Origin of the sequence: Streptomyces sp. IBSBF 2435 (assembly GCF_036815005.1) — a bacterium.
In the GTDB taxonomy this organism is placed as follows: Bacteria; Actinomycetota; Actinomycetes; order Streptomycetales; family Streptomycetaceae; genus Actinacidiphila.
On sequence record NZ_JAJSYW010000055.1, the window covers coordinates 1 to 53,024 of the forward strand.

Genomic DNA, 53,024 nt, shown 5'->3' on the forward strand with positions numbered 1-53,024 from the left:
CTGGCGGCCGCTCTCCCGCTGCTGGAGAGGATCACCCGACGTGTCTGAACCCGCGAACCGGCGCCCCGCCGGACCTGCCAACTCGCCAACGCACCGACCAGCCGACCAGCCGAGCAGCCGACCAGCCGACGACGCGACGACCCGCCGACCACGACCGGAGCACGGACCGCACGGACGGAGTCCCGATGACCGATCAGAGCGAACGGACCCTGGCCGCGCCCCGTCCGCCCGGCGAGCACCGGGTCTGGCCCAGATCGTTCGCCGACCGGCTCACCGAACCGCTGCCCGGCCTGCGCACCCTGGTCCGCACTGTCCGCGAGTGCGTCATCCGCCCGCCCGCCCACACCCTGCGCCAGGTGCCGCTGCTGCCGGTCGACCCGGGCCCGCTTCCCGAGCCGCGGCCCGGCACCATCGGCCTCACCTGGGCCGGCCACGCGAGCTGGGTGATCAGCGTGGGCGGGCTGACCGTCCTCACCGACCCGGTCTGGTCGCGCCGCATCCCCGGCACCCCCGCCCGGATCACGCCGGTGGGTGTGCCGTGGGAGGCGCTGCCCCCGGTCGACGCGGTCGTCATCAGCCACAACCACTACGACCACCTTGACGCGCCCACCCTGCGCCGGCTGCCCCGCGACACCGCGCTGCTCGTACCGGCCGGCCTCGCCGCCTGGTGCCGCCGCCGCGGCTTCACCCGGGTGACGGAACTGGACTGGTGGGAGGCCGCCCAGATCAACGGCGTCCGCTTCGACTTCGTCCCCGCGCACCACTGGAGCCGGCGCAGCCTCACCGACAGCTGCCGGTCGCTGTGGGGCGGCTGGGTCCTGACCGACCCGGCGGGCCCGCGGGTCTACTTCGCCGGCGACACCGGCTACGGCGACTGCTTCACCGACATCGGCCGCGCCCACCCCGGCATCGACCTGGCCCTGCTGCCGATCGGCGCGTACGCGCCCCGGCGGTTGCTGCGGGCGGTCCACACCGACCCGGAGGAGGCGGTCCAGGCCTTCCGCGACCTCGGCGCCGCCGCGATGGCCCCGATGCACTGGGCGACGTTCCTGCTCTCCAGCGAGCCCCCGCTCGAACCCCTCACCCGCCTCCGCACCGCCTGGTCCGCCGCCGGCCTCCCCCGCGACTCCCTGTGGGACCTCCCCGTAGGCGCCTCCCGCCGCCTGACCCGCGCGGCGGCGGGGTAGCCCGCCTTTCGCGCGAAGGGGTCTCACGCCAGCGGGGGGCGTCACGTCCGTGAGGGGGTCTCGCTCCCGTGAGGGCGCCTCACCTCCGTATGCGGGCCTCACCCTCGTAAGGCAGCCTCACGCCCGTGAGAGGGCCTCACCCCCCCATACGTGCGCCCCGCGCAAGAAGGCCTCACGCCGGTGACAACCCCTCACCCCCCGGCAGGGGCCTTGCGGAAGTGCCGGAACACCGCCGGCCCCGCCGCGATCGCGAAGGTCAGGCCGACCGCCAGGGCCACGCCCTGCCAGGGCTCAGGGAAGAGCGAGCCGCCCAGGATGCCGATCAGCTGATACGTCGCCGCCCACGCCAGGCACGCCGGCACATCGCCGCGCACGAACCGCCGCAGCGGCATCTCGGACATCAGGCACGCCACCATCACCGGGATACGGCCCGCCGGCACCAGCCGGGAGAGGACGAGCACCGCCGCCCCGTGCTCGTCGAGCCGCCGCTGGGCGGCGGCGAGCGTGTGCTCGTCGGCCCGCTGCTGCAGCCGGTGCAGCCAGCGCGAGCCGCCGCGCGACCGTACGCCGCGCAGCCCCAGCAGATACAGCCCGATGTCGCCCAGCAGCGCCGCGAAGGACGCCACGCAGAAGACGCCGAGCAGTGCGAAGGGATCGGTCTGGTGGAAGGCGACCACCGCCGCGCTGGAGACGATCGCCCCGGTCGGCACCACCGGCACCAGTGAACCCAGCGCCACCAGCAGGAACAGCGACGGATAGCCCACCGCCTGCTGCGCGCCCTCCGAGGGCGGCGGATTCGCCGCGGCCGCCGCCAGGAAGGCGATCACCCTGCGGTCTCCCGCCCGGCCGTGTCCGCGACCGTGACGCTCTGCCCGTGCGCCAGCCGGTGCACAGCGACCCCCGGTGCCGCGTCCGCCGCGAGCCGGACGAACTCGTCGCCCGGGGTGTGGAATTCGTGCGGCCGGACCGCGTCCATCCCGACCGGCCAGAAGGTCCCGTAGTGCACCGGCACCGCCACCCGCGGGGCCAGCCGCACCAGCGCCTGCGCCGCCCGCGCGGCGTCCAGGTGCCCCTGGCCCAGGAACGGACCCCACCCGCCGACCGGCATCAGCGCGACGTCGCAGGGGCCGACCGCCTCCGCCATCGCGTCGAACAGCCCGGTGTCCCCGGCGAAGTACGTCCGTGCGGCCCCTTCGACCACGTAGCCGAGCGCGGGCGCCCGCTGCGGCCCCACCGGCAGCCGCCGCCCGTCGTGCGCGGCCGGCACCACCCGTACGGTCAGCGCCCCGAATACCAGCGACTCGCCGGCCGCCACCTCCGTCAGCCGCAGCCGGTCGCGCACCCGGCGCAGCCCCGGGACGGCCGCGAGGGCGCCGCGCGGCAGCAGCACCGGGGTGCCGGGCGCGAGCCTGGCGAGCGACCCGATGTGCAGATGATCGGCGTGCAGATGCGACACCAGCACCACGTCGGCCGCGGCGGCCTCGGGCGGCGGCACCGCACCGCTCCGCCGGCGCAGATGGGCCAGCCTGCGTGCGAACAGCGGGTCGGTGAGCACGCGCATGCCGGAGTCCCGCACGGTCACCGTGGCATGCCCCCACCACGTGATCTCCACCGCCACCGCGCCCGTCCCTCCGCCGTGTCCGCCACCGGTACCGTCCGCCACCTGTGCAGCCGCCCGCGCCGCCGCCTCCGCGCCTCGTCCGGAGCCGCGCCCCCCGCCACGCCGCGTCCCTTCCCGCGCGACCCGAGCGTATGCCCTCCGCCGCAGGTCCGGCGGTACGGGTCCCGCGGTACGGATATGGCAGGGTGGAGGCGTGCCTCAGCCGGGAGAGAGTCGGAGACGGGCCGCGGGGCGCAGCGCTGTGCGGGCCGTCGGACGCGTGCTCGCGGTATGGGCGGTGGCCTCCGCCACCCTCGCCGTTCTGGCCTGGCTCCTCCCCGACTTCCGCCTTGAGGCGCCGGACGGCGACAGCCCCACCCAGATCGCGGTCACCGCGGGGATCGGCGCGGGCGCCTTCGGCGTACTGAGCGCGCTGGTGTGGCCGCTGCTGGTCAGGGCGTTGCTGCTGGTGCCCGCGCTGGTGCTCGGCGCGCTGGTGTTCTTCCTCAACGGCTCGCTGCTGCTGGTCGCGCTGAGCGTCACCCCGGACGGCAGGGGAGCGGTCACGCCCGCGACCGCCGTGGTGATCGCCGCCGTGATGTCGGCGGCGTCGTCGGCGACCAGCACCGCGCTCGCCGTGCGCGACGACGCCGCCTACGGGCGGCGGCTGGCCCGGCTGGCGGGCCGGCGCCGCCGCCACGCGGGCGACCCGCCGCTGCCGACCGCCCCGGGCACCGTCTTCCTCCAACTCGACGGCGTCGGCCACGATGTGCTGCGCTCCGCCCTGACCTGCGGCGCGCCCGCGATGCCCACGCTGGCCGGCTGGCTCGGCAGCACCCACCGGCTCACCGCGTGGCACACCGACTGGAGCAGCCAGACAGGCGCGAGCCAGCTGGCGATCCTGCACGGCAGCAACCACGATGTGCCCGCCTTCCGCTGGTTCGAGAAGGAGACCGGCCAGGTCATGGTGTGCAACCGGCCCTCCACCGCGGCCGAGTTGGAGCGCCGGGCGGTCGAACGCACCGGCTCGCCCGGCCTGCTCGCCATGGACGGCGCCAGCCGCGGCAATCTCTTCACCGGCGGCGCGGAGCAGTCCGCGCTGGTGATGTCGGTGGCGGCCCAGCGGGGGAAGTTCAGCCGGTCCAGGTCCGGTTACTTCGCCTACTTCTCCGATCCCGCCAACGCGGTGCGCACCGCCTGGTCGTTCGTCGCGGAAGTCGGCCGGGAGGTCGTGGAGTCCAGTGCGTCACGGCTGCGCAGGGACCGCCCCCGTATCAAGCGCGGCGGCATCTACCCGGTGCTGCGGGCCTTCGCCACGGTCGTGGAGCGGGACGTGGCCGTCGCCGCGGTTGTCGGCGACATGCTCGCCGGGCGCACCGCCGTCTACGCCGACCTGGTCGCCTACGACGAGGTCGCCCACCACTCGGGCCCCGGCAGCAGGGACGCCCGCAAGATCCTCACCCGCCTCGACCGCTCGGTCCGGCTGATCGCCGACGCGGCACGCTACGCGCCCAGGCCGTACCGGATCGTGCTGCTCTCCGACCACGGCCAGAGCGGCGGCGAGACCTTCGAGGACGCGTACGGTACGGGGCTGCGCGAGCTGGTACGCGCCGGGTGCGGGCTGCCGCCCGCCGGGCGGGAGTCGGGGCGGCGGGCCGGGCGGCGTACGGGTGCCGAGGCGCGGGCCGCGGCCCGCAGCGCCCTGCGCCGCCCGGAGCGCGGCCGGCGGCCCGCGGAGGAGGCCGCCTGCGAGGGGCCGCCGTCCGACCCGATCGTGCTCGCCTCGGGCAACCTCGGCCTGGTCGCCTTCCCCGACATCGCCGGCCGGGCGACGCTGGAGGAGATCGAGCGGCGCTGCCCCCGGTTGCTGCCCACGCTCACCGCGCACCCGGGGATCGGCTTCGTGCTCGTACGCAGCGCGCAGCGCGGGCCACTGGTCCTCGGCCCGGGCGGCGCAGAGCACGAGCTGGACTCCGGGCGGGTGACGGGGACGGACCCGCTGGCGTGCTTCGGCGCGGGCGCGGCGGGCGCGGTGCTGCGGGTGCACGGCTTTCCGCATACGGCCGACCTGATGATCAACTCGGCCGTGGACCCCCTGACCGGGGCCGTGCACGCCTTCGAGGAGCAGGCCGGGTCGCACGGGGGCCTCGGCGGTCCCCAGTCCCTGCCCTTCGTGCTGGCCCCGGCCGAACTGCCGCTCCCGGCGGAGCCGATCGTCGGGGCCGAGTCGCTGCACACGGTGTTCCGTACGTGGCTGGCACCGTCTCCCGCGCCGGCCACCGACCCGCCGGCCGCGGCCCCGGTCCTCCGCCCCCGCGGCGGCCTGTCGCGCACGTCCCCCCAGTCCTGAGCCCGCGCCGTCGGCGGATCCTGCGCGGGCGGCCCTCAGCGGCGGGCGGTCGCCGTCAGGCGGGCGGGCAGGCGGAACTGGCGCAGTTCCTGCGCGCGATGCGGGCACGGCTGACCCCGCAGGACGTCGGACTGCCGCCCGGAGCCCGGCGCAGGACCCCCGGTCAGCGCCGCCAGGAAGTGGCCCAGCTCGCCTCGGTCAGCATCGACTGGTACATCCGGCTGGAGCAGGGCCGGGTCGGCACACCCGGCGCGGCGGTGCTGGACGCGCTGGCCGGGGCGCCGCGGCTGTCGCCCGCCGAGGTGCGGCACCTGCATCTGATCGGCCGCGGCGGGGTGCCGCTGCCGCTGTACGACCGGCCGCTGGTCGGCGGCTCGCTGCGCGCCCTGCTCGACGGGATGCCGCTGCTGCCCGCGTACGTCCCGGACTTCCGGCTGGACGTGCTGGCCCACAACGCGGCAGCCGCGGCGCTGTTCGGCGCGGACTACGGCACGCCGGGCGCGGACAATCTGGCCCGCGCCCTCTTCCTGCCGACACCGGTACGGGCGATGCAGCTCGACTGGGCGCGGGTCGACCGGGAGACGGTCGGCAATCTGCGGGCGAACCGGCCCGGCACCGCGACGACCTCCCCTTGCCTGAACTGATCGCCGAACTGCGCTCGGCCAGCGCGGACTTCGCGACCTGGTGGGACGACCAGACGGTCAAGGAGCGGGACCACGGCACAAAGCGCGTGCCGCATCCGGCGGTTGGCGAACTGACTGTCAACTACGACGCGTTGGCCGTGCCCGGCGGCTTCGACCAGCGCCTGATCGCGGTCACACCGGCCGACCCGGCGGCCGAACGCGCCCTGCGTACGCTCGTGCCCGGACACGTCGCCGCCCGCGCGACCACGGGCGTCCGCCCGATCGCGGCCTGACACGTACCCCCGACACACATACGTACCGCCCGACGCCTCCCGGGCTCCTCCGGCAGCCGGTTACGCGGTGGCCCCGCCGTCCAGGACGAGGTCCGTGCCCACCGTCGACGCCGCCTCGGGCGAGGCCAGGTGGAGGACGGCGGCCGCGACCTCCGCGGTGGTGGAGGCGCGGCCGAGCGGCAGGTCGGCGCGCATACGGGCCGCCTTCGCCGCCGGGGTCTCGCCGGGGCGCGAGGACATCGGCGTGTCCACGGGGCCCGGGCTGACCGCGTTGATCCGTATGCCGTCCGCGATGTGGTCCAGCGCCGCGCTGCGGGTCAGCGCGCTCACCGCGGCCTTGCTCGCCGCGTACGCCCCGAGGCCGGGCGCCCGCCGGTGCGCGCCGATGTTGGAGGCGATGTTGACGATGGCGCCGCCGCCGTGCCGCCGCATGTGGGCGATCTCGTGCTTCATCGACAGCCACAGCCCGGTGAGGTTGGTGTCGACGGTGCGCCGCCATGCGTCCTCGGCCATGTCGCCTACGGGGCCGGGCGCCACGAGTATGCCGACGCCGTTGACGGCGACGTCGAGCGAACCGAGGCGGGCGACGGTCCGCGCGACCATGGCTTCCGCGTCGGGGCCGCGGGTGACGTCGGCGGTGACCGCCACCGCGGTGCCGCCGCCGGCCTCGACCAGGGCGACGGTCGCGTCGAGCGCGGCCCGCGTGCGGCCGGCCACCGCGACCAGCGCCCCCTCGCGGGCGAAGGCGAGCGCGACGGCCCGCCCGATCCCGCTGCCGCCGCCGGCGACGAGTACAACCCGACCGGTGAACCTCTCGGACATGGGTGTCTCCTGGTGAGAATGAACGTTCTGGAAGGAGGTCGTACGGGTGCCGCGTGAACGACCGCGGCCCCGCTCAGCCGATGAGGGCGAGCACCTGCCGCGCCGCGTCCCGTGCCCGCTCCTGGTCGCCGCCGGCCTTGCCGACCACCCGCATGCCCTGGAGCAGCACCAGCAGCATCCGGGCCAGCGTCCGCGGCTCGCGGCCGGCGGTGAGTTCGCCCTGCGCCCGGGCGCGCAGCAGCGCCGAGGTCAGCGCGGTCTCCAGGACGTCCCAGCTGGCCTCGACGCGCCGGGCCGCGGCCCGGTCGTGCGGGGCGAGTTCGACCGCGGTGTTGGTTATGAAGCAGCCCCGCCGCAGGTCGTCGGCCGCCGACTCCTCGGCGAAGCGGGTCACCAGCGCCCTGACCGCGGGCAGTGCGGGTCCCGGCCGGGACAGTTCCTCCAGCAGGACCGGGTCGCACCGCTCGCCGTAGCGGCGCAGGGCGCGCAGATACAGCTCGTGCTTGCTGCCGAAGGCGGCGTAGATCCCGGCCCTGGCCACGCCGAGCCGTTCGACCAGCGCGGACATCGAGGTGGCCTCGTAACCCCGCTCCCAGAACAGCTCAAGTGCCGCCTGGAGTGCGGTGTCGGGGTCGAATTCCTTGGTCCTGGCCATGGCTGCGACCCTACGGTCAATGAGAACGATCGGTCAAGAAAGGCTGAATCGTCAACGGCAGGTTGACGACTGAGGGAGCGTCAACTTACGGTTGACGCATGACATCGCACCCGGTACGACTCGACGACCTCATCGACTACGTCAAGCAGCAGCACCCCGGCAGCGACCCCCTCGCCGACCTCGAACACGCGGTGACCGTCGCCGCGCACCTGGACGAGATCGCCGACCACCTGATCGGGCACTTCGTCGACCAGGCCCGGCGGGCCGGCGCGTCCTGGACCGACATCGGCCAGCACATGGGCGTCAGCAAGCAGGCGGCGCAGAAGCGGTTCGTGCCCAAGCTCCCGGAAGACCTCGGGCTCAACGTCGAGGCCAACTTCGGCCGCTTCACCCCGCGCGCCCGCAAGGCCGTCGCCGACGCGCAGGAAGAGGCCCGTACGGCACGGCACGGCGCCATCGAGCCGGAGCACCTGGTCCTCGGCCTGCTCAGCCAGCAGGACACGTTCGCGGCTCGCGCCCTCATCGACCTGGGCACCAGCCCGCAGGCGGTACGCGCCGCCGTCGCCACGGCCGGCGAGGAGGAGGAGCCGCTCACCGGTAATCTGCCGATCAGCCCGGACGCCAAGAAGATCCTGCAACTGGTGCTGCGGGAGGCGCTGCGCCTCGGCCACAACTACATCGGCACCGAGCACATCCTGCTGGGCGTGCTCAGCGACGACCAGGACCGCGCGGCGCAGGCCCTCACGGCCCTCGGCGTCACCCACGCGGCAGTCGAGGAATGGCTCACCGCCGCCCTGGCCAACCTGACCACCTGAACGGCCTTTGGCTGTACCGCTGTGTCTGCGGGTCGGTGTTCCTGCTCGCCGGTTTCGCGGGTGGCCTCGTTCCTCGGCCGCCCACTCCACCGGCTCGGGTGTCACACCGCTGTGTTTGCGGGTCGGTGTTCCTGCTTGCCGGTTTCGCGGGTGGCCTCGTTCCTCGGCCGCCCACTCCACCGGCTCGGGCGTCACACCGACTTACGCAGCGCCAGCAAGCGGTACACCGGGTCCGCGCGGGGGACGTCCGGGTTGGGAAGCGCGGACAGCCGGTCGGCCAGTGCCGAGGTCTGGGTCTCGTCCAGGGCCAGCGCGGACGCGAAATAGCCGCGGGTCACGTCACCGGACGTACGGTACGGGGACCTGCCCTGCCCGTGGCCGGTGAAGCGGGCCTCGCCCACCCGGCTCAGGCCGTGCTCGCAGGCCGTGGCCAGCACCCGCGGCGCCGCGTCGTACGCCCTGCGCACCCGGTAGGGGGCGAGCAACTGGTCGACGTCGCTGTTCACATCGTGCCCCGCGTCCTTGTCGACGGTGGTCACGAAGACCCCGCCGGGCCGCAGCACCCGGGCGCACTCGGCGACCACCGTGAGCGCGTCCGGCAGCAGATGCAGCAGCCACACCGCGCTCACCGCGTCGAGCGACTCATCGGCGAACGGCAGCCGGTGGCAGTTTCCGCGCACCACCGCGCCGCCGACCCGCCCGGCCGCCGTACGCGCCATCTCGGGCGCCGCGTCCACGCCGAAGACCCGCAGGCCCGGCCGGGCCAGCCGTTCGGTCACCAGGCCGGTACCGCACCCGACGTCGAGCAGGGTGCGGGCCCGATCGGGTACGAGCGCGAGCACGGCCCGGGCCGCCGACAGCGCCCGCGGTATGCCGCCCCGCGTCGCGTCGTAGCGCGCCGCCTCCACGTCATAGTCCAGCATGCAGCCGATGCTAGATGCCGCTGATGAACAGCAGCCTCTCCGGGGCTTGCGCCGCTGTTACGTATGGGATCAGCCGACCGCGTCCGGGTCGGGGCCGAGCCGGGTGCCGTCGTCCAGGGCGGCCAGCTCCGCGAGGTCCTCCTCGGGCAGCTCGAAGCCGAAGACATCGATGTTCTCCCGGATCCTGGACGGCGTCACCGACTTGGGGATGACGACATTGCCCAGTTGCAGGTGCCACCTCAGCACCACCTGCGCCGCGGTCCGCCCGTGCCGAGCCGCGATCTTCCCGATCACCGGGTTGTCCAGCAGGCCTTTGCCCTGGCCCAGCGGCGACCAGGCCTCGGTGGCGATGCCCAATTCCGCGTGCAGGGACCGCAGTTCGGCCTGGGCGAGCTGCGGATGCAGCTCGATCTGGTTCACCGCGGGCACCACTCCGGCCCCGGCCGTCAGCCGGCGCAGGTGCGCGGGCTGGAAGTTGGACACCCCGATCGCCCGCGCCCGGCCGTCGGCCGCGATCCGCTCCAGGGCGCGCCAGGTGTCCGTATACGCATCGCGCCGCGGCTGCGGCCAGTGGATCAGGTACAGGTCCACGTACTCCAGGCGCAGCTTGGCCAGCGAGCGGTCGAAGGCCCGCAGCGCCGAGTCGTGACCCTGGTCGGAATTCCACAGTTTGGTGGTGACGAACAGCTCCTCGCGCGGCAGCCCCGAGGCGGCCAGCGCCCGGCCCGTGCCCTTCTCGTTGGCGTACACCGCGGCGGTGTCGATGCTGCGGTAGCCGGCGTCGAGGGCGGTGGCGACGGCCGCGGTCGCCTCGCCGTCCGGCACCTGCCAGACGCCGAAGCCGAGCTGCGGCATCAGCACGCCGTTGTTGAGGGTGATGGCGGGGACCTGGCTCACGGGCGGTCGATCCTTACGTCGGGGTGGGGAGGGGTACATCGGGGCACGGCGGGGGCGCCGGACCCCGGCGTACAACCGGGCGGCCGATCGGCGCATTCCCGCGCCCCGCGGTGATCCGAGCCGATAGCCTCACGCGCGGGGACCCGGCTCGGCCCGGGCAGGGCGAGGGGAGCGGGAGCGATGGCGGGCCAGAGCGGGCCGACGGCGACAGCGGGGGCACCGGCGGCGGACAGCCGCGGCGCACCGCGCCGGGGGCGCAGGGACCTTGAGGCGCAGCCCTTCCCGGACGTGCCGGCCGCCGCGGCCGCCGACCCGGCCGCGCAGCGCGAGACGCTGGCCCGGCTGCGCGCCTGGGCCGAGCAGGACGCCGAGGCCGCCATCGACTGGTATCTGCGCGACAAGCGGACCAAGCGCGCCGCCTCCCGGCTGCTCCAGGGCCTGGCCATCGCCTTCGCGGTGGCCGGCACGGCCGTGCCGCTCGGCACGGCCGCCTACGGCGGCTCGGGGCAGGGCTGGGGCTATGTGCTGCTCGCGGTCGCCGCGGGCTGCAAGGGCTTCGACCACTTCTTCGGGGTGTCCGCCAGCTGGATGCGGGACATCGGTGTCGCCCACGCCCTGCGTACCGAGCTGAACGCCGTACGGCTGGAGTGGGCCACCGATGTGCTGCGGGCCGGACCCGGCCTGGACACACCGGGCCGGTTGCTCGAACCAGCCGAGGTCGAACGGCAGTTGGCGCTCATCAACCGGCTGGCGGGTGCGGTCCGCAGCCACGTCGACGGTGAAACCGCCGAGTGGCAGGCCGCGTTCAGCTCCAGCACCAGCGAACTGCACGGCCAGGGCGCGCTGCCCGGCTCGGACCGCTGAACAGCCCGGGCGGGGACGGACATCAGGACGGGGGTGGGACGTCGATGCGCAGGACACTGACCGTGGTGACCCCCGACGGGACCGCGCACGACATCGAGCTGACCGCGCCGGAGTCCACGACGATGCGGCAGCTCGCCGAGCAGTTCTTCCTCACATGGGGCGCATCAGGGCCGCGCACCGGGTCGACCGGGACCGGACTCGCCGAACACCCCTCGCGCGACGATCTGCTCCGCCCCGCCCCGATGCTCTACATCGGCGACAGCCCGCTGCCGGGCGGGATGGCGCTCGGGGAGTCGCCGCTGCGCGACGGCGTACGCGTCGGCTCCGGCACCTCCCTGCCCGACGAGCCCGTCACCCGGGGTGCCACGCTGTGGGTCGTCGCGGGGGAGGGTGCCGGTGAGGTGGCGCGCTTTCCCGACCGGGCGGTGGACGGGCCGCGGTCCGGCGAAGGCGTTCTGGCGCGCTCGCAGGTGGAGGACTTGCTCCCGGTCAGCAGCGCTGCGGGCATATGGCTCCGTCCGGACGCTCCCCCCGAAGCCGCAGGCGGTTTCTGGCACATCGGCGGCCTGTCGCCGACGGACACCAGATGCCTGCAGTGGCGGTTGCGGGAGCCCGCCGAACCCGACCAGCTGCCGCCCGGTGACGGCGGCACGCTGCTCTTCACCCGGCCGCCACGCCGCCGGCCGCGGCCCGCTCTGACCGTCCCCGACCTCCCGGCCACGGACCGCTGGTGGCACACTCCGGCGACCCGCGACCAGCGTGCGCGCAAGGTGCGCGAATCGTTGCGGGCGCGGCGGGTGACCCAGATCGCCGCCGGCATGCCGCTGGCCTGGTCGGGGCCGCCCCTGGCCAGCGCGCTGCGCACGGCGGACCTGGTGGCGTACGACATCGCCGCGCTCCTGGACTTCTCCTTCCCCGATGCCGCGGCGGTCCGGGATTTCGCGGTGCTGCGCAGCCATCGGCTGTGGGAGCGCCGCCGGACGGACCCGGACTTCCTCGCCCTGCGCTGCGGCCTGCGCACCGCCGTCCCGGCCGACGGCGGTGTGATGGACCTGTGGAACTACGCCTTTCCCGCCGTGGTCAGCCTGCCGCAGCGCGGGGTGGTCGGTGTGGTGGGCGCCGGGGACCGGCCCCGGCGGCTCGCCGGCTGGCTCGCGCTGCAGACCGCCGTCCACCACAGCCCGGAGGACGTCGTCGTACGGGTGCTCACCGACACCGCGGGCGCCGCCGACTGGCGGTGGCTGCGGTGGCTGCCGCGCTCCTCCTCCGCGCTGGACGACGCCGACGCGCCCCGGGTGCACGCCGACCCCACGTCCGTGGCCCAGCAGATCGGCGCGCTGCTCCTGCTGCTGTCCGACCGGCAGAGCGCGGCGGATGCCGCGCGGGCGGCGGCGGAGCAGGCCGCTCTCCTGGACGACCTGCCGCGCCAGGGCGCGCCGCAGCCGCTGTTCGGGACGCCGGCGGCGGCCGGTCCCAAGGCCGCGGAGCCCGGCGGGTATCACGGCCCCGCGGTCGTGCTGATCCTGGACGGCATCCGGCAGCTGCGCGCGGTGCCCGGCGTCGCCCGCCTGCTCCAGGAGGGGCCCGCGGCCGGGATCTACGCCGTCTGCCTGGGCACGGAGGAACGCCAACTCCCGTACGGCTACGGCTGTCTGGTCGACATCTCGGTCGACGGCGGCGGCCCGCGGATCGACTGCGGCAGGCCGTATCCGTTCGTGCCCGACCTGCCGCGCACACCGTGGTTCGAGACGCCGGCCAGGGCGCTGGCACCGCTGCGGAACGCCGCCGCCGTCCAGCGCGCGCTGGATCTCGCGGACCGGCCGCTGCCGGAACTGCTCGGCCTGGAGTCGCCGGAGGACCCGGGGCCGATCGTCGCCCGCTGGTCGGCGGTGCCCCGGTCGACCACCGCGGTCGTGGGGCAGGCGGACGGGTCGCCGTTCGAGCTGGACCTGCGCAGGCACGGCCCGCATGGGCTGGTCGCGGGGGCCGGCGACTCGGGGCGCACCGCGTTCCTGCGCGGCTGGATCACCTCGCTCGCGATCGCCAACCGGCCGGACGAGATGATCTTCGTCCTGGTCGACTACAAGGGCGGCACCGCCTTCGGCGCGGTCGCCGCGCTGCCCCATGTCACCAGCCTGATCGCCGACCTCGACGGCCGCCAGGCCGAGCGGATGCTCGACCGCCTGCAGGCCGAGCTGCGCTCCCGGGAGGCCCAGCTCGGCGCCCACGGGGCACGGGACATCGACGACTACCACGATCTGCGGGACCGCCGGCGCGAACTGCCGCCACTGCCCCGACTTGTGGTCGTAATCGCCGAGTTCACCGGACTGGCCCGTGAACTGCCGATCGTGGTCGCAGGGTTGCTGAACCTCGCCCAGAGCGGACGCTCGCTGGGCGTGCACCTGGTGCTCGCCACCCAGCGCCCCGGCGGATCGCTCACCTCCGACATCCAGTCGATCACCAACCTGCGGATCGCGCTGCGGGTCGCCGGCGCCGGCGAGAGCGCCTCGGTCATCGACGCGCCCGACGCGGCGGCGATCTCCCGGTCGAGCCCCGGCCGGGCCTTCTTACGCACCGGCGCGGAGGAACTGCGTGAGTTCCAGGCCGCGTTGCCGGTCGTGGTGGGTTCCGGCCACCGGCCGGACCCTGTGATCGCGATCAGGGACCTCGATCCGGCCGGCCTGCTGCCGCCCGCCGTCACGACCGGCCCGTCCCCCTCCGGCGGGGCCGCCACGGCCACCGACCTCGACCTGCTGGTGTCGGCGGTACGCACCGCCGCGCAACGCCTCGGCGTGAGGCCGCTTCCCGGGCCGCTGCCGGAGCCGCTGCCGAGAGTGGTCACCCTCTCGGAGCTGCCCGCGCCGGAAGGGGACCCGCGGGACCCGGCGCCGGTGGCGTACGGGGTGCAGGAATTCGCCGACGAGGTCGGCAGGCAGCCGGCGCTCTTCGACCTCGCCGCGGACGGTCCGCTGGCCGCGGCGGGCGCGCCGCGCAGCGGCAGATCACAGTTCCTGCGCACGCTCGCCGCGGCCCTCGCCGTACGGCACAGCACCGCAGACGTCCACCTCTTCTGCATCGACTGCGGCAACGGCGCGCTCCAGGTGCTCAGCCGGCTGCCGCACTGCGGCGCCGTGGTCAACCGGGGCAGGCCCGACCACATGGCGCGGCTGACCAGCCGGCTCACCGCCGCCCTCTACCGCCGCCAACAGGTCTTCGCCGAGAGCGGGTTCAGCGACATCGCCGCCCAGCGCCAGGCCGTGCCCGAAGGGCGGCGGCTGCCGTATCTGGTGCTGCTGCTCGACCGCTGGGAGACCTTCGCGGAGTTCGCCGACTGGGACTACGGGCGGATGCGCGACGACCTGACGCTGCTGATGAGCGAGGGCGCGCGGGCGGGCATCCAGGTCGTGCTGACCGTGGAAGCCGACGCGTACTTCACCCAGCTGCGCTCACCGGTGACGGACCTGCTCGTCCTCGACCAGCGGGACAGACGGGCCTACGAGGCGCTGGGCGTCGAAACCCCCCGCGGCCACCTCGAACCCGGCCGCGCCCTGCGGGCGTTCAGCCCCGTCGAGCTGCAGATCGCGCTGCTCGACGGCGAACCCACAGGACGCGGCCAGAGCGACGCGCTGGACCGGCTGGCCGCGCGATTACGGGAGCGCGACGAGCATGTGCCGCAGCCCCGGCGGCCGTTCACCATCGACGACGCCCCGCGGGCCGCCGAGAAATTCCATGTGGGGTCCGGCAGGGGCCGCCCGGTCGGCCGGGAGGACGTCCTCGCATGGCTGCGCGACCGGCACGCCACCGGCGCCTCGGTCGCGCTGCTCGGGCCGCGCAGGGCGGGCAAGACCTGGGTGCTCGAAGAGCTGTCGCGGCGCCTGGCCGCGGAAGGCAGCCGCCGGGAGATCCACCGGCTGCTCGTACCGCCGTTGAAGGACGCGGTGGACAGCCCCGACGCGCTGGCCGCGCTGCTCGACCGCGGGATGCGGCAGGCCGGCAGCCCGGCCGAGGCACTGCTCGACAAGGCCGCAGGGACCGCGGGCGGTTCCCGGCTGGTCTTCCTGCTGGACGAGGTGGGGCGGCTGGCCGGCTACAGCCCGGCCGCGGTGTCCTGGCTGCGCGACCTCGGCCAGGCCGGTGCCTGGCTGCTCTACACCGGCAGCGAGAAGGACTGGCGGACCGTGGTGCGCCGGGCGCTGACCGTGCCGGGCTCCAGCTTCGGCAATGACGTCAACGCCCGGTTGCTCGGCCCGCTCGACCGGGAAGCTGCACTGGACTTCCTGTCCGGCACCGCGGCCAACCTCGGCGTGGCCCTCGCCCGCGACACCGCGGCCGCCGACATCGTGCGAACCGTCGGCAGCTGGCCCTTCTACCTCCAGGTGGCCGGCGACGCCGTGGTGAGTGCCGTCCAGGGCAACGACCTGCGCGCGCTCTCGGATTCCGGGGCACTGCGCGAACTGCTCGACCGGCGGCTGCTCACCGAGTGGTCGTCGTACTTCCAGTCCCGCTGGGCCGAGATCGGCCCGGCGGGGCGGGCCGCGCTGCTCACCGCACCCGGCACCGTGCCCCGCGACGCCACCCCCGCACAGCGCGAGGACCTGCGCGAGGTGGGCCTGCTGCGGCCGGGCGAGGAGTGGCTCGACGACCCACCGCTGCTGGACTGGATCGCCAGGAACGAAATCCAACTGCGTGACGGGGAGTTACCTGCATGAGCGTCTTCCGGCCGAGCCAGTCCTACCGCGCCGACCTCGACATCAGGCTCGGCGGCGGGCGGACGCCCAGCTGGATCCGGCCGCCCGCCGAGGGCGCCGCGCCCAACAGCGCGGCCTGGCTGGTGGTCATGCCGCGCCGGGCCGGCAAGACCTGGCTGGCGCAGGGCATCGCCGATCTGCGGCCGGACGGCGGCACCGTACGGGTCGACCTGCGGTCCTCCGCGTCGGTGCGCAAGACCAGGCTCGGCTGCCTGACCGGCGTCAAGTCCGCGCCGCCGGTGCAGGAAGGGCAGCTGGTCATCGTCGACGAACCCGCACTCGCCCGGCCCGGCGGCCCCGGCCTCGCGCCCGAGGTGCTCGCCGAGGGCCTGCACCGGATCGGCGACACCGGCGCCACCGCCCTGGTCCTCGCCACCCCGGCGGAGAGCGCCCTGCTGGTCCCGCACCTGGGCCCCGACGCGAACAAGGACGTCCTGCGCCCGCCGGTGCTCGACGCCGGGGAGTCCGCGCGGATGGCGGCCAGGGCGCCGCAGTGGGCGCCCGCACTGGTGGACTGGCTGCGCGACGCGGAAGCCGGCTGGATGCACACCCCCTTCCTGCTCGAACTCGTCCTGCACAGCGCCGAGGAGCGCCCCGCGCTGCGCACCGACCCCGAGGCGCTGCTGCGCGCCGCCGCCGAAGTGGCCGAGGACCGGCACGAATACATCCAGCAGTGGTTCCACAACGGGCTCGGCGAGCAGCACCGGGCCGCCCTGCGCGCCGCCCGCTGGCGTGCCGCCGGCCTGCCCGTCCCGGCCGATCCCGCTGTCCGCGCGACCGTCGGCCCGGCGTCCGCGTACCGGTCCGCCGCCGGGGTGACGGCGTACGGGGCCGCGTCCGGCGGCGGGGCCGCCGCGTCCGCCGACAGGTCCGGCCGGGGGCGCACCGGCGCCTCCCTCGCCGACGACCCGGTGCTCGCCCGGCACCTGCCCGAGGTGCTGCGCGTCCACCACATATCCGACCTGCACCACGGCGGGCGGCTGTCCGCCACGGTCGACACCAAGGACCGTACGCAGGCGGGCCACAAGCTCGCCGCCCTCGCCGGCGCAGGCACCGCGCTCGACAGCTACCTGGACCACGTACGCCAACTCGCCGCGCAGGGCCGCGCCCCGCACCTGGTCGTCGTCACCGGCGACATCGTCGACCGGCCCTCCGACGCGCACGGCGCCCTGGCCCGCGCCTGGCTGGACGAACTGGCAGGACTGCTCGCCGCGCACCGCGACCTGCGCCCCGACGACCCGCGCATCCTGCTGGTCGGCGGCAACCACGATGTGTCCTGGGACCTGGCACTGGACCCGTCGCCGCAGGCCAGGCACCACTGGTTCGCGGCGACCTTCGCCGGCCTGCCGCACCCCGACCTCCAGCTCGCCGACCTGCGGGCGCGCCGCCTCTACGTCGGCTACCCCGGGTTCGGACTGCGCTTCGCGCTGCTCGGCAGCGCGGAATCCGGCGGCGAGGCGGCCCGCGACGAGGACCGCGAGCGGCTGCGCGGCATCCAGGAGCGGTACGCGGCGGCGGCCGGCGGTACAGGCGGCGGTGGTACAGGCGGCGGCGGTACGGCCGGTGCGCCCGCCGACGTCGATGTCGCGGCCGTCGTGCGGGACTTCGAACGGCACGACCCCGCCGTCATCGCCCGCGGCGTCCTCGACCGGCTGTCCGCCGAGCGCGGCTACGTCACCGTCGCCGCGCTGCACCACCCGCTCACGCCGGTTCCGACCGTGGAGGTCGCGCCCTATTCCGGGGTCGTCAACGCCGGGCAGGCCAGGCGCGCGCTCGCCGCGGCCAGGACCTCGCTCGTCCTGCACGGCCACACGCACGAGGCCTTCGCCGCCGCGGAGCGGCTGCTCGGGGCGGGGCCGCCGTGGACCGTACGGATCGCGGGCGCACCCGCGCTGGCCAGCCGGGACACCGATGAGCGCAACGGCTACAACGAGCTGTTCGTGGCCCGGGAGGGCGGCGGCACCCACACCCTCGCGGTCCGCACGGTCCGCCTCGACGGCGGCCAGTGGACACCGGGCGACGTCTACGCCTTCCGCCCGGGTGCGCCCACCGAACGAACCCTCACCGACCTGTGCGCGGACGCCTGACGGCGAGCCCCTGCCCCGCCGGCGAGAGGAACTCACGCGGGTGACAGCCTCTCGCGACTGCGGCATCCCTCGCGGGGGCGACAGCCTCCCGGGCACGCGGCACCCTCTCACCCCGGGCGACGGCCCCCCGCGCCTTCTGCACCACGCGCGGGGGTGTGACGGCTTCTCGCCCGCGCGACACCCCCTCACGGAGGTGAGCCTCGCGCCCGTGACACACCCTCACCGAGCTGAGCCTCGCGCCCGCGCGACACCCCCTCACGGACGTGACTCCCTCCTACGCCCGGTACAGCGCCTCGATCTCCGACTCGTAGGTCGACTCGATCGCCCGGCGCTTGAGCTTCAGTGACGGTGTCAGCATGCCGCGCTCCTCGCTGAACTGCGCGGCCAGTATGCGGAAGGTGCGGATCGACTCGGCCTGCGAGACCAGGGTGTTCGCGGCGACGACGGCCCGGCGGATCTCGGCCTCCAGGTCCGGGTCGTGCAGCAGCTCCGCCGACTCGAGCCGCGGCTTGCCGCGCATGCTCAGCCAGTGCGTGACCGCCTCCGGGTCCAGCGTGACCAGCGCCGCCACGAACGGCCGGTTGTTGCCGACCACCACGCACTGCGCGACCAGCGGATGCGCCCGCACCCGGTCCTCCAGCGCGATCGGCGACACGCTCTTGCCGCCGCTGGTCACCAAAATCTCCTTCTTCCGCCCGGTGATGGTCAGATAGCCGTCCTCGTCGAGCGAGCCGATGTCGCCGGTGGCCAGCCAGCCGTCCCGCAGCACCTCGTCGGTGGCCTTGACGTTGTTGAGGTAGCCGGAGAAGACCTGCCCGCCGCGCAGCCAGATCTCGCCGTCCTCGCCGATCAGCACGGTGGTGCCGGGCACCGGAAGGCCGACGGTGCCGAAACGGGTCTGCTCTGGCGGGTTCGCCGTCGCCGCGGCGGTGGTCTCCGTGAGGCCGTAGCCCTCGTAGATCGTCACGCCCGCGCCGGAGAAGAACAGCCCGAGGCGGCGCTCCATCGCCGAGCCGCCGGAGATCGCGTGCCGCACCCGGCCGCCGAGCGCGTCGCGCACCTTGCTGTAGACCAGTTTCTCGTAGAGCTGGTGCTGCATCCGCAGCGCGGGGGGGGGGGGGGGGGGGGGGGGGGGGGGGGGGGGGGGGGGGGGGGGGGGGGGGGGGGGGGGGGGGGGGGGGGGNTACAGATTTTTATATTAGAGGTTGTTAGACATCCGCCGCGGGGGGGGGGGGCCCCCCCCGCCACCGAAGGCCTTGGCCTCCACGGCTTCCGCGTGCCGGACCGCGATGTCCACCGCCTTGTCGAACGGCCCCAGCCTCCCGCCGCTCTCCGCCCGGCGGCGGGCGGCCTGGAAGACCTTCTCGAAGACATAGGGCACCGCCAGCACGAAGGTCGGCCGGAAGCCGGCCAGCGACGGGATCAGATCGCTCGCGGCCATGCTGGGCTGGTGCCCGAGCCTGATGCGGTACCGGACGCAGGCGACCTCGACCATCCGGCCGAAGACGTGCGCGAGCGGCAGGAAGAGCAGCGTGGACGGCTCCTCGCCCGGCTTGCTGGCGAAGACCGGCTCCCAGCGGGCCACGACGTTGTCGGTCTCGGCCATGAAGTTGGCGTGGGTGATGACGCAGCCCTTGGGGCGGCCGGTGGTGCCCGAGGTGTAGATGACGGTGGCGACCGCGTCCGGCGTCACGGCCAGCCGGTGCCGCTCCACCACGTCGTCGCCTATGTGCCGCCCGGCCTGCGACAGCTCCTCGACGCAGCCCGCGTCCAGCTGCCACAGCCGGTTCAGCCGCGGCAGTTCGTCGACGGCGGCGCCGATCGTCATCGCGTGGTCCTCGTGCTCCACGACCGCCGCGACCGCGCCCGAGTCGTGCAGCATCCAGCGGACCTGCTCGGATGACGAGGTCGGGTAGACCGGCACCGACTGGGCGCCGATCGCCCACAGGGCGAAGTCGAACAGCGTCCACTCGTAGCGGGTGCGGGACATGATCGCGACCCGGTCGCCGAAGCGGACGCCCTGGGCGAGCATGCCCTTGGCGACCGCGAGCACCTGGTCGCGGAAGGCGGCGGCGCTGACGTCGTGCCATGCGCCCCGGCCGTCGGCGCGGGCCAGTACGACCTGGTCCGGGGTCCGCTGAGCGTTGCCGAACACGGCATCCGCCAAACCGCCTGCCTGGGGTGAGGTGGCCAGTGGGGGGACGGTGAACTGACGCAACGGGTGCTCTCCTCGGACCGCTCAGTGCGGGGCCGTAAGTTACCCGATCCACCGGGCCGGCGGGAGGGGCGGAAAATTATCGGCGATTCGGACGTCTGTACTGGTCGGGCCGGGTTTTCCGGCTGTGACAAGGAAGTCGGCTCATTCCCGGGCCAGGCGGCTGTACCGCGGCGGCGGCGGATCTCCACCAAATCTGCCCGCGCCGGTCACGGTCGCTCCACCCCCGGGGGTCTCCCGCGTCCCGTACGCCCCAGTCGGCCCGGCGGCTCACGGCAGCGGCCGGTGCAGCAGGTCGCCGCCGGCCAGAATGGCGTCGGCCAGCGCGTCGGCCGCCTCCTGCGCGCGTGAGTCCCGCCGGCCGTGCAGCAGGACGAAGTCCACCCCGCCGAGATCCGGCAGCCCGCAGGCGCGCGCCTGCACCCGGACGAGACCGGCCGGAATCAGCCCTTGCGCATGCGCCATCACACCCAGGCCCGCCCTGGCCGCCGCGACCAGACCGCTCAGCGACCCGCTGGTGCCGGCCACCTGCCACGCCCTGCCGTGCCGCTCCAGCACATCGAGCACCCTGGCCCGGGTCAGCCCCGGTGGCGGGAAGGCGATCAGGGGCACGGGCCGCCGCGGGTCGAGCCGCAGCCGCTCGCCGCCGATCCACACCAGCTTGTCCCGCCACACCAGCCGCCCCGGGCCTTCCGGGCTGTGCCGTTTGGCCAGGCACAGGTCGAGCCCGCCCGCGTCGAGCCGCTGGTGCAGGGTGCCGGACAGCTCGACGGTCAGCTCCAGGTCCACCTCGGGGTGGTCGTGCCGGAAGCCCGCCAGGATCTCCGGCAGCCGGGTCGGCACGAAGTCCTCCGACACCCCGAACCGCAGCCGGCCGCGCAGCCGGGTGCCGGCGAAGAAGGCCGCCGCCCGCTCGTTGGACTCCAGGATCGGCCGGGCGAAGCCGAGCATGGCCTCGCCGTCCTCGGTCAGCTCCACCCCGTGGGTGTCCCGCAGGAACAGCCGGCAGCCCGCGGCCTCCTCCAGCCGCCGCACGTGCTGGCTGACCGTGGACTGCCGCAGCCCGAGCCGGTGCGCGGCCTGCGTGAAACTCAGCGTCTGCGCGACGGCAAGGAACGTACGCAACTGGGCCGGCTCGAACATGGCGGCACGTTATCGCGGTGCGTGATGGCAGTCAGGGCGGTAACCGGCCAACCTGATCGCGCGCCCTTGCGCCCGTAGGGCGGACCGCGACCCGGCTCGTACGGCCGTCGTCGTCACAGCCGCAGGGCGGCCACCACCAGCACGGCGAGCGCCCACGAGGCGAAGAGCGCGTAGGCGAACAGCGGGCGGCCACGGTCGCCGGCCCGCAGCTGCCGCAGCAGCACCCAGCAGAAGAACGCCGTCTCCGCGGCCCCGCCGGCGACACCCCAGGCGGGCCGCCAGATCCCGGCGATCACCGCCGCGGTCGCCGCCGTGTGCAGCACTCCCGCGGCCGGTACCAGCCAGGAGTTCCTGCCCTGCCGCAGGCCCAGCCGGGTCAGGCCGTCCAGCCGTTCGACCCCCGGCCCGAACCGGGTCAGCGCGGCCAGCGCCGACGGCACCACTTCGAGCAGCAGCAGAACGGCCAGGACGGCACTCAGGGCGAACACGCCGGGCTCCTCGGTTCTGACGTACGGGCGTCGGGCCGGAAGCGGCCGGCCGGCGACCGGCTCAGTGTGCCCCGTCGGACGCCAGTACGATACGGTCCTCGCCCGCGTAGACGTTCATCGAGTCGCCGCGCAGGAAGCCGACCAGCGTCAGGCCGCTCTCCCTGGCGAGGTCCACGGCCAGCGAGGACGGCGCCGAGACCGCAGCCAGCACCGGGATCCCGGCCATCACGGCCTTCTGCGCCAGCTCGAACGACGCCCGCCCCGACACCATCAGGATCCGGTCGGCCAGCGGCAGCAGCCCGTCCCGCAGCGCCCGCCCGACCAGCTTGTCCACCGCGTTGTGCCGCCCGACGTCCTCGCGGACGTCCAGCAGCTCACCGTCGGCGGAGAACAGCGCGGCGGCGTGCAGCCCGCCGGTCCTGTCGAAGACCGCCTGCCCGGCCCGCAGCCGCGCCGGCAGCAAGGTCAGCAGCTCGGGCGTCAGCCGCGGCTGCCCGCTGCCGGCGATCGGCAGCCGGGCCGTGGTGCGGACCGCGTCAAGGCTGGCCTTGCCGCACAACCCGCACGAGGAGGACGTGTAGACATTGCGCTCCAGGCTGATGTCGGGGACCGGCACCCCGCGCGCGAGCGTCACGTCCACCACGTTGTACGTGTTCCCGTCGTCCGCCGTCGCGCCCGCGCAGTAGACGACGTTCGCGACCTCGTGCGCGGCGGCGAGTACCCCCTCGCTGACCAGGAAACCGGTGGCCAGCGCGAAATCGTCGCCCGGCGTGCGCATGGTGATCGCCAGCGGGCGGCCGTTCAGCCGGATCTCCATCGGTTCCTCGGCTACCAGCGTGTCCGCCCGGTGGGAGGCCGCCCCGCCGCGGATCCGCAGCACCCGGCGCCTTTCGGTGGCCCGTCCCATCCGTCCTCATTCCCTCCGTCGCCGTCCCCGCCCCCGGCCGTACCCCCTGCGACGGTGTCATAGGGTGATCGGGAATGTGCAGCCGTGCACCACGGACCTATCCAGGATGGCAGACCGAGATGAGCGACCAGCCGACCGCCGAGCGCAATCTGGTGGGTGACGAGCAGGCACTGCAGCGGCTCAGGGACCTGCGCGGCAGCATCGACAACCTGGACGCCGCCCTGGTGCACCTGCTCGCCGAGCGTTTCAAGTGCACCCAGCAGGTCGGCGAACTCAAGGCTGCCCACCACCTGCCGCCCGCCGACCCGGCCCGCGAGGCCGCCCAGATCTCCCGGCTGCGCCGCCTCGCCGAGGACGCCAGGCTCGACCCGGCGTTCGCCGAGAAGTTCCTGAACTTCATCATCGACGAGGTCGTCCGCCACCACCGCGCGATCGCCGCGCGCCCCCGTTCGGGCGGCGGGAATCGCAGGTGAGAAGCACCGCCGATCCTTGGTATCGTGGACCCTGTCACCACGACTTCGCGGTCGCGGCGGCACACCCGGTCCGGGTGGCGGAATGGCAGACGCGCTAGCTTGAGGTGCTAGTGCCCTTTATCGGGCGTGGGGGTTCAAGTCCCCCCTCGGACACCGGCTAAGACCCCACTTCATGTGGGGTTTTCTGCTTTTCCAGGCTGTGCCGTGACCAACCACGGCAAGAGAACCAGCAATGCCCCCGCCGAAAGCGGGAGCATTGCTTTGTTTCATGGCGCGTCTCATCCGCTGAGGGCGTTGGATGGCTGGTCCGGCCAGGGGACTTGGCGGTCTGCCGTGACGGTCGGCCCGAAGCGGTGGAAGCCGGGACGTCCCTGCTCCTGCCACCACCGGAAGGCGGCTTCCACCTCGTCCCACAGCCGCCGGTCTCCCGACTGGTACACGGTGGCGGTCGCGTGACCGTCGCGGAAGACGACCACCGCCCACGACTTGTCGGTAAGGCTGTGGAACCGCACCGGTCGCTTTCCCGCCTGCTTGCGGTCGGGGACATGGGCGCAGTTGGGCACCTGCAAGCCGACTGCGCACGCTTCCACATCCAGGCTGCCGGTCAGGAACTCCGGCTCGGTGATCGTTGTCGTGGACTTGTCCGCATCCCCGGTGGCCCGCGCCGGGACGTAGCTGCTGTGCTCAGCGCGGACCAGGCGGTGCGAGCGCACGCGCATGAAGTTGACCGGCTGGGTGAAGTGCCCGGAGGCGCTGTTGCCGTCTTCGGCCACGACCAGACGTGCCGTTGCCTCGGTGTAGGCGTAGTACGTGCCCCAGGGGGCGACGATCACCCCGCCCGGGGTGGTCTGCTGCACCCACGCGAACAGTCCGGACCGCAGGCGAGGCAGGGTTACCCGTCCCGTCTGACCGATGAACAGGGTCCCTCATCGAGCCGTTGCTGCCGGCGCCGCGGACGGGAGTCAAGGTGGGCGGCGGGAGCAGCCGAGGCTGGCTACTGCCCGCACTTCACCTTCGAAATCAGCGACTTGGAAATATCGGCACGCATGGCGAGTCCTTGTTGCAGTAGACCTCGCTGCTTGCGGAATCTCGCAATTCGCGCCCGACGTGCTCATCCGCGTCATCGGGCATGCTCTGCTCCGTTCTGCTTCGACACCAAAACGGTACCCCCTGTGACCGGCCAGTAGCCACGCTCGACCCTGCGTCGCGCTGACATGCGCGCGTGGGCAGAACCCATAGTCAGACGTGTTGGGGTCGGTGAGCACCCGCCAGGGACCATAGCCCTGCCCGATGTCCGCACGGGACGCGCGAGGGCAAGCAGACTTGCGACCTCCGCCTGGCGGGACGGGGCCGGCCGCCGTCCAGCGCAGCGCCTTCGCACAGAACAGCGTCGGCGCGCGTACGTCGAACGCATCGGAGACCACCGCGGTCAGCTGTGCCATCCGCGCCACGCCGTCCGCCGGACCGGGGTATTCCGGGCTGCGCAAGCTTTCTCCAAGGCTTCGCCAAGGGTTCCGACACCCCGCCGGGACATCCGTCCGTCTGGAGGTTTCCACCGGCCCCGCGAGGGGCCTCACAGGTTCTCGGGGGGATGTCGTGTCCATCATGGAAATCACGAACCATCGAACGACGCGGGGAGGGGACGCCGACCAGTGGAGCACGCTGGCCGGGCACAAGACCGTACTGGTGCCGGTGCACACCGAGGTCTACGGGCACCGGCTGAAGGATCTTCTGCCGCTGCTTCACTCCGACCTTCGGGTCGAGGTCACCTTCACCGTCGCGCCGCACGCCTTCAACAACGGGGTCGCCCGCTTCCTGACGGGACTCGGGGCGAACGTCATGCCGTGGGCCGAGGCAGTACGCACCGACTTCGACCTCGCGATCGCCGCGGGATCGCAGGGCATGGAAAAGCTGCGCGCCCCGCTGGTACGGATCCCCCACGGCGGGGGGCACATGTCACTGGCCCGAGTGCCGTCCGGCGAACAGCGCGGTGACCTGACCGCGGGCGTACGGGAGCCGGGGGGCATCACCGGGCGCGGCTACCTCACCTGGGACGGTGCCGTCGTACCGCGGGCGGTCGCGCTGCCGCATCGCGACGATCTGCGGGCACTGCGGCGCTGGTGCCCCGAGGCGCTTCCGGTCGCCAAGGTCGTCGGCGATCCGACGTACGACCGGATCGCGGCCAGCCTGCCCTTCCGGGACGAGTATCGTGCGGCGATCGGCTTGGCGCCCGGGCAGCAACTGGTGCTCGTGCCCTCGACGTGGGGGCGCCGCTCATCGTTCAACCGCCTGGACGCCCTGCTGCCGCGGCTGTTGGCGGAACTGCCGAGGGACCGCTTCCTCACCGCGCTTCTGGTGCACCCCAACACGTTCTCCCGGCACGGGCGTTACCAGGTCCGGGCTTGGCTTGCCGACTGTCGCAGGGCCGGAGTGACGGTCGTCTCGCCGGACGCCGACTGGCGGGCCATGCTGGTCGCCGCGCACTTCGTGCTGGGCGACTTTGGCTCGGTAACGCTGTACGCGACGATGACCGGTGCGCCCATTGTGCTCGCCCGCTATCCGTACCAGGACGCGAACCCGGCCTCGCCCGGGGTCGCGATGGCACAGACCGCACCCGCGCTCAGCCCGACCCGGCCGCTGGCCGACCAACTGGCCTATGCTGCGGCGGAATACTCGCAGCGGGACTTCCGGCGGATCGCCGGCCGGATATCGTCCGAGCCAGGCCGCTTCGCCCGGAACATGCGCGCGCTGATCTACGAACAGCTCGGCCTCGGCCAGCCGGCCTACCCGCCCACGACCGAGCCGGTCACCCTGTCCGCAAGTGAGGTGGCCCTGTGAGCGGGCAGCTTCTGCCTGACCACGTACGGGTCGACCTGGACGCTGTCTCCTGCGAGGCGTGGCGCGCGTGCGCCGATGTGCTGTACGGCACCGGGAGTCCGCGGTCGGCCGTCCCGCTTCTGCGGCGCTATCCCGGCTGTCTGCTGGTGTCGCTACGGGACGGCCGCGGCTGGTGCGTGACGCTCGCCCGCATCGTAAGGGCGGACAGCGAAGGCGCGTTGGTCTGCGTCCTCCAGGTCCGCACGGGTGTGTTGAGCCGCCGCGACCACGCCCTGCTGGCGTCGAGATTCTACGGTCGGCTGGTCGCGGGCGGCTGCGGTTCTGCCGGGCGGTGGGCGGCGGTGCTCAGGGCGGCGCCGGATCGTGCAGTCGGCCGGTCAGGCGGCGGGCGTCCCGCGGGCTGACCGGGGTGTAGCGGGCCAGGGACTGTTCGTACCAGTCCCTGGCCCGCTGCTGCTGGCCCCGGCTCGCGGCAACCGTCCCCAGGAACTCCAGGACGCGCGCCTGCCAGTGAACCGAACCGCAGGCGGCGAACTCCGCGAGTGCCTGGTGCAGTTCCCGGTCGGCCAAGGCGGTGTGGGCGGCCCCGCCAGCGGCATGGGCCACGCCGAGGAAGGCCAGCGCCCGCGCGGCGTCGTACGGGTCGGGGACGGCCAGCAGGTCGGCGCGGGCCCGGCTGAGCAGGTCAACCGCCTCATGCGGTGCGCCCGCAGTGAGGGCGAGGTCGCCGAGGCACAGCCGGCTCAAAGCCGCGCCCCGGGCGTGGCCGATGGTCTCGCGCAGGTCGAGAGCCTGGCGGAAGAAGGTGGTGGCGCGGTCCGGTCGGCCGGCGAGCTGGTGTGCCTGACCGAGGCCGTGCAGTGCCTGGGCCTCGGCCCGCCGGTCGCCGGTGTCCCGGGCCTGCCGCAGTGCGCGGGTGAACCAGTCGGCGGCCTCTTCGTACTGTCCGGCGTTGCACAGACCCGCGCCGCCGCTGGTCAGCATCTGCATCACCGCGGTGTCGCGCCCGGCGCGGGCCGCGGCGGCCAGGCCGAGCCGGTGCGCCTCGATCCACAGGTCGGCGGGGCGCAAACGGACCCACAACGGCTGCATGCTGTCGACAAGCTGCCATACCTGGTCGTCCCAGCCGCGCCCCACAGCGGTCCGTACCGCCGCCATCAGCGGCAGGCGCTCGGTGTCCAGCCAGGCCATCGCGGAGATCGGGCCGTCGAAAGGCGGCGGGCCCTCTGGGCAACGCAGGTAGCCGCGGGGCATCCGGCGATGGGTCGGCGACAGCAGTGCCTTGGCCTCGGACGCGGTCCACAGATACCAGTCGAGCGCCCCGCGTACGGCGGCGTCCTGGGCGTCGGGGGTGTCCTCGGCCGCGGCACGCTGGGCAGCGTGCAACTGGATCAGGTCGTGGAAACGGAAACGGTCGGGGCCGATCTCTTCGAGCAGGCTGACATCGACCAGTTCGTCGAGCAGGTCCTCCGCCCGCTCCGGGGAGAGCGCGCAGGCCGCCGCGGCGGCGCCCGCACCGAAGTCGGTGACCGGCAGCAGTCCCAACTGCCGGTAGCCGCGCGCGATCTCGGGCGGCAGCGCGCCGTACGACGCGTCGAGCGCGGCCTGCACCGCACGTTCACCCCCGAAACCGAGATGCGCGAGCCGGCCGTCCTCCTGCCTCATCGCTCCGACGAGAGCAGCCAACGGCTGGCGCGGCCGCGCCGCCATCCGGGCGGCCGCCACGCACACCGCGAGCGGTAGCCCGGCGCAGAGCCGGGCGAGATCGGCCGCGGCCGCCCGCTCCCTGGCGACCCGCTCACCGCCGAGGCGGCGGTCGAGCAGTTCCAGAGCGGCGGCGGGATCGAGTATGCCGAGGTGGTGGAAGCCGGCACCGTCCAGTCCGAGCCCGGGCAGCCGGCGCCTGCTGGTCACCGCCACCAGAGCGCCGGGTGCCGCCGGCAGCAGCGGACGGATCTGGGCCACGCTGAAAGCGTTGTCGAGGAAAAGGACGACCCGTAAGTCCGCCGTGACCGTACGCCACAGGGTGGCCTGTTCCGCCGGTTCCGCCGGCGGCTGCTCCACACCCAAGCCGCGTAGGAACCGTCCGAGCACCGCGCTGGGCGGCACGGGTTCGTCGTCGGTGTGGCCTCGCAGATCGGCGTAGAGCTGCCCGTCGGGATACCCGGCGGCCAGCCGGTGCAGCCACGTCGCGATGAGCGCCGTCTTGCCGACGCCGGCCGCACCGGTGACCACGACGAGGGGCGGGGCCATCCCGTGAGCGGTGTCCAGCAGCACGTCGAGGGCGGCCAGGTCCGCGACGCGGTCGGTGAAGTGGGCCGGGGCCGGGATCAGCTGCCGCGGTACGCCGGTCCGCCGGGCGGGCTCCGCGGCTTCGTACCGGTGCTCGTACAGATGAATGCCGCCGCTGACGTGGCGGGCTTGTACGACGGGTCCGGTGATCCGGGCGTCGCCCGCCACCGTGTTGGCTGTTCGGTCGCCCGCGACGGGCTCGGCCGTACGGTCGCCCGCGCCTGAGTCTGCCGGGCCGGCGTCTTCCGCGTCCTCGCCTCGGTCCTGGACCGGCTGCTGGTCCACGCATGTCCTCCCGGTGTGCCCGACGGCACGTCAGCCCGCCCGTCAAAGGTGGCAGAGTTCTCTGTCCTCGACAGACCCGGCAGCCCTTTCCCGACCATGAAAGATCGGCATTGACAAAGTAAGAAAGCTTTCAGCCAATAGCTTCCCACTTTCGAGGGACGCTATTGCCCGTCACTGACGGCATGTCACTCTGGAGCCGCGGGGTGGCCGGCGTGAGGAGCGTGCTGGTGGAGATCGACATCCTGGTGCTTGGCCCGGTGGAATTATGGGTCGGGGGGCGCCTCGAGATGCACGGGGCCGCCAAGGCGACCCACCTGCTGGCCGCTCTCGCGCTGGACGCGGGTCGGTCGGTCCCGCTCGACACCCTGGCCGACCGGCTCTGGGACGACTCACCGCCCGCCAAGCCGCGGGCGTCGCTGTACTCCTACGTCAGGGGCATCCGCGACAAGCTCGGCCGCGAGCGGCTGTCCCAGCTCGCCCACGCCTACCGGCTCGATATCGAGCCGGACGCGGTCGACCAGCACCGTTTCGAGCGGTTCACCACCCAGGCGAGTTCCCTAGCCGCCAGCGGTGACGACGCCCAGGCCCTGGTCCTGCTGCGCAAGGCCGAGTCGCTGTGGCGCGGTCCACCGCTCACCGGCTTCACGGGGCTGTGGACCGAGCAGGTCAGGCTGAGGCTCATCGAGCGGCGGCTGGCGGCGACGGTGCTGCGCGCCGAGATCGAGGTCCGGGGCGGGCAGTACAACCATGCGCTTGAGGATCTGACCGCGCTGTCCGAGCAGTACCCGATGGACGAGACCATCGCCGCGCTGTTCATGACCGCGGCTTACGCCTCCGAACGCCAGACGGCCGCGCTGCGCGCCTACGAATCCATACGCCGGCGACTGCGCGACGAGGGCACAGAGCCGGGCGAGGCCCTGGTCCGTGTCCACCGGGGCATCCTGGACCACGCGCCTGCCGGGGAGTTGCTGGCCCGCCGCTCGCCCGGCCCCGCCCCGCCCGCGCCGTACAACATTCCGGCGCACAGCGGTGTACTGATCGGGCGGGCGGCGGAGTTACAGGCGCTCCGCACGCCGGTGCCGGGAGTCGTCGCCTTCCAGACCGTCACCGGAATGGTGGGGGTGGGCAAGACCCAACTGGCCCTGCACAGCGCGCGCCGACTGGCCAGGCACTATCCATCGGGGCAGATCTATCTGAATCTGCAGGCGCATTCCGGCCGCACACCGATGTCGCCGCAGACCGCCCTGGCCACGCTGCTGAGGCATTTCGGCGTCCCCGCCCAGACGGTGGCGCGCCATCAGGACGACCTCACCACCTTGTGGCGGACCGTGCTCAGCGCTCGCCGGGCCATCGTGGTGCTGGACGACGCGGCGGGACCCGAGCAGCTTCGGCCACTGCTGCCCGGCGACTCGCCGTCGCTGATCATCATCACCAGCCGCCGCCGTCTGACGGGACTGCCCGGCATCCGTCATGTGATGCTCGACGTTCTCTCCCCCGCAGAAGCGGAGAAGCTGTTCACCACTCTCGCGGACGACGGCAGGAACCATGATCCGGCCGACGTGGCCGCGCTGGCCCGGCTCTGCGGCTACCTCCCGCTCGCGCTGGAACTCACCGCGGCCCGCCTCAGGTCGCGCCCCACCTGGACCGTCGCCCACCTGGTCGGACGGCTGTCGCACGGCCCCGGCCGGCTCGCGGAGATCCGCGACGGGCAGCGTGAGATCGGAGCGGCGTTCGCACTGTCCTACGACGCACTTCCGCCCGCGCACCAGCGGGTCTTCCGGCTGCTCAGCCTGAACTTCGGGCCCACGTTCTGCGCGCAGGCCGCTGCGGCGCTCACCGATCTGCCGCTGCCGGAGACCGAACGCATACTCGAATCGCTGCTCGATGCCCATCTGGTCCGCGAGCCCGCTCCCGACCGGTACGACCTCCACGATCTTCTGGCGACCTACGCACGCTCCCTGGTGGACCAGGAACCGGCTACTGAGCGGGACACAGCACTCGACCGGCTGGCCGCCTTCTACCTGTATACGGTGACCGCCGCCGACCACGCGCTCTTCGAGCGGCGCCCACGCCTCGAACTCGGCGTGGCGGACTCCCCCTTCGCACTGCCGGCCTGGACCGGCCACCCCGACGCGAGGACCTGGCTGCGGTTGGAGACCGACGCCGTAGTGGCCGCCGAACTGCACCTGCGTGGCCACGGCAGCCCGCGTCAGGCAGCGTGCTTGGCGCACGCGGCGGCCGGCTTCCTGGACTCCGAGGGGCTGTGGGCGGAGGCCGAACACATGCACACGCAGGCGGTCGACTGGTGGCGGGCGGCGGGCGAACAGTCGGCTGAGGCTCACTCCTTGCTCGCCCTGGCCGCAGTCCAGTCCCAGATCGGCCACTACGAAGCGGCCGACACGACCGCCCGGCGCGCGATGGCGGTCGCTGTCGAAGTCGGCGACACCGCCACGGAGGCGGAGTCGCTGCGGGCACTCGGGCTGCTGAGCTGGGACCTCGGGCGACTCAAGGAGTCGCGCGCACTCCTGAGCGAGGCACTGCGACTGCGGGAATTACTTGGCGATACGTGGCATATCACCAGATGCCGGAACAACCTCGGCATCAGCCTGCTGCACCTTGGCGACCACAGCCGGGCGGGAGAGTGCTTCCGCGAAGCTCTGGCTGGATTTGTCCGGACAAAGGACCCGCGAGGCGAGGCTCAGGCGCTCAATAATCTGGGCGACCTCCACCTGCACTTAGGTGAGATCGAGTTGGCACACACCGCATTCCAGCGGACTCTGGACCTGACTTCTCGGGTCGGCAGCCGCTCCGAGACGGCAATCGCCCAACTCAATCTGGCGAACACACTGCGCATCCCCGAGGATCTGCCGGCGGCGCTCGCAATGCACCGTGAGGCATTGGCGATATTTCGCCATATCGGCGACAAAAGGAATGAGGTCGTCACCCTCAACGCAATCGGCACAGCACTGCACCGCGCGGCGCAGCATGTCGAGTCCGCAGCCCACTACTCGGCTGCCCTGGCATTGGCACGGAACATCGGGGCAGCCCAGGAAGAGATTCAGGCATTACGCGGCCTTGGCCTCACGGAGCTGCATTCGGGACGAATGGCGACATCCAAGGAGCAACTGTCGGCCGCGTTGCGCATTGCGCGCCGGATCAACGCAGAGGAGGAAGAAGCACGTACGCACACTGCACTCGCCGACCTCCACCTCGCCGACGGCCGCCGCGAAGAAGCTGCTTCACATTTGCTTCTGGCATATTCGATCCACTCAAAGTCAAACAAGTGGGAATCCAGGCGCACACGGGACAGGCTGGAAAAACTGCGGGACACACGAAGCCCTTGAAGGAAGGCACTACGCGCGTACTAGCGGACTTTAATAGTTGGCAGTGACTGATCCACATACGGAGTTGCGGTACTCCTGAGGCGCGTGATCAAATGCCGATCTGGTGCCGGCACACCACACCCCCTCAACGATCGCAGCTCCCGACAAAGGAACGTCCGTGCTCGTTTCAGTACCGCCTGCACCATCGCCCGCCGAGGTTTTCACGGCCGCCGCATACCGTTCCACACCTGAAAAGACCGCAGCACCGGTAATTGCCGGCCCCGGGGCACTGGGGGAATTCTCGTATTCCATAACCGTGGCGTACCGCCCGGACCAGTGCATGCCCTCACGGACACGTTCAGCAGCCAGCTGACGTAGCCGTCGCGCGGCTCCGACGTACCGCGTTGCCGTGGGGCTCGGACGGTCCGGGCCTCACGGCAGCAGGACGGCGGCGCCGTTGACGTGGTCGGCGGACAGGGCAGTGAGGGCGCGGTCGGCCTGGGCGAGGGGGTAGCGGGTGACGGTGGCGTGCAGGCCGATGCGGGTGGCGGTCGCGAGGAAGTCGGCGCCGTCCTGGCGGGTGTTCGAGGTCACGCTCCGGAGGTTGCGCTCCTGGAAGAGGTGGCGCTGGTAGTTCAGCGCCGGGATGTCGGTGAGGTGGATGCCGGCCACCGCCAGGGTCCCGCCGCGGTCGAGGGCGGCGAGCGCGACCGGGACCAGGTCGCCGACCGGGGCGAAGAGTACGGCCGCGTCCAGGGGCTCCGGCGGCTCGTCGTAGGCGTCGCGGGCCGAGGACGCGCCCAGCGCCAGTGCCAGGTCGCGGGCGGCAGCCGACCGGGTCAGTACGTGCACGGCGGCGCCCTCCGCCAGTGCGACCTGGGCGGCCAGGTGGGCGGACGCGCCGAAGCCGTAGACACCGAGCCGGCCGCCCGGCTGGAGGTCGCTGCGGCGCAGGGCCCGGTAGCCGATGATGCCCGCGCACAGCAGTGGCGCGAGCTGCGCCGGGTCCGCCGCGCCGGGCAGCGGGTACACGTAGTCGGCCGGCAGCAAAGTGCGCTCGGCGAAACCGCCGTCGGCGTCCCAGCCGGTGTAGACGGAGGCGGGGCACAGATTCTCCCGGCCGAGCCGGCAGTACCGGCACACCCCGCAGGTGCCGCGCAGCCACGCGCCGCCGACCCGGTCGCCGGCCGTGAAGCGGGTTACCCCCTCCCCCGCGGCGAGCACCCGCCCGACGATCTCGTGCCCGGGCACGGTGGCCGGGCGGTGCGGGGCGAGGTCGCCCTCGGCCAGGTGCAGGTCGGTGCGGCACACCCCGCAGGCCTCCACCTCGACCAGCAGCTCACCGGGTCCCGGGGCGCCCACCTCCCGGCGGACGCGTACCAGCGGCCCGCCCGCCATCGGCCCGGGCGTACCGACCGCCCAGCCGCTGATGTCCTGCGCGAGGTCAGGAGTCATACCTCCAGCATGCGACCGGCGCAGGACCCCGGCAATCGGCCCGCCCCCGGCGTGCGAGGCCGGCCGCGTACCCGAGAGGCGACGTGCTCGTGGAGCCGGAGACTCAGCGGGTCAGGCGGTAGCGGGCCATCATGCAGTCGTCCTCGTGGTCGAGGGTGTGGCAGTGCCAGACGTAACCCCGTAGGCGCATGCCGTCCATGGCGGCGAAGGGCGCGTCCGGGTCGAAGCCCAGTTCCGCCGCCGCGGGGAAGCGGACCAGGACCCGGGTCACCATGCCCGGCGGGCAGCCCACCGTGTCCTTGGCGCCCGCCTCCCACGCCAGTGGCGGCTGCGCGGCCCCCAGCAGGTACGGGTCGGCGGACGGCGACCACGCGGTGCCGGGGTTCGGGCGCGGGTTGGCCGCATGGTAGGCCGCCACGTCGAAGCGCTGCCGCTCGACGATGCGCATATGCACCAGGTGCAGGTGCATGGGGTGCGCCTCGGCGGAGGCGTTGACGAACTCCCACACCTCGGCGGTGCCCTGCCGCGGGGTCAGGATCGGCCCGTCGTCGTACCGCAGGTTGTTCATCATCATCCCGGCGGGCGGCCAGCCGTCGGCCAGCGCCGGGGTGAGGGTGACGACCCGGCGCGGCACGCTGCCGGCGGCGGGGAGCGCCGGCAGCGGCGCCGGGCGGCCCGCGCCGCCGCGCAGCCGGGCCGGCGGCGCCGAGGCGAAGCCGCGGACACCGGTACCCACGAAGCGCATGATGTCGGCCAGCGGCACCACACCGGTGGCGGCGACCGTCTCGGGCGACTCCTGCTGGTCGTCGGTCAGGTCCACGTGGTCGCCCGCGGCCAGCGTGCCGAAGTCCACGACGAGGTCGAGGCGTTCGCCGGGCGCGAGGCGTACGGCGGTGGTGCGGGCCGGGGCGTCCAGCAGCCCCGCGTCGTTGCCGACCACCCAGAACGGCATCCGGTTGGTGAAGAACAGCCGGTAGGCGCGGGCGTTGGAGGCGTTGAGCACCCGGAGGCGGTAGCAGCCGCGCGCCACCCGCAGATACGGGGACACCACACCGTTGACCGTCATCACGTCGCCGTACGTCCCACCGTCCCAGTGCCCCTGCGGCATTGTGCGGGTGGTACGGAAGACCAGCGACCCGTCGGCCCCGAAGCGGCGGTCGGCGAGCGTCAGCGGCACCTCGAACTCGCCGCCGGGCAGGCCGAGCGGGTTGTCCGCGGCGCCGGTGTCGTACCGGTCGCGCAGCAGATACATGCCGGCCAGGCCCGCGACCACGTTGAGCCGCGTGATGCCCATCGCGTGGTCGTGGTACCAGAGATGAGCCGCGTCCTGCCCGTTCGGATGGCGGTACGTCAGCTCGGCGCCGGGCCCGAAGGTGTGCTCGGGATGGCCGTCCGCTTCCGGCGGGGTGATCGCGCCGTGCAGGTGCACCGCCGTACGCGGCAGCGTCCTGTCCAGCTCCGAGGCGCCCTCCAGCGTCGGGTCGATGTCGGCGGCGAACAGGTGCCCGGCGCCGAAGCCGTTGCTGAACGTCAGCGACAGCGGCTCGTCGCGCCGCGCCTCGATGGTCGGCCCGAGATACGGCTGCCCGCCGTACGACCAGGTCCGCGCCACTGCGAGGTCGCGGTGGAAGCGGTGGGTGGCCGGGGCCATGGCGATCGTACGGTCCCCGGTCAGCACGGGGGGCACGGGCAGTTCGTCGACGTACGGCGTCAGGCTCGGGGAGGCGAAGGCCAGCGGGGTCTCCGCGCCGGCGGCGGGGAAGGCGTCCAGGCCGGTGAAGGCGCCGAGACCGCCGAGACCGCCGGCTGCGAGCAGGGAGCGGCGGGACGGGCCGTGCGGCATGCGGGCTCCTCTGGGTGGACGCGGGATGACGATAAGCATCCATATGACTCAAAGTCAACGATGTGTGACATGTCGGTCACAGCGGGTCTCGGCGACGGCCTCGGAAGGGCCATGGGGGGGTGCCACGTGCGGTGGCGGACGCCTCATGCTGCGTGTACGGGCCGGTCGCGCTATTCCCCGCGCCCCTCCAGGGGCTGTCCCTGCGCTGCCGCGCCGTCGTGGTCGCCAGCAATATCCCCGCGCCCCTCCAAGGCCTGTCCTTACGCTGTCCCGCCGTCGTGGTCGCGCGCAGTTCCCCGCGCCCCTTGAAAAACGCTTGCCCTCCACCAGGGTGGGCGCCCATCAGGCAACCCCGGAGCGCGTGCGACCGCACCGCGAGGTACGTTCGCGGGGGCGCCGCGCGGCGGCGGAGAGGGGAGTCACGTGGCCGGCACTGACGAGGGCGGCCCCGCGGCGGGCGGGAAGACCCTGGCCGTGATCGCCCAGGAGGCGGGCGTCTCCGTGTCCACCGTGTCGAAAGTGCTGCACAACCGCTCCGACGTGGCCGCCCGCACCCGGGCGAAGGTGCAGCGGCTGCTGGCGCAGCACGGCTATCCGGGCAGGAACGGCCCCGCCGCCACCGCACTGGCCCCCGGCGGCCTCATCGACTTCGTGATCAACGAGCTGGACGGCCCGTGGGCGGTCGAGCTGATCCGGGGCGCCGAGGAGGCGCTGGACGCGGTCGGGATGGGCCTGGTCGTCTCGGCGGCGCACGGCCGCGGCAGCTCGGCCAGGCGCTGGCTGGACTCGCTCGCCGCCCGCCGCACGCTCGGCGCGATCCTGGTCGTGCCGGAGCTGGACCAGGACCAGCACCGGGAGCTGCGCGCCCTCGGTATCCCCTTCGCGCTGATCGCCCCGGTCGACGAGCCGCCCGCCGGGGTGCCGTGGGTGGGCGCGACGAACTGGCCCGGCGGCCTTGCCGCCACCCGGCACCTGGTACGGCTCGGCCACCGCAGGATCGCGGTGATCGGCGGCCCGCCGCACCGGCTGGCCTCCCGCGCCCGGGTGGACGGCTACCGCTCGGCGCTGGAGGAGGCGGGGCTGCCGTTCGACCCCGGCCTGGTCCGCTACGGCGACTTCACCAACGAACCCGCCTACCGCCACGCGCTGGACCTGCTGCGACTGCCGGACCCGCCGACCGCCGTCTTCGCGGGCAGCGACCAGCAGGCGCTGAGCACCTACCGCGCCGCCGCGACGCTGGGCCTGCGGGTCCCGGCGGACGTGAGCGTCGTCGGCTTCGACGACCTGCCCTTCGCGGACTGGGTCACCCCGCGGCTGACGACGGTGCGCACCCCGCTCGCCGAGATGGCCGCGCTCGCCGCCGGGATGGTGCTGCGGCTGCTCGGCGGCGGGCAGCCGGCCGGCACCAGGGTGGAGGTCGCCAGCGAACTGGTCGTACGCGACAGCAGCGGGCCGCCGCCGGCCCGGTGAGTCCCGCCGGCGCCTCGGTGCGTCAGGCCGGCGTCGGGGGGATGTGGAAGATCTCCCACTGGTGGCCGTCGAGGTCGTAGAAGCTGCGGGTGTGCATCGGGCTCGCGTCCTCCGCGGCCTTCGCGCGCTGCGCGCCCGCCGCGATCGCGGCGTCCCCGATCCGGTCGACGTCCTCCGCGGCGTCCTGCGACACGGCGACGATCACCGCGGTCGCCGCCGTCGCGTCCGCGACGTCCTTGGCGGTGAACGACGCGAAGAAGGGCTGCGTCAGCAGCATCACGAAGCTGCTGTCCGAGACGACCATGCAGGCGGCCCGCTCGTCGGTGTACTGCGGGTCGAATCGGAAACCGAGGCTCTGGAAGAAGCCCATGGACCTCTGCAGGTCCTGTACGGGGAGGTTCACGAAGATCTTGCCGGACATGCGTTCCGCCTCTGCTCGGGGTCGTGGTGCTCGGTACTCACCGGGGTGGACCGGTGGGCGGCGCGGAAATCATCGGTTTCCGGCGGCCGAGCGTGACGCGCCGAGCAGCGTGTCCACGACGCGGCCGAACACCAGCCGGCCCGCGTACTGGGTGACCCCGCCGAAGGCGCTCGGCAGCAGCCGCACCCGCAGCTCCTCCTCCCACCGGACGGACGAGCCCGCGCCGTCCGCGCGTACCTCGATCTCGGCCCAGCCGGTGATCACCCGCCCGGTCTTCACCAGCCAGCACCGGCCCGGGTCGCCGTCCGCGGTGGGCGGCTGCCACGCGGCGACGCGCATCGGGTCGTCGAAGGAGGCGCGGCCGAGTCCGGTGCGCGCGACGAAGACCGTGCCGACGCCCGACGGTGGCGGGGTGAGGACGGTGATCCGGGTCAGCGGCACGGTCGCGCCGTGGTCCTCCCACGCGGTCAGCCGCCGCCAGACCTCGGCCGGCGGCAGCTCCGTACGGCGTTCGATCACGAACCTGGACACCCGGCGAGCGTACCGGCGCCGCCCGGGCTTTCCGACGCGGACACTCCCGTAGCCGGAACGCACCTCACGGCGGCGCACGGCCGGCCGCACATGCTCATCGCGGCAGGCACCCGCCCCGGCACCTCACCGCGGCGGGGAACCGTCACCAGGCGGCCGGCGCGTAGTCCTTGAGGAAGCAGCCGTAGAGGTCCTCGCCCTGCTCGCCGCGCACGATCGGGTCGTAGACGCGGGCCGCGCCGTCGACGAGGTCGAGGGGGGCGTGGAAGCCCTCGGCGGCGAGCCGGACCTTGTCGGGGTGCGGGCGCTCGTCGGTGATCCAGCCGGTGTCGACCGCGGTCATCAGGATGCCGTCGGTGTCCAGCATCTCCTGCGCGCTGGTGCGGGTGAGCATGTTGAGCGCGGCTTTGGCCATGTTGGTGTGCGGGTGTCCTGCGCCCTTGTAGCCGCGGGAGAACTGGCCCTCCATGGCGGAGACGTTGACCACGTATTTGCGCCGGGCCGCCGCCGCGGCCATCGCCGGGCGCAGCCTGCTGACCAGCACGAAGGGCGCGGTGACATTGCACAGCTGCACTTCGAGCAGCTCCACCGGGTCGACCTCGCCGACGGTCTGCACCCAGGTGTTGGACGGGTCCAGGTCGGGCACCAGGCCGCCCGCGTCGATGGCGGTGCCGGCCGCGATCCTGGCGAGCGAGGCGGACCCGCTGACCAGGGCGAGGCCGGTCACGTCCTGGGCGGTGAGCGCCTCGCGGCGGGGCGCGGGCAGGGCGGCGGCGGTCTGCGCGCCGCTGCCGAAGGCGCCGAAGACCTCGGTGGGCGGGAGTTCGCCGGCCGGCAGCGGCGCGGCCTCGGCGGCGACCAGCTCGCGGTAGGCGGCCGGGGAACGGCGTACGGTCTGGGCGGCGTTGTTGATCAGGATGTCCAGCGGGCCGTCCGCGGCGACGGAGTCGGCCAGCGCCACCACCTGGGCCGGGTCGCGCAGGTCTATACCGACGATCTTGAGCCGGTGTATCCACTGGCCGCTGTCCGGCATGGCCTTGAAGCGGCGGACCGCGTCGTTGGGGAAGCGGGTGGTCACGGTGGTGTGGGCGCCGTCCCGCAGCAGCCGCAGCGCGATGTACATGCCGATCTTGGCGCGTCCGCCGGTGAGCAGCGCGCGCCGCCCGGCCAGGTCGGTGCGGGCGTCCCTGCGGGCCCGGTTCTCGCGGGCGCAGTCCTGGCACAGCTGGTGGTAGAAGGCGTCGACCTCGACGTAGCGGGTCTTGCAGACATAGCAGGACCTGGGGCGTTCCAGGATGCCGGCGATCTCGGTGCTGACCGAGGCGGCGAGCTGGATGCCCAGCGTCTCGTCGTCGATACGGTCGGCGGCGCCGGTGGCGGTGGCCTCGGTCACGGCCTTGTCGTTGGCGGTCTTGGCGGCCCTGCGCTCCTGGCGGCGGCGCTGCTTGACCATGCGGTAGACCCCGGCGGTGGCGCGGCGCACCGCGATGGCGTCGGGGTGGTCGACGGGCAGCCCGTCGAGTTCGGCGAGCACGGCCAGGCAGACCTCGAGGCGTGCCGGGTCGATGCCGGGCGCGTCCTCCTCGGGTCCGAGGTCGTGATAGTCCTGCGCTGTCGCCGTCATCGCGCCGCTGCTCTCCCTGTCCGCCCGGGTCCGCCGGGGTCCCGGTGCCGCCCGGGTACGCCACCGGGTCTCGGGCCGAACTTTACGTTTGGCCTGCGGGCAGCTCCAAACCAGGCGGTGGACCCGGCGGTAGTCTCGGGGCGTTTACGCCGCACCGCCCTGGAGGCCCGTTGAGCGCCGAGAACCCTTTCGCCGTGCCGTCCGACGACCCTTTCGGGCCGCACAACCTGCCCTACGGGGTCTTCGGGACCGCCGCGGAGCCGCGGCACCGGATCGGGGTGCGGCTCGGCGACCGGGTGCTGGACGCGGGGGCCGCGGCGCGGGCGGTGGGGGCGCCGGCGGACATCGCGGAGCTGCTGTCGGCTCCGGTGCTCAATCCGCTGCTGGCCGCGGGGCGCCCGGCGTGGACCCGGGTGCGGGCGGCGCTCACCGACTGGCTGACCGGCGCGGAGTACCGGGACGCGGTGGGGCCGCTGCTGGCGCCTGTGCCGGAGGTCACGCTGCGGCTGCCGTTCGAGGTCGCCGACTATGTCGACTTCTACGCCTCGGAGCACCACGCGGCGACCGTCGGCCGGATCTTCCGGGCGGGCGGGGACCCGCTGACCCCGAACTGGAAGCACCTGCCGATCGGCTACCACGGCAGGGCCGGCACCGTCGCGGTCTCCGGCTCCCCCGTGGTGCGGCCGTGCGGGCAGCGCAGGCCGGCGGGCGAGGCGGCGCCGTCGTACGGTCCTTCGCTGCGGCTCGACGTGGAGGCGGAGCTAGGCTTCGTGGTGGGCGGCGCCTCGGAGCGGGGCGAGCGGGTGACGATGGCCGGGGCGGACGACCATGTCTTCGGGGTGTGCCTGGTCAACGACTGGTCGGCGCGCGATGTGCAGTCCTGGGAGTACGTGCCGCTCGGGCCGTTCCTCGGCAAGTCCTTCGCGACCTCGGTGTCGCCGTGGGTGGTCCCGCTGGACGCGCTGGCCCACGCCCGTACGGCCCCGCCGCCGCGGGACACCCCGCTGCTGCCGTATCTGGACGACAGCGCGGTGCTGCCGCCGTGCGGCCTGGACATCGCCATGGAGCTGCGGCTCAACGGGCACACGCTCTCCCGGCCGCCCTTCGCCGCGATGTACTGGACGTACGCGCAGATGCTGGCGCACCTGACGGTGAACGGGGCGAGCCTGCGCCCCGGCGACCTCTTCGCGTCCGGCACGGTCAGCGGCCCGGACCCGGACAGTGTGGGCGCGCTGATCGAGCTGACCCGCGGCGGCGAGCAGCCGGTCGAGCTGCCGGACGGCACGCGGCGGACCTATCTGGAGGACGGCGACGAGGTCGTCATCACCGCGACCGCGCCGGGCCCCGGCGGTGTGCGGGTCGGCTTCGGCGAGGTCGCGGGCCGGATCGAACCGGCCCGCGTCTAGAGCCGGCACGGCCCCGCCCGGCACCGCGGGACCGGTGCCGGGCGGGAAGCCGACGGCCCCTCAGGAGGCGACAGGTCCAACCAGGCGGCACCATCGGCCACGCCGGGATCCGACACGTTCGACCAGCGGCTCAGCACACGGGATCAGGGGCCGGCAGGCAGGGGCCACGGGAGGGCACACTCCCCCGTCGGCAGCGGTGGCAAGAGAGGGCCGATTGAACGGTTTCGATCCCTCAGTCCATGTCCCACGCCGGGTCGCCGTCAAGGAAGTCGGCGGGAAGGCGGTGCTGCCGTTCCGCCCGGAGCCGCGCGTCCTCCCACACCTTGCGCAGCACCAGCGGGTCGGCGCCGCAGGCCCGTGCGAACCGCTCGGCGAGGGACCAGCCCGGGAAGCACTCCCCGGACAGCAGGGCGGCGGCGTGCGCGCTCGGTATGCCCAGCCGCGACGCGAGTATCCGCAGCGGCATCCCCGAGGCCCGGTGCAACTGGGAGAGCACGGGTGCGAGGTGGGACTGGTGCCGGTCGGCCGGACGGGGGGCGGTCATCGTACACACCGCCCGCGGCGGTGGGAGTGAGCGGGCAACGGTCGTCCCTCCTCGGAGCGCAGGTCGTGGAATTACGCGATCCCCGGCGCGCCTGGCCCGTGATGCGAAAAGGTCGGGCCCGTTCCGTTTCAGGTCCCAGGTTGCCCCACCGGGCCGGCCGCTGTTCACCACCCCCGGCCCGGCAGTGCCGCCGCCCGGTGGGCGGAGCCGGCAACTTTTCCGGCCCGCCGTCGTTCACCGCCACGTACGCCGTCGGCCGCGGCCCGCCGCCGTCTCCCGGGTAAGCACTGGTGAGCGGTACGGCAGCGGGCCCGCGCCGGTCAGGGCGCACCGGCGCGCGGTTCGGCGGCCGGGCCTGCGCCGGCGCGGCCGAACGCTCCGGCGCGGGCCCGGGAAAGAAGTTGCCCCGGGCGCGCAATTGCAGACCGGACGCATCAAGCGGGGCACCCTTGTATCCAGAAGTGACGCATGAAGCGGGTGGGAGCCGGTCATCCTTCAAGTGGGCCATCTCATCTGCATTTGCAGACGGCGGGCTTGATCATCCAACCAGGGACGAGAAGAGGACTCATGGCCGGTCAGAGGCACCACGAGGATCAAGGAAAACACCTGCTGGGAGCGGACGCCGCGGGCGGCTTAGCCGTGGCATGGCAGAAAAGCACCTACAGCAACCATCAGAGCGCCTGCGTGGAGGTGGGCAACTTCGGTCAGGAAACGGTCGGTTTCCGCGACTCGAAGGACCCGGAGGGTGCAGTTCTCACCTTCGACCGCAGCGAAGTACGGGCATTCGTTGCCGCGGTGGCCGCCGGCGAGTTCACTGGACGGCGGTAACCGGCCGCCCGGCTTGGCAACTTCCGATCTCATATGACTGAGGCAGGATGAGGGGGCCATGAATGTGCCCGCTCAGCGCGAGGGAGAGCCTGCCCGTGTCTGCCCAGCCGTCCCGCGCCCCGCGGGGAGTCCGCAATGTCCGACCGCTGTCCGGCCGGGCGCCGACCGCGCAGCGCATGATCTTCGGTGAGACGCTGCGAAAACACCGCGACGCGCTCGGCCTGACGGAGAAACAGGTGGCGCAGGAGATCGGCGGCTGCTCGGCCTCCAAGATCAGCCGCCTGGAGAGCGGGGAACACGACTTCAAGCAGAAGGATGTCCTGTGCCTGCTCGACATCTACCAGGTCGTGGACCCCGCCGAGCGCACCCGGCTGCTGGAACTGTCCCAGCAGGCCAACGAGAAGGGGTGGTGGGAGGCCTGGCGGGACGTCGCCACCAAGGAGTTGCAGACGTACGTCAGCCTGGAGGACATAGCCGCGCGGATCCGGTCCTACGAGAGCGGCCAGCTGCTGGGGCTGCTGCAGACCCCGGAATACACCCGGGCCCTGGTCAAGGCGAACTCCCCCGAGCCCAACGCGCGTACGACCGAGCGGATCATGGAACTGCGGGCCATGCGGACCGAGCGCTTCCTCCGGGGGTCCTCCGCGCTGCTGATCTGCATTGTGGACGAGGTCACGCTGTCCCGCGGCTACGGGACGAACACGATCATGCGCGGGCAGATCGAGCGGCTGATCGAACTCGCCGCACATGAACGGATCAGCTTCCGGCTGGCCCCGTCCAGCAAGCTCAATCTCCCGGTGCAGATCGGCACGACCACGGTCTTCGACTTCACCGCGAACCAACTGCCCGCGATCGTCTACGTCGAGCGCTGCAACGGCGGCCTGTACCTCCAGGACCGGCAGGAGGTCGACAGCTACGAACGCGGCTTCGACCGGCTGATGGTCAGCTCGCTGGGACCGGCGGCCTGCCTGCAGAAGCTCAAGGACTACTACAAGAAATACTGCTGAGCCGGCCCCAGCAGGGCCGTCAGCCGCCGGGCCGGCTCCCCGCCGACGGCGCTTCGCGCGCCGTCGGCCCGCCTCGCGCCGCCCGTTCAGGACTTGCGCGCCACTCCCGCGTACAGCGACGACTCCGCGTCGGAGATCAGCGACGGTCCGCTGGCCGGCTCCGGGTGCCATCGGTGGGCCACTTCCACGCCCGGGGCGAGCAGTTCGAGACCCTCGAAGAAGGCCAGCACCTCGGCGCGGGTGCGCACCTGGAGCGCTGTGCCGTTCTTGCCGTACACCGCGGCTATCCTCGCCCACTCGTCCGGCGCGAAGTCCGGGGTGCAGTGCGAGATCGTCAGGTACGACCCCGGTGCGAGCGGTTCGACGAGGCTGTTCACCACGCCGTAGGCGTCCAGTTCGTCCGGAACGAAGTGCAGCAGCGCGTTCAGGCTCAGCCCGACCGGCTGGGTCAGGTCCAGACAGCCGCGCTCCCGTACGACGTCCAGCAGGTGCCCGGGGTCGCGTACGTCCGCCTCGACGTAACCGGTGGCGCCCTCGGGCGAGCTGCGCAACAGGCTGTCCGCGTAGACCAGCACGATCGGATCGTTGTCCACATAGGTGATCCTGGCCGCGGCTATCTCGTCCTGGACCACCTCGTGCAGATTGGGCGCGGTGGGGATGCCGGTGCCGATGTCGAGGAACTGCCGGACGCCGTGCTCGCGGGCCAGGAATCGCGCCGAGCGGTGCACGAAGGCGCGGTTCACCCGGGCGACCGTCCGTACCGCGGGGAAGAAGCGGATGACTTCCTCGGCCGCGTCCCGGTCGACGGCGTAGTTGGTGTTGCCGCCGAGGAAGTAGTCGTACATTCGCGCGCTGTGCGGCATGTCCTGCCGCAGGCGGTCCGCCTCGTCGGCCTCGTCGTCCGCCGTGACCTGTGGTAATTCGTCGCTCACACCATTGCCCCCATCGATCGCGCTCCGGACCGGAACCGGCGCCGGGACCGGAGCTGAGCCGGCGCCGCGCTCTGCTGAGATCACCTTATGCATGTGCAGGCGGATTGCACGAGGATCCGGCTTTCGTCGCCGACAGTGACCGGACCGCGACAGCCGCATGTCCGAGCGCCTTCGGTCAGCCGCCGACGACGCTCGGGGGGTCTTCCATGAGAACGAAGACGCGGAGCCGGTCGCTGCGCATCGGACGCAGGGCGACAATGTGGACAACGATCTCGCGGCCCTGGTGGTACGGCAGCCGGAGCTTGCGAATGCTGCCGTCGCCGTGTTCGCGTACCTCCCGGCGGTGCCACATGTCCCGTACGTCGGACGAGCGCGACAGGAGGTCGCGTTTGAGGCGGCGCAGGGCCTCGTTCTTCCGGTAGTGCGACCGCGCGTAGCGGATCTGGCCGACGTAGGCGCGGGCCCAGTCCTCCCGCCAGTTCACCAGCTGCTCGCGGGCCTCCGGGCTCAGCAGGGCCCAGCGCATGATGTTGCCGTGGTGGGCGGCCCAGGGGAACCAGTCGCGCATCTGCTGGTTGTGGCCGATCACGTTCCATGCGACGTCCGCCACGCAGGCGGGGTGGGACTGGTTGTCGATGAAGCGCTGGAGCAACTCGTCCATCTCGACCGCGGCTTCCGCCTGCGGGATGGCGGCGGAGGTGGGCGGCTGCCCCGTGGTCCGCAGATACAGGGTGGTGCGTTCGGTGTGGTTCAGGCGCAGGGCCGTGGAGAGCCGGTCGAGGAAGTCCTCCGAGCAGTCGGTGCCCTCGCCGCGCTCCAGCGAGCCGTACCAGTCCTCGGTGACCCCGGTCAGCCGGGCGACCGCGCTCCGGGACAGTCCGGCTCCCGGCCGCTCCCGCGCGAACGCGTCGGCCGCCTCGGGCAGGTCGGACCGGTCGACGCGCCGCCGCCAGGAGACCAGCAGCTCCGGCAGCGGCCTGCTGTCGATCTCGCCGCTCTCGCCGGGGCCGCTCCAGGAGTCCACAGGCCGACACTAGGCAGCACCGGGTGGACGCGGCGGCCCGCAACACACCGCGACGCGTCGTCCGGAAGCGGGAAACCGCCGTTCAGCGTAGCCGTGGGCGGCGGGCGCCGGTCCTGCAATGCCCGGCGGAGCACGTGTCCCCCCCCCCCCGGCCGGTGGCGGCCGTTTGCCAACCGGGAGCCTGCCCGTAACCTGGGAGAAAGGCCGCTTTGTCGGCACGCCGCCGGGACACGCGGGGAAGGCGGCGCGAGGAGGTGCCTGTGGTGGCACACGACAGCTCGTTCAGCGCGATCGAGGCCGCGTACGAGCGCACCGCGTTCGAGCAGTCCGCCGCGGGCCTGGAGATATACGACGCCGGCCTCCGGGTGCTGCGGACCAATTCCGCCGCCCTGGCCATGCGCGGCCGGCGGGCCGGCCAGGTCCTGAACCGGCCGGTGCAGACGCTGGGATCACGGCTTCCGCTGGCCCCGCTGCTCCAGCGGGTCCTGGCCGGCGGCGAAGCGGCCGTCCAGCAGCGGATCGACGGGCACGACGGGCGGGGGCACCGGCGGACCTTCGCCGTCACCGCCTTCCCGCTGGAGGACGCGCGGCGCACCATCGGAGTGGGCTCGGTGATCCACGACGTCACCGACGAGACCCGCGCACGGGTCGCCGCGGAACTGCTCGCCCGGGCCCACGAGGGCATCGGCACCACCCTCGACGCGATGCGCACGGCACGTGAGCTGGCGGACATCGCGGTCGAGGACTTCGCCGACGCCGTCTCCGTCGACCTCGTCGATTCCGTCCTCCAGGGCGAGACCCCGCCCGAACCGCCCGTCGGCGCGGACGTGCCGCTGCGCCGGGCCGCGTTCGAGACCCGGGGCGTGCTGCGCGGCATCTACCCGGTCGGCGAGACGAGCCACTTCGTCTTCCCCACCCCGTACACCGACGTGCTGGGCGACGTCGCCCCGCGGCTCCTGGACCCGCGCTCCGCGCCCGCCGACTGGCTGATGCACGACGCCGCGCGGGCGGGCGCGCTGCGGGCGGCCGGGATCCACTCGATGATCATCGTGCCGCTGTCGGCGCAGGGGCGCGTGCTGGGCCTGGCCGGCTTCTACCGCGGGCCGCGGCATCCGCTCGACTTCGACGCGACCGATGTGAAGCTGGCCGAGCAGGTCAGCGCCAAGGCGTGCATCCACATCGAGAACGCGCGCCGCTACACCCGGGAGCGCACCAGCGCCGTCACGCTCCAGCGCAGCCTGCTGCCGCGGACCTTCCCCGAGGTCTCCGCGGTCACCACCGCGCACTTCCACGCGCCGGGAAGCCGGCAGACGGTCTGGTTCGACGTCATCGCGCTGTCCGGAGCGCGCGTCGGCCTGGCCATCGGCCAGGTCCCCGAGCAGGGGCTGCACGCGACGGTCACCATGGGGCGGTTCCGCACCGCCACGACCACGCTCGCCAACCTGGACCTCCCGCCGGAGGAGCTGCTGGCCCACCTCGACGACGCCACCCACCGCATCGTGCCCGACCACGCAGCGCGGCAGGACCGGGCCGCAGGGTCGGCGGACGCGCCGCGCTGCCAGTACGCCGTCTACGACCCGGTGTCCGGCGAACTCGCCATCGCCGCCGCCGGGTGGCCCGTACCGCTGGTGTCCACGCCGGACGGGGCCGTGAGCCGCCTGGACATGCCGGTGGGGCCGCCGCTGGGGCAGGGGGCGGCCTACGAGGTCCGCCGTACGGTTCTGGCTCCGGAGAGCCTGCTGACCCTCTACTCGGAGTCGCTCATCGAACCCGCCTCGGACGCCGCGGAGCGCATGGACCAGCTGGAGCGGGCAGCCGCCCGTTCCGGCCAGGATCCGCGGGCGGCCTGCGACAGCATCGTCGACGGCCTGCTGCCGATCCGGGCGGGTGACGGCGCCGCCGTCCTCGCGGCCCGCACGCACCGCCTGGTCGACGGCCAGGTCGCCACCTGGACCGGGACGCGGGACGCCGAGACGGTCGCCGACTGCCGGGAGAGGACCGGCGTGCAGCTCGCGGACTGGGGCCTCGACGCCTGGTCCTTCACCACGGAGATGGTCGTCAGCGAACTCGTCACCAATGTGCTGCGGCACGCCAGCGGAAACCCGCGGGTGCGCCTCATCCACGACCGCTCCCTGACGATCGAGGTGTCCGACGAGTCCAGTACGGCGCCGCACCTGCGCCATGCGCGGGCCCAGGACGAGACCGGCCGCGGCCTGCTGATCATCGCGTCGCTGGCCCGCCGCTGGGGGACGCGCTACTCGCCGGATGGCAAGACCGTCTGGGTCGAGGAACCGCTGGACGAACCACCGTGAGGCCCGGTGCCTCCGGGGCGCGGGCGGGTCAGGCGGGCGGCGGCCCGGCGCCGATGCCGCCGCGGCCCGCGAGGCGGAACAGCGGCACCAGGGACGGCAGGATCAGCACCACGGCCACGCAGGCGATCCCGACGACGACGTCGAGGGTTGGCGTCGGGGGACGCGGCCTCGCCCAGCGAGAGACGCGTGCCCAGCAGGTAGGGGTACTGCGAGACGCCCCAGCCGGCGACGACGAGCGCGACGGCCGCCGCGGCGCCTTGCGGCGGTGCCTGACTGCGGCTGTCTACTGCTGCGGGCTCGGCGCGACGCGCACCTTGATGTTCTTCATCAGCGGCTGGTCGCTCTGCCGGCTGTAGTCGCTCGCGGCGACCAGCACGTTCATCTCCGGCATGTACCCGGCCGCGCAGCCGCGCGGCATGCTGTACTCGATCGCCCGGTAGCGCTTCAGGTGGCGGCGGCTGCCGTCCCGCGCGGTGGCGGTGATATCGACCAGGTCGCCCGTGGCGATGCCGCGGGCGCGCATGTCCTCGCCGTTCATCAGGATCAGCGTGCGGATGTCGCGCACCCCGCGGTAGCGGTCGTTGTCGGAGTAGACCGTGGTGTTCCACTGGTCGTGGCTGCGCATGGTCTGCAGGACGATCACGTCGCCGGGCGGCGGAGCGTCCGGCAGGCCGGCGGCGGAGAATTCGGCGCGGCCCGACGGTGTGAGGAAGGCGAGCTCACGGGCGGGCTGGCGGATCCGGAAGCCCAGCGGCAGCCGTACCCGGCGGTTGAAGTCCTCGAATCCGAGCAGGACCCGCGCCATGGTGTCGCGGATACGGTCGTAGTCCTCGATGTAGGACTCCCACGGGGTCCGGCTGCCCGGCAGGGTGGCCCTGGCGATGCCGGCGATGACGGCCGGCTCGGACAGCAGGTGCGGGGAGGCCGGCTTCTTCATGCCGACCGACAGGTGCACCATGCTCATGGAGTCCTCGACGGTGGTGCCCTGGATGCCGCGCCGCTGGTGGTCCTTCTCCGTACGGCCCAGGCACGGCAGGATCAGCGCCTTCCCGCCGTGCACGAGGTGGCTGCGGTTGAGCTTGGTGCTGACGTGGACGGTGAGCGCGCAGCGCCGCAGGCCCTGGGCGGTGTACGCCGTGTCGGGCGCGGCCAGGGCGAAGTTGCCGCCCATGCCGAGGAAGACCTTCACCCGGCCCTCGTTCATGGCCTCGATGGTGCGGACGGTGTCCAGGCCGTGCTCGCGCGGCGGGTCGATGCCGCAGGCGTCGGCGAGCCGGTCGAGGAAGTCGGGGGTGGGGCGGTGGTCGATGCCGCAGGTGCGGTTGCCCTGCACATTGCTGTGCCCGCGCACCGGGGACGGCCCGGCGCCCTCCCGGCCGAGATTGCCGCGCAGCAGCAGGACGTTGACGATCTCGCGGACGGTGTCCACGCCGTGCTCGTGCTGGGTGATCCCCAGGCACCAGCTGACCAGGGTGCGGTCGGAGGCGGAGTAGATCCGCGCGGCCTTGAGGATGTCGGCCCGGGGGACCCCGGACTGCTCCTCCAGCTGCTCCCAGGACGTGGCCTCGCACAGGGCCCGGTAGTCCTCGAAGCCGAAGGTGTAGCGGCCGATGAACTCGTGGTCCAGGGCCTTGGGATCGTGCGCGCTCTCCTCCAGGACCGCCTTGGCGACGCCCCGCAGGAAGGCCATGTCGCCGCCGACCCGCACCTGGATGTTGAGGGTGCTGGTGGGCGTCGGCTTGAACAGCGCCATGTCGGTCATGTCGTGCGGCACGATGGTCCGGGTCGCCGCGGCCTCGATCAGCGGGTTGACGTGGACGATCTGGGCGCCGCGCCGGTAGGCGTCGGCGAGGGCGGTCAGCATCCGGGGCGCGTTGGACGCCGCGTTGACCCCCATGATGAACAGGGCGTCGGCGGCCTCCCAGTCGGCGAGGTCCGCGGTGCCCTTGCCGGTTCCCAGGGCCGCCTGGAGGGCGCGGCCGGAGGCCTCGTGGCACATGTTGGAGCAGTCGGGCAGGTTGTTGGTGCCGAACTCGCGGGCCATCAGCTGGTAGAGGAACGTCGCCTCGTTGCCGAGCCGCCCCGAGGTGTAGAAGGCCGCCTCGTTCGGGCTGTCGAGGCCCCGCAGCTCGCGGCCGATGAGCGCGAAGGCGTCCGGCCAGGAGATCGGCGCGTAGCGGTCGCGGACGGCGTCGTAGACCACCGGCTCGGTCAGCCGCCCCTGGTCCTCCAGCGCGAAGTCGGACCACGTCGACAGTTCGGCGACGGTGTGCCGGGCGAAGAAGTCGGCCCCGACCCGCTTGGGGGTCATCTCCCAGGTGACGTGCTTGATGCCGTTCTCGCAGATGTCGAGCTTGAGGCCCTTGATGTCGTCGGGCCACGCACAGCCGGGGCAGTCGAACCCGCCGTTCTCGTGGTTCATCCTGAAGACGGCCCGCGGCCCGTCGACGAACGCGTGCTCCTTCACCAGGACCCGGCCGACGCTCCTGGCGGCGCCCCAGCCGGCGGCGGGGTGGTTGTACGGGCGCTGGGAGGGCCGCTTCCTGTCCGCGGGACCGTCCCCTCCCGCAGGGGTACGGCCGACCGCACCGTCGTCCGGGCCTGCCGGTCCCCGGTTCACATCGGATGCAGTCATGTAGGACCCTTTACTGTGCGTCAATTCCCGGGAAATCTACATTTTTCGGCACAGCACGGGACACGGCACGCCGGAGGTCCGGCGGGAGGTCCGCCGGACAGCTTCTACGAGCGGGCGAATTCCAGCAGGTCCGCGTTGAAGCGCTCGGCGAACTCGGGCACCATCGACAGGCCGTGCGGCGCCCCGGGGTAGACCTTGAAGGCGGCGTCCTTGACGATCTTCGACGACTTCTCGCCCGACGCGACGATCGGCACGATCTGGTCGTCGTCGCCGTGCACGATCAGCGTCGGGACGTCGATCCGCTTGAGGTCCTCGGTCAGGTCGGTCTCCGAGAAGGCCTTGATGCAGTCGTACGCGCCCTTGATGCCGACCTGCATCGACCACAGCCAGAACTCGTCGCGCGTGCCCTGGCTGACGGTCGAGCCGTCGCGGTTCGCGCCGTAGAAGTTCGCGCTGAGGTCCTGGTAGAACTGCGAGCGGTCCGTCTCGACACCGGCCCTGATCTGGTCGAAGACGTCAATGGGCAGGCCCTCGGGATTCGCGTCGGTCTTGAGCATCAGCGGCGGGATCGCGCTGAGCAGGACCGCCTTCGCGACACGCTCGGTGCCGTGCCGGCCGATGTAGCGGGCCACCTCGCCGCCGCCGGTCGAGTGGCCGACGAGGATGACGTCCCGCAGGTCGAGCGCCTCGATCAGCGCGTCGAGGTCGTCGGCGTAGGTGTCGAGGTTGTTCCCGTCCCAGGTCTGCCCCGAGCGTCCGCCGCCGCGCCGGTCGTGGGCGATGGCGCGGAAGCCGTTGTCCGCCACCACCTTCAGCTGGGGGTCCCAGGCGTCCGCGGTCAGCGGCCAGCCGTGGCTGAACACGATCGGCTGACCCGATCCCCAGTCCTTGTAGAAGATGTCTGTTCCGTCTTTCGCTTTGATGAAGGGCATGAGCCGGCTCCTGCCGCGCGAGGAAATGGAGGACCGAGAACAGTCGGGGACGTCCGGAAGGGACACCCCCGCTTTACGATACCCACGAGCCGTCCTCTCGGCGCGCCGAGCGGAATCGCCGCCCCTCGCGGCCGGCGGCGGAAGGGTATTCCGTGGGCCATCCGGATAACGGGCACAGATAAGAGCGGGCCGCCCGCTGACGGACGGCCCAGCCGGAATTCCCTTTCGGTCTACTGCTCGGTGAGGGTGAAGCTCTGGGCGGCTCCGCCGGTGCAGGTCCACTGCTGGAGACGGGCACCGTCCGCGGTGGAGACATCCGTGACATCCAGGCACGCACCGGTATTGCTGCGCGGAGTCAGGGTGTACGTCCCGTTGGCGCCGGCGACCGGCTTCCACTGCTGGTTCGTACCCGACCCGTACGACCACAGCTGGATCTTCGCGCCATTGCCGGCGCCCGAACCACCCGTCACATCCCAGACGGCGGAACCCGCATTACGGCTGACCACCTTGAAATAGCCGCTGTCGGTGGCCTGGAACTGCCACTGCTGATTGGCACTCCCCGCCTGGCACGCCCACTGCTGGACGGCGGCGCCATTGGCGGTCGAACCGTTGGCGTCATCCACGCACTTGCCGCTGTTGGTGTTCTTCACCGTGTACCACTTCGACGAATCGATCGGCCCGTTCCCGCCGGTTCCGGTTCCGGTACCGCTGTTCGCGCCGGGCCACAGGTAGGTGCCGACGGTCTTGGCGGGCAGCGTGGCGGCGAACTGCTGGTCGCCGACCCGCAGGGTGAACGGCTGCGGCGAGCCCGTCTGGTTGACGACGACGGTCACCAGCGTGCCGTCGGGATTGAGGAAGGCCACATTGGTGGTGCTGCCGCTGCCGCCGTTGTTGGTCTGCACGCGGGTGGCGCCGCGGGCCACGAACTTCGAGAACTGCGCGATGATGTAGTAGTCGGGCAGGGCCCAGTACGTGTCGGGGCTGCCCGGCGACTGGATGAGCATGCTGGGGTCGGGCGAGCCGGACCACTGCTCGGGGGCGCGGTTCTGGTCGAGCATGGTGACCCAGTCCTCGTACATGATCGACTGGTTGCGGAAGTACTGGACGATGCGGTCGGCGCCGGAGGTGCCCCACACGGCGCGTTCGGTCATCGCCACGTCCTTGGTGGGGTAGCTGGCCTTGACCTGCCCCATGGACGTGGGGTCGCCGCCGTAGTCGTGGAAGGCGACACCGTCCACAGCGTTGAAGGCGTCACTGGGCGAGCCGGGGTTGCCGAGGACGCCGGCGGTGTAGCCGGGGCCGTCGGAGAAGTTGTGGTCGAAGGCCCAGATCCTGGTACTGGCCGCCCCGTTGTTGTTCAGCTCGCCGCGCAGGGCGGTGGCGACCCGCCGTTCCTGGTCGGCGGACAGGGTCATGCCCGGGTAGTCCGGCGGCGAGAACAGCGGCTCGTTCTGCATCGTGACGGCGTACAGCGGCAGGCCCTGGCCCGCGTAGGCGGTGACCGCCTTGCGCAAGTAGGTCGCCAGCACGGGGATGTTGGAGTCGGGCAGCGAGCCGCCGAGCAGGCTGTTGTTGTTCTTCATCCACGCCGGGGGGCTCCACACGCTCCCGAACAGCAGCAGGTTCGGGTTGATCGTCTTCGCCTCGCGCAGCACATCGATGATCTTGTAGTCGATGTCCTTCTGGATCGAGAAGCGCGACAGGCTCGGGTCGGCGGAGCCGTCGTCGTAGGTGTAGAAGGCACGGGAGGTGAAGTCGCTGGTGCCCAGCGGGATGCGGGCGACGCTGAAGCCGGCGCCGTTGACCGGGTCGACCAGCTTGTGCAGCGCGGCGGTGCGCGCGGTGGCGCTCATCCGGGACAGGTTGTAGATCGTCGACTCCTCCAGCGAGGAGCCGACGCCCAGCACGGACTGGTAGTGGGTGCCGGTGTCAGCGGTGATGGTGGCGGAGCCGGACGCGGCGGTGGTGGTCAGGTCCGCCTGCTTGGACAGCTTGTACGGGGTGGCGGCCAGGCCCGTCGCCGGGTCGGTGAACCAGCTCCCGCTGCTGGGGCCGAACCCCGGCGCGGTCGACTCCGAGCTGAGATACACCTGCACCGGGGTGGTGGCCGCGGCGGCGGGCGTCGCGCTGACGGCGGACAGGGCCGCCGGGGCGAGCAGCGCACCGGTCGCCACCGCGGTGGCGGCGAGGATCATCCGGCGGCTGCCTCCGAGGGGCGCAGGGGCGGGGGAACGC

At 72.9% G+C, this 53,024-nt stretch carries 36 protein-coding genes, 1 tRNA gene and 3 pseudogenes; 16 read left to right on the forward strand and 24 right to left on the reverse strand.

The window, feature by feature from the left end:
• The first annotated feature begins 185 nt into the window (after window positions 1-185).
• Window positions 186-1,187 carry an MBL fold metallo-hydrolase gene (locus tag V7E46_RS13415; protein ID WP_329173452.1) on the forward strand — a complete coding sequence of 334 codons (1,002 nt, stop codon included), beginning with the start codon at window positions 186-188 and terminating at the stop codon, window positions 1,185-1,187.
• A gap of 191 nt (window positions 1,188-1,378) precedes the next feature.
• Here V7E46_RS13415 and V7E46_RS13420 read toward each other — a convergent pair whose 3' ends face one another.
• Together V7E46_RS13420 and V7E46_RS13425 are read right to left on the reverse strand one after the other, a co-directional pair.
• Window positions 1,379-2,014, reverse strand: a complete 636-nt coding sequence (locus tag V7E46_RS13420) for a DedA family protein (RefSeq protein ID WP_443054147.1) — start codon at window positions 2,012-2,014, stop codon at window positions 1,379-1,381.
• Window positions 2,011-2,805, reverse strand: a complete 795-nt coding sequence (locus tag V7E46_RS13425; RefSeq protein ID WP_333768626.1) for an MBL fold metallo-hydrolase — start codon at window positions 2,803-2,805, stop codon at window positions 2,011-2,013. The genes V7E46_RS13420 and V7E46_RS13425 overlap by 4 nt, the downstream gene beginning before the upstream one ends.
• Before the next feature lie 262 nt (window positions 2,806-3,067).
• On the opposite strand from V7E46_RS13425, the gene V7E46_RS13430 reads away from it, so the two are divergent.
• Window positions 3,068-5,137 (forward strand): phage holin family protein, encoded by a 2,070-nt coding sequence (locus V7E46_RS13430; RefSeq protein WP_333768627.1) that lies wholly within the window; start codon window positions 3,068-3,070, stop codon window positions 5,135-5,137.
• 398 nt (window positions 5,138-5,535) lie between these two features.
• Window positions 5,536-6,053: pseudogene (locus tag V7E46_RS13435) on the forward strand (MmyB family transcriptional regulator).
• A gap of 60 nt (window positions 6,054-6,113) precedes the next feature.
• Here the strand turns inward: V7E46_RS13435 and V7E46_RS13440 are convergent.
• Window positions 6,114-6,875, reverse strand: a complete 762-nt coding sequence (locus V7E46_RS13440) for an SDR family NAD(P)-dependent oxidoreductase (protein WP_333768628.1) — start codon at window positions 6,873-6,875, stop codon at window positions 6,114-6,116.
• 73 nt (window positions 6,876-6,948) lie between these two features.
• Window positions 6,949-7,530, reverse strand: a complete 582-nt coding sequence (locus V7E46_RS13445) for a TetR/AcrR family transcriptional regulator (RefSeq protein ID WP_333768629.1) — start codon at window positions 7,528-7,530, stop codon at window positions 6,949-6,951.
• Window positions 7,531-7,628: 98 nt separating this feature from the next.
• On the opposite strand from V7E46_RS13445, the gene V7E46_RS13450 reads away from it, so the two are divergent.
• Window positions 7,629-8,345, forward strand: coding sequence for a Clp protease N-terminal domain-containing protein (locus V7E46_RS13450; RefSeq protein ID WP_333768630.1), 717 nt, complete (start codon window positions 7,629-7,631; stop codon window positions 8,343-8,345).
• A 191-nt stretch (window positions 8,346-8,536) separates the two neighbouring features.
• Here the strand turns inward: V7E46_RS13450 and V7E46_RS13455 are convergent, their stop codons facing one another.
• Both V7E46_RS13455 and V7E46_RS13460 read right to left on the reverse strand, forming a co-directional pair.
• The gene (locus V7E46_RS13455; RefSeq protein WP_329173441.1) at window positions 8,537-9,268 is read right to left on the reverse strand and encodes a class I SAM-dependent methyltransferase; all 732 of its coding nucleotides are present in this window, start codon (window positions 9,266-9,268) and stop codon (window positions 8,537-8,539) included.
• A gap of 69 nt (window positions 9,269-9,337) precedes the next feature.
• Window positions 9,338-10,165: an aldo/keto reductase gene (locus V7E46_RS13460; RefSeq protein WP_333768631.1), complete on the reverse strand. Its 828-nt coding sequence runs from the start codon at window positions 10,163-10,165 to the stop codon at window positions 9,338-9,340.
• Between the two features lie 180 nt (window positions 10,166-10,345).
• On the opposite strand from V7E46_RS13460, the gene V7E46_RS13465 reads away from it, so the two are divergent.
• From V7E46_RS13465 to V7E46_RS13475, 3 genes are read left to right on the forward strand one after another with little or no spacing between them, the layout of a single operon-like run.
• Window positions 10,346-11,029, forward strand: coding sequence for an SLATT domain-containing protein (locus V7E46_RS13465; protein ID WP_333768632.1), 684 nt, complete (start codon window positions 10,346-10,348; stop codon window positions 11,027-11,029).
• Between the two features lie 44 nt (window positions 11,030-11,073).
• Complete coding sequence (locus tag V7E46_RS13470) at window positions 11,074-15,738, forward strand: FtsK/SpoIIIE domain-containing protein (protein ID WP_333768633.1); 4,665 nt, start codon at window positions 11,074-11,076, stop codon at window positions 15,736-15,738.
• On the forward strand, window positions 15,735-17,864 hold the full coding sequence (locus V7E46_RS13475) for a metallophosphoesterase family protein (protein WP_333768634.1): 2,130 nt from the start codon (window positions 15,735-15,737) through the stop codon (window positions 17,862-17,864). Before V7E46_RS13470 ends, V7E46_RS13475 begins: the two co-directional genes overlap by 4 nt.
• Window positions 17,865-18,138: 274 nt before the next feature.
• On the opposite strand, the pseudogene V7E46_RS13480 reads toward V7E46_RS13475, so the two are convergent.
• The 5 genes and pseudogenes from V7E46_RS13480 to fdhD form a co-directional block, all read right to left on the reverse strand.
• Window positions 18,139-18,987, reverse strand: a pseudogene (locus tag V7E46_RS13480) (AMP-dependent synthetase/ligase); the annotation flags it as partial.
• 111 nt (window positions 18,988-19,098) lie between these two features.
• Window positions 19,099-20,082: pseudogene (locus tag V7E46_RS13485) on the reverse strand (AMP-binding protein); the annotation flags it as partial.
• A gap of 267 nt (window positions 20,083-20,349) precedes the next feature.
• A complete protein-coding gene (locus tag V7E46_RS13490; protein WP_333768635.1) occupies window positions 20,350-21,222 on the reverse strand; it encodes a LysR family transcriptional regulator in 873 nt (290 codons plus the stop codon).
• 113 nt (window positions 21,223-21,335) lie between these two features.
• Window positions 21,336-21,710 carry a hypothetical protein gene (locus tag V7E46_RS13495; RefSeq protein WP_333768636.1) on the reverse strand — a complete coding sequence of 125 codons (375 nt, stop codon included), beginning with the start codon at window positions 21,708-21,710 and terminating at the stop codon, window positions 21,336-21,338.
• A gap of 61 nt (window positions 21,711-21,771) precedes the next feature.
• Window positions 21,772-22,617, reverse strand: a complete 846-nt coding sequence (gene fdhD / locus V7E46_RS13500; protein ID WP_333768637.1) for a formate dehydrogenase accessory sulfurtransferase FdhD — start codon at window positions 22,615-22,617, stop codon at window positions 21,772-21,774.
• A 119-nt stretch (window positions 22,618-22,736) separates the two neighbouring features.
• Here fdhD and V7E46_RS13505 point away from each other — a divergent pair, with 119 nt between their 5' ends.
• Together V7E46_RS13505 and V7E46_RS13510 are read left to right on the forward strand one after the other, a co-directional pair.
• On the forward strand, window positions 22,737-23,090 hold the full coding sequence (locus V7E46_RS13505; RefSeq protein WP_329173427.1) for a chorismate mutase: 354 nt from the start codon (window positions 22,737-22,739) through the stop codon (window positions 23,088-23,090).
• Window positions 23,091-23,158: 68 nt separating this feature from the next.
• Window positions 23,159-23,243, forward strand: a tRNA-Leu gene (locus V7E46_RS13510).
• Between the two features lie 125 nt (window positions 23,244-23,368).
• On the opposite strand, the gene V7E46_RS13515 is transcribed toward V7E46_RS13510, so the two are convergent.
• Window positions 23,369-23,947, reverse strand: coding sequence for a hypothetical protein (locus V7E46_RS13515; RefSeq protein WP_333768638.1), 579 nt, complete (start codon window positions 23,945-23,947; stop codon window positions 23,369-23,371).
• 748 nt (window positions 23,948-24,695) lie between these two features.
• Between V7E46_RS13515 and V7E46_RS13520 the strand changes: the two genes are divergently transcribed.
• Window positions 24,696-25,928, forward strand: coding sequence for a hypothetical protein (locus V7E46_RS13520; RefSeq protein ID WP_333768639.1), 1,233 nt, complete (start codon window positions 24,696-24,698; stop codon window positions 25,926-25,928).
• A gap of 345 nt (window positions 25,929-26,273) precedes the next feature.
• Here V7E46_RS13520 and V7E46_RS13525 read toward each other — a convergent pair whose 3' ends face one another.
• Window positions 26,274-28,505, reverse strand: coding sequence for a tetratricopeptide repeat protein (locus V7E46_RS13525; RefSeq protein ID WP_333768640.1), 2,232 nt, complete (start codon window positions 28,503-28,505; stop codon window positions 26,274-26,276).
• Between the two features lie 227 nt (window positions 28,506-28,732).
• On the opposite strand from V7E46_RS13525, the gene V7E46_RS13530 reads away from it, so the two are divergent.
• A complete protein-coding gene (locus tag V7E46_RS13530; protein WP_333768641.1) occupies window positions 28,733-31,849 on the forward strand; it encodes an AfsR/SARP family transcriptional regulator in 3,117 nt (1,038 codons plus the stop codon).
• A 411-nt stretch (window positions 31,850-32,260) separates the two neighbouring features.
• Here V7E46_RS13530 and V7E46_RS13535 read toward each other — a convergent pair whose 3' ends face one another.
• On the reverse strand, window positions 32,261-33,283 hold the full coding sequence (locus V7E46_RS13535; RefSeq protein WP_333768642.1) for a zinc-dependent alcohol dehydrogenase family protein: 1,023 nt from the start codon (window positions 33,281-33,283) through the stop codon (window positions 32,261-32,263).
• Window positions 33,284-33,386: 103 nt separating this feature from the next.
• On the reverse strand, window positions 33,387-35,126 hold the full coding sequence (locus V7E46_RS13540; protein ID WP_333768643.1) for a multicopper oxidase family protein: 1,740 nt from the start codon (window positions 35,124-35,126) through the stop codon (window positions 33,387-33,389).
• Window positions 35,127-35,549: 423 nt separating this feature from the next.
• On the opposite strand from V7E46_RS13540, the gene V7E46_RS13545 reads away from it, so the two are divergent.
• Window positions 35,550-36,596 carry a LacI family DNA-binding transcriptional regulator gene (locus tag V7E46_RS13545; protein WP_333768644.1) on the forward strand — a complete coding sequence of 349 codons (1,047 nt, stop codon included), beginning with the start codon at window positions 35,550-35,552 and terminating at the stop codon, window positions 36,594-36,596.
• A gap of 22 nt (window positions 36,597-36,618) precedes the next feature.
• Here the strand turns inward: V7E46_RS13545 and V7E46_RS13550 are convergent, their stop codons facing one another.
• The 3 genes from V7E46_RS13550 to V7E46_RS13560 form a co-directional block, all read right to left on the reverse strand.
• A complete protein-coding gene (locus tag V7E46_RS13550) occupies window positions 36,619-37,017 on the reverse strand; it encodes a VOC family protein (RefSeq protein WP_333768645.1) in 399 nt (132 codons plus the stop codon).
• Between the two features lie 69 nt (window positions 37,018-37,086).
• The gene (locus V7E46_RS13555) at window positions 37,087-37,548 is read right to left on the reverse strand and encodes an SRPBCC family protein (RefSeq protein WP_333768646.1); all 462 of its coding nucleotides are present in this window, start codon (window positions 37,546-37,548) and stop codon (window positions 37,087-37,089) included.
• A 142-nt stretch (window positions 37,549-37,690) separates the two neighbouring features.
• Window positions 37,691-39,169 carry an SDR family NAD(P)-dependent oxidoreductase gene (locus tag V7E46_RS13560; RefSeq protein WP_333768647.1) on the reverse strand — a complete coding sequence of 493 codons (1,479 nt, stop codon included), beginning with the start codon at window positions 39,167-39,169 and terminating at the stop codon, window positions 37,691-37,693.
• A 170-nt stretch (window positions 39,170-39,339) separates the two neighbouring features.
• On the opposite strand from V7E46_RS13560, the gene fahA reads away from it, so the two are divergent.
• Entirely contained in the window at window positions 39,340-40,575 is a 1,236-nt protein-coding gene (fahA, locus tag V7E46_RS13565) for a fumarylacetoacetase (RefSeq protein WP_333768648.1), read from the forward strand.
• A gap of 232 nt (window positions 40,576-40,807) precedes the next feature.
• Here fahA and V7E46_RS13570 read toward each other — a convergent pair whose 3' ends face one another.
• The gene (locus tag V7E46_RS13570; protein WP_333768649.1) at window positions 40,808-41,119 is read right to left on the reverse strand and encodes a helix-turn-helix domain-containing protein; all 312 of its coding nucleotides are present in this window, start codon (window positions 41,117-41,119) and stop codon (window positions 40,808-40,810) included.
• A 567-nt stretch (window positions 41,120-41,686) separates the two neighbouring features.
• Between V7E46_RS13570 and V7E46_RS13575 the strand changes: the two genes are divergently transcribed.
• A complete protein-coding gene (locus V7E46_RS13575) occupies window positions 41,687-41,947 on the forward strand; it encodes a DUF397 domain-containing protein (protein ID WP_333768650.1) in 261 nt (86 codons plus the stop codon).
• 95 nt (window positions 41,948-42,042) lie between these two features.
• On the forward strand, window positions 42,043-42,954 hold the full coding sequence (locus V7E46_RS13580; protein ID WP_333768651.1) for a helix-turn-helix domain-containing protein: 912 nt from the start codon (window positions 42,043-42,045) through the stop codon (window positions 42,952-42,954).
• Between the two features lie 86 nt (window positions 42,955-43,040).
• Here the strand turns inward: V7E46_RS13580 and V7E46_RS13585 are convergent, their stop codons facing one another.
• On the reverse strand, window positions 43,041-43,886 hold the full coding sequence (locus tag V7E46_RS13585; protein ID WP_333768652.1) for an SAM-dependent methyltransferase: 846 nt from the start codon (window positions 43,884-43,886) through the stop codon (window positions 43,041-43,043).
• A 175-nt stretch (window positions 43,887-44,061) separates the two neighbouring features.
• On the reverse strand, window positions 44,062-44,910 hold the full coding sequence (locus tag V7E46_RS13590; protein WP_333768653.1) for a helix-turn-helix transcriptional regulator: 849 nt from the start codon (window positions 44,908-44,910) through the stop codon (window positions 44,062-44,064).
• A gap of 263 nt (window positions 44,911-45,173) precedes the next feature.
• Between V7E46_RS13590 and V7E46_RS13595 the strand changes: the two genes are divergently transcribed.
• Window positions 45,174-47,222 (forward strand): SpoIIE family protein phosphatase, encoded by a 2,049-nt coding sequence (locus V7E46_RS13595; protein ID WP_333768654.1) that lies wholly within the window; start codon window positions 45,174-45,176, stop codon window positions 47,220-47,222.
• Between the two features lie 283 nt (window positions 47,223-47,505).
• On the opposite strand, the gene V7E46_RS13600 is transcribed toward V7E46_RS13595, so the two are convergent.
• From V7E46_RS13600 to V7E46_RS13610, 3 genes are all read right to left on the reverse strand, one after another.
• Window positions 47,506-49,857, reverse strand: coding sequence for an FdhF/YdeP family oxidoreductase (locus V7E46_RS13600; protein ID WP_333768655.1), 2,352 nt, complete (start codon window positions 49,855-49,857; stop codon window positions 47,506-47,508).
• 104 nt (window positions 49,858-49,961) lie between these two features.
• Window positions 49,962-50,789: an alpha/beta fold hydrolase gene (locus tag V7E46_RS13605; RefSeq protein WP_333768656.1), complete on the reverse strand. Its 828-nt coding sequence runs from the start codon at window positions 50,787-50,789 to the stop codon at window positions 49,962-49,964.
• 230 nt (window positions 50,790-51,019) lie between these two features.
• Window positions 51,020-53,024: RICIN domain-containing protein (locus V7E46_RS13610; RefSeq protein WP_333768657.1), on the reverse strand; the 2,005-nt coding region annotated here is incomplete at its 5' end.

Coding starts and splice junctions, on each gene's coding strand:
- V7E46_RS13415 (WP_329173452.1), top strand. CDS start 186: ATGACCGATCAGAGCGAACGGACCCTGGCCGCGCCCCGTCCGCCCGGC.
- V7E46_RS13440 (WP_333768628.1), bottom strand. CDS start 6,875: ATGTCCGAGAGGTTCACCGGTCGGGTTGTACTCGTCGCCGGCGGCGGC.
- V7E46_RS13445 (WP_333768629.1), bottom strand. CDS start 7,530: ATGGCCAGGACCAAGGAATTCGACCCCGACACCGCACTCCAGGCGGCA.
- V7E46_RS13450 (WP_333768630.1), top strand. CDS start 7,629: ATGACATCGCACCCGGTACGACTCGACGACCTCATCGACTACGTCAAG.
- V7E46_RS13455 (WP_329173441.1), bottom strand. CDS start 9,268: ATGCTGGACTATGACGTGGAGGCGGCGCGCTACGACGCGACGCGGGGC.
- V7E46_RS13465 (WP_333768632.1), top strand. CDS start 10,346: ATGGCGGGCCAGAGCGGGCCGACGGCGACAGCGGGGGCACCGGCGGCG.
- V7E46_RS13470 (WP_333768633.1), top strand. CDS start 11,074: ATGCGCAGGACACTGACCGTGGTGACCCCCGACGGGACCGCGCACGAC.
- V7E46_RS13475 (WP_333768634.1), top strand. CDS start 15,735: ATGAGCGTCTTCCGGCCGAGCCAGTCCTACCGCGCCGACCTCGACATC.
- V7E46_RS13490 (WP_333768635.1), bottom strand. CDS start 21,222: ATGTTCGAGCCGGCCCAGTTGCGTACGTTCCTTGCCGTCGCGCAGACG.
- fdhD (WP_333768637.1), bottom strand. CDS start 22,617: ATGGGACGGGCCACCGAAAGGCGCCGGGTGCTGCGGATCCGCGGCGGG.
- V7E46_RS13505 (WP_329173427.1), top strand. CDS start 22,737: ATGAGCGACCAGCCGACCGCCGAGCGCAATCTGGTGGGTGACGAGCAG.
- V7E46_RS13520 (WP_333768639.1), top strand. CDS start 24,696: ATGGAAATCACGAACCATCGAACGACGCGGGGAGGGGACGCCGACCAG.
- V7E46_RS13535 (WP_333768642.1), bottom strand. CDS start 33,283: ATGACTCCTGACCTCGCGCAGGACATCAGCGGCTGGGCGGTCGGTACG.
- V7E46_RS13540 (WP_333768643.1), bottom strand. CDS start 35,126: ATGCCGCACGGCCCGTCCCGCCGCTCCCTGCTCGCAGCCGGCGGTCTC.
- V7E46_RS13550 (WP_333768645.1), bottom strand. CDS start 37,017: ATGTCCGGCAAGATCTTCGTGAACCTCCCCGTACAGGACCTGCAGAGG.
- V7E46_RS13560 (WP_333768647.1), bottom strand. CDS start 39,169: ATGACGGCGACAGCGCAGGACTATCACGACCTCGGACCCGAGGAGGAC.
- V7E46_RS13570 (WP_333768649.1), bottom strand. CDS start 41,119: ATGACCGCCCCCCGTCCGGCCGACCGGCACCAGTCCCACCTCGCACCC.
- V7E46_RS13575 (WP_333768650.1), top strand. CDS start 41,687: ATGGCCGGTCAGAGGCACCACGAGGATCAAGGAAAACACCTGCTGGGA.
- V7E46_RS13600 (WP_333768655.1), bottom strand. CDS start 49,857: ATGACTGCATCCGATGTGAACCGGGGACCGGCAGGCCCGGACGACGGT.
- V7E46_RS13605 (WP_333768656.1), bottom strand. CDS start 50,789: ATGCCCTTCATCAAAGCGAAAGACGGAACAGACATCTTCTACAAGGAC.